This window comes from Roseovarius maritimus (assembly GCF_043355895.2).
In the GTDB taxonomy this organism is placed as follows: Bacteria; Pseudomonadota; Alphaproteobacteria; order Rhodobacterales; family Rhodobacteraceae; genus Roseovarius; species Roseovarius maritimus.
The window spans coordinates 166,552-221,982 of sequence record NZ_JBHFPF020000005.1 but is presented as its reverse complement, the minus strand read 5'-3'; the positions used below and the strand labels follow the sequence as shown (position 1 = coordinate 221,982).

The 55,431-nt window shown below is 63.0% G+C and carries 56 protein-coding genes and 1 pseudogene (2 of these 57 cut by a window edge); 36 read left to right on the top strand and 21 right to left on the bottom strand.

What is annotated here, in order from left to right; all coding sequences use genetic code 11:
* From ACEWPM_RS11955 to ACEWPM_RS11905, 11 genes are all read right to left on the bottom strand, one after another.
* Window positions 1-959 carry the 5' portion of an FCSD flavin-binding domain-containing protein gene (locus tag ACEWPM_RS11955; RefSeq protein ID WP_393962227.1) on the bottom strand. Its footprint begins 310 nt before the window's first position, so only the first 959 of its 1,269 coding nucleotides appear in the window; the start codon lies at window positions 957-959; its stop codon lies off the left edge, out of view.
* A 30-nt stretch (window positions 960-989) separates the two neighbouring features.
* The gene (locus ACEWPM_RS11950; RefSeq protein WP_393962228.1) at window positions 990-1,697 is read right to left on the bottom strand and encodes a c-type cytochrome; all 708 of its coding nucleotides are present in this window, start codon (window positions 1,695-1,697) and stop codon (window positions 990-992) included.
* Entirely contained in the window at window positions 1,694-2,770 is a 1,077-nt protein-coding gene (locus ACEWPM_RS11945) for a c-type cytochrome (RefSeq protein ID WP_393962229.1), read from the bottom strand. The genes ACEWPM_RS11950 and ACEWPM_RS11945 overlap by 4 nt, the downstream gene beginning before the upstream one ends.
* Window positions 2,754-4,019 (bottom strand): sulfite dehydrogenase, encoded by a 1,266-nt coding sequence (gene soxC, locus ACEWPM_RS11940; protein WP_393962230.1) that lies wholly within the window; start codon window positions 4,017-4,019, stop codon window positions 2,754-2,756. The genes ACEWPM_RS11945 and soxC overlap by 17 nt, the downstream gene beginning before the upstream one ends.
* Window positions 4,020-4,048: 29 nt before the next feature.
* Window positions 4,049-5,746, bottom strand: a complete 1,698-nt coding sequence (gene soxB / locus ACEWPM_RS11935; RefSeq protein ID WP_393962231.1) for a thiosulfohydrolase SoxB — start codon at window positions 5,744-5,746, stop codon at window positions 4,049-4,051.
* 67 nt (window positions 5,747-5,813) lie between these two features.
* On the bottom strand, window positions 5,814-6,659 hold the full coding sequence (soxA, locus tag ACEWPM_RS11930; RefSeq protein WP_393962232.1) for a sulfur oxidation c-type cytochrome SoxA: 846 nt from the start codon (window positions 6,657-6,659) through the stop codon (window positions 5,814-5,816).
* A gap of 25 nt (window positions 6,660-6,684) precedes the next feature.
* Window positions 6,685-7,014 carry a thiosulfate oxidation carrier complex protein SoxZ gene (gene soxZ, locus ACEWPM_RS11925; protein WP_393962233.1) on the bottom strand — a complete coding sequence of 110 codons (330 nt, stop codon included), beginning with the start codon at window positions 7,012-7,014 and terminating at the stop codon, window positions 6,685-6,687.
* 15 nt (window positions 7,015-7,029) lie between these two features.
* Entirely contained in the window at window positions 7,030-7,446 is a 417-nt protein-coding gene (gene soxY / locus ACEWPM_RS11920; RefSeq protein WP_393962234.1) for a thiosulfate oxidation carrier protein SoxY, read from the bottom strand.
* Window positions 7,447-7,527: 81 nt separating this feature from the next.
* Window positions 7,528-8,001 (bottom strand): sulfur oxidation c-type cytochrome SoxX, encoded by a 474-nt coding sequence (gene soxX / locus ACEWPM_RS11915; RefSeq protein ID WP_393962235.1) that lies wholly within the window; start codon window positions 7,999-8,001, stop codon window positions 7,528-7,530.
* Between the two features lie 96 nt (window positions 8,002-8,097).
* Complete coding sequence (locus tag ACEWPM_RS11910) at window positions 8,098-8,676, bottom strand: thioredoxin family protein (protein ID WP_393962236.1); 579 nt, start codon at window positions 8,674-8,676, stop codon at window positions 8,098-8,100.
* A 12-nt stretch (window positions 8,677-8,688) separates the two neighbouring features.
* Window positions 8,689-9,426 carry a cytochrome c biogenesis CcdA family protein gene (locus ACEWPM_RS11905; RefSeq protein WP_393962237.1) on the bottom strand — a complete coding sequence of 246 codons (738 nt, stop codon included), beginning with the start codon at window positions 9,424-9,426 and terminating at the stop codon, window positions 8,689-8,691.
* 79 nt (window positions 9,427-9,505) lie between these two features.
* Here ACEWPM_RS11905 and ACEWPM_RS11900 point away from each other — a divergent pair, with 79 nt between their 5' ends.
* The 11 genes from ACEWPM_RS11900 (at window position 9,506) to mnmH (ending at window position 21,673) form a co-directional block, all read left to right on the top strand.
* On the top strand, window positions 9,506-9,865 hold the full coding sequence (locus ACEWPM_RS11900) for a hypothetical protein (protein ID WP_393962238.1): 360 nt from the start codon (window positions 9,506-9,508) through the stop codon (window positions 9,863-9,865).
* Between the two features lie 109 nt (window positions 9,866-9,974).
* Window positions 9,975-10,310, top strand: coding sequence for an ArsR/SmtB family transcription factor (locus ACEWPM_RS11895; RefSeq protein WP_393962239.1), 336 nt, complete (start codon window positions 9,975-9,977; stop codon window positions 10,308-10,310).
* A 27-nt stretch (window positions 10,311-10,337) separates the two neighbouring features.
* Entirely contained in the window at window positions 10,338-11,402 is a 1,065-nt protein-coding gene (locus ACEWPM_RS11890) for a YeeE/YedE family protein (RefSeq protein ID WP_393962240.1), read from the top strand.
* Window positions 11,403-11,494: 92 nt separating this feature from the next.
* Window positions 11,495-12,556, top strand: coding sequence for a type III polyketide synthase (locus ACEWPM_RS11885; protein WP_393962241.1), 1,062 nt, complete (start codon window positions 11,495-11,497; stop codon window positions 12,554-12,556).
* Entirely contained in the window at window positions 12,556-13,053 is a 498-nt protein-coding gene (locus ACEWPM_RS11880; protein WP_393962242.1) for an isoprenylcysteine carboxyl methyltransferase family protein, read from the top strand. The genes ACEWPM_RS11885 and ACEWPM_RS11880 overlap by 1 nt, the downstream gene beginning before the upstream one ends.
* Before the next feature lie 60 nt (window positions 13,054-13,113).
* Window positions 13,114-13,902, top strand: coding sequence for a 3-deoxy-manno-octulosonate cytidylyltransferase (locus ACEWPM_RS11875; protein ID WP_393962243.1), 789 nt, complete (start codon window positions 13,114-13,116; stop codon window positions 13,900-13,902).
* Entirely contained in the window at window positions 13,899-14,750 is an 852-nt protein-coding gene (kdsA, locus tag ACEWPM_RS11870) for a 3-deoxy-8-phosphooctulonate synthase (RefSeq protein ID WP_393962244.1), read from the top strand. Before ACEWPM_RS11875 ends, kdsA begins: the two co-directional genes overlap by 4 nt.
* Window positions 14,751-14,918: 168 nt before the next feature.
* The gene (locus tag ACEWPM_RS11865) at window positions 14,919-17,189 is read left to right on the top strand and encodes an acyl-CoA dehydrogenase (protein ID WP_393962245.1); all 2,271 of its coding nucleotides are present in this window, start codon (window positions 14,919-14,921) and stop codon (window positions 17,187-17,189) included.
* Window positions 17,186-18,478 (top strand): acetyl-CoA C-acetyltransferase, encoded by a 1,293-nt coding sequence (locus ACEWPM_RS11860; protein WP_393962246.1) that lies wholly within the window; start codon window positions 17,186-17,188, stop codon window positions 18,476-18,478. The genes ACEWPM_RS11865 and ACEWPM_RS11860 overlap by 4 nt, the downstream gene beginning before the upstream one ends.
* Window positions 18,475-20,550 (top strand): 3-hydroxyacyl-CoA dehydrogenase NAD-binding domain-containing protein, encoded by a 2,076-nt coding sequence (locus tag ACEWPM_RS11855; protein WP_393962247.1) that lies wholly within the window; start codon window positions 18,475-18,477, stop codon window positions 20,548-20,550. Before ACEWPM_RS11860 ends, ACEWPM_RS11855 begins: the two co-directional genes overlap by 4 nt.
* 55 nt (window positions 20,551-20,605) lie before the next feature.
* Entirely contained in the window at window positions 20,606-21,673 is a 1,068-nt protein-coding gene (gene mnmH / locus ACEWPM_RS11850; protein ID WP_393962248.1) for a tRNA 2-selenouridine(34) synthase MnmH, read from the top strand.
* Here mnmH and selD read toward each other — a convergent pair.
* The gene (selD, locus tag ACEWPM_RS11845; protein ID WP_393962249.1) at window positions 21,657-23,855 is read right to left on the bottom strand and encodes a selenide, water dikinase SelD; all 2,199 of its coding nucleotides are present in this window, start codon (window positions 23,853-23,855) and stop codon (window positions 21,657-21,659) included. The genes mnmH and selD overlap by 17 nt on opposite strands.
* Before the next feature lie 55 nt (window positions 23,856-23,910).
* Window positions 23,911-24,927, bottom strand: coding sequence for an NAD-dependent epimerase/dehydratase family protein (locus tag ACEWPM_RS11840; protein WP_393962250.1), 1,017 nt, complete (start codon window positions 24,925-24,927; stop codon window positions 23,911-23,913).
* A gap of 183 nt (window positions 24,928-25,110) precedes the next feature.
* Between ACEWPM_RS11840 and ACEWPM_RS11835 the strand changes: the two genes are divergently transcribed.
* The 5 genes from ACEWPM_RS11835 (at window position 25,111) to ACEWPM_RS11815 (ending at window position 30,429) form a co-directional block, all read left to right on the top strand.
* Window positions 25,111-26,019 (top strand): DMT family transporter, encoded by a 909-nt coding sequence (locus ACEWPM_RS11835; protein ID WP_393962251.1) that lies wholly within the window; start codon window positions 25,111-25,113, stop codon window positions 26,017-26,019.
* Between the two features lie 11 nt (window positions 26,020-26,030).
* Complete coding sequence (locus ACEWPM_RS11830) at window positions 26,031-27,554, top strand: M81 family metallopeptidase (RefSeq protein WP_393962252.1); 1,524 nt, start codon at window positions 26,031-26,033, stop codon at window positions 27,552-27,554.
* A gap of 14 nt (window positions 27,555-27,568) precedes the next feature.
* Window positions 27,569-28,567 carry an acryloyl-CoA reductase gene (gene acuI, locus ACEWPM_RS11825; RefSeq protein WP_393962253.1) on the top strand — a complete coding sequence of 333 codons (999 nt, stop codon included), beginning with the start codon at window positions 27,569-27,571 and terminating at the stop codon, window positions 28,565-28,567.
* Between the two features lie 241 nt (window positions 28,568-28,808).
* Window positions 28,809-29,150: a hypothetical protein gene (locus tag ACEWPM_RS11820; protein ID WP_393962254.1), complete on the top strand. Its 342-nt coding sequence runs from the start codon at window positions 28,809-28,811 to the stop codon at window positions 29,148-29,150.
* A complete protein-coding gene (locus tag ACEWPM_RS11815; RefSeq protein ID WP_393962255.1) occupies window positions 29,053-30,429 on the top strand; it encodes a DNA-packaging protein in 1,377 nt (458 codons plus the stop codon). Before ACEWPM_RS11820 ends, ACEWPM_RS11815 begins: the two co-directional genes overlap by 98 nt.
* 3 nt (window positions 30,430-30,432) lie before the next feature.
* Here the strand turns inward: ACEWPM_RS11815 and ACEWPM_RS11810 are convergent, their stop codons facing one another.
* Window positions 30,433-31,035: a dimethylsulfonioproprionate lyase family protein gene (locus tag ACEWPM_RS11810; RefSeq protein ID WP_393962256.1), complete on the bottom strand. Its 603-nt coding sequence runs from the start codon at window positions 31,033-31,035 to the stop codon at window positions 30,433-30,435.
* 225 nt (window positions 31,036-31,260) lie between these two features.
* Here ACEWPM_RS11810 and ACEWPM_RS11805 point away from each other — a divergent pair.
* From ACEWPM_RS11805 to cysE, 16 genes and pseudogenes are all read left to right on the top strand, one after another.
* A pseudogene (locus ACEWPM_RS11805) lies at window positions 31,261-32,460 on the top strand (phage portal protein).
* On the top strand, window positions 32,453-32,692 hold the full coding sequence (locus ACEWPM_RS11800) for a GTA head formation protein, RCAP_rcc01685 family (RefSeq protein WP_393962257.1): 240 nt from the start codon (window positions 32,453-32,455) through the stop codon (window positions 32,690-32,692). Before ACEWPM_RS11805 ends, ACEWPM_RS11800 begins: the two are co-directional and overlap by 8 nt.
* 22 nt (window positions 32,693-32,714) lie before the next feature.
* Window positions 32,715-33,266, top strand: a complete 552-nt coding sequence (locus tag ACEWPM_RS11795; protein WP_393962258.1) for an HK97 family phage prohead protease — start codon at window positions 32,715-32,717, stop codon at window positions 33,264-33,266.
* 34 nt (window positions 33,267-33,300) lie between these two features.
* Window positions 33,301-34,491 carry a phage major capsid protein gene (locus ACEWPM_RS11790; RefSeq protein ID WP_393962259.1) on the top strand — a complete coding sequence of 397 codons (1,191 nt, stop codon included), beginning with the start codon at window positions 33,301-33,303 and terminating at the stop codon, window positions 34,489-34,491.
* Between the two features lie 152 nt (window positions 34,492-34,643).
* Window positions 34,644-35,243 (top strand): head-tail connector protein, encoded by a 600-nt coding sequence (locus ACEWPM_RS11785; protein ID WP_393962260.1) that lies wholly within the window; start codon window positions 34,644-34,646, stop codon window positions 35,241-35,243.
* Window positions 35,243-35,581 (top strand): head-tail adaptor protein, encoded by a 339-nt coding sequence (locus tag ACEWPM_RS11780; RefSeq protein WP_393962261.1) that lies wholly within the window; start codon window positions 35,243-35,245, stop codon window positions 35,579-35,581. The genes ACEWPM_RS11785 and ACEWPM_RS11780 overlap by 1 nt, the downstream gene beginning before the upstream one ends.
* Window positions 35,578-35,985, top strand: a complete 408-nt coding sequence (locus ACEWPM_RS11775; RefSeq protein WP_393962262.1) for a DUF3168 domain-containing protein — start codon at window positions 35,578-35,580, stop codon at window positions 35,983-35,985. Before ACEWPM_RS11780 ends, ACEWPM_RS11775 begins: the two co-directional genes overlap by 4 nt.
* A 134-nt stretch (window positions 35,986-36,119) precedes the next feature.
* Window positions 36,120-36,533 (top strand): phage major tail protein, TP901-1 family, encoded by a 414-nt coding sequence (locus tag ACEWPM_RS11770; RefSeq protein WP_393962263.1) that lies wholly within the window; start codon window positions 36,120-36,122, stop codon window positions 36,531-36,533.
* A 1-nt stretch (window position 36,534) separates the two neighbouring features.
* Window positions 36,535-36,855 carry a gene transfer agent family protein gene (locus tag ACEWPM_RS11765; RefSeq protein ID WP_393962264.1) on the top strand — a complete coding sequence of 107 codons (321 nt, stop codon included), beginning with the start codon at window positions 36,535-36,537 and terminating at the stop codon, window positions 36,853-36,855.
* Window positions 36,852-37,055: a rcc01693 family protein gene (locus ACEWPM_RS11760; protein WP_393962265.1), complete on the top strand. Its 204-nt coding sequence runs from the start codon at window positions 36,852-36,854 to the stop codon at window positions 37,053-37,055. Before ACEWPM_RS11765 ends, ACEWPM_RS11760 begins: the two co-directional genes overlap by 4 nt.
* Window positions 37,048-37,710, top strand: a complete 663-nt coding sequence (locus ACEWPM_RS11755) for a phage tail tape measure protein (protein WP_393962266.1) — start codon at window positions 37,048-37,050, stop codon at window positions 37,708-37,710. Before ACEWPM_RS11760 ends, ACEWPM_RS11755 begins: the two co-directional genes overlap by 8 nt.
* A 12-nt stretch (window positions 37,711-37,722) precedes the next feature.
* Window positions 37,723-38,355, top strand: a complete 633-nt coding sequence (locus ACEWPM_RS11750) for a phage distal tail protein, Rcc01695 family (RefSeq protein ID WP_393962435.1) — start codon at window positions 37,723-37,725, stop codon at window positions 38,353-38,355.
* Window positions 38,352-39,239, top strand: a complete 888-nt coding sequence (locus ACEWPM_RS11745) for a DUF2163 domain-containing protein (protein ID WP_393962267.1) — start codon at window positions 38,352-38,354, stop codon at window positions 39,237-39,239. The genes ACEWPM_RS11750 and ACEWPM_RS11745 overlap by 4 nt, the downstream gene beginning before the upstream one ends.
* Window positions 39,236-39,685 carry a C40 family peptidase gene (locus tag ACEWPM_RS11740; RefSeq protein WP_393962268.1) on the top strand — a complete coding sequence of 150 codons (450 nt, stop codon included), beginning with the start codon at window positions 39,236-39,238 and terminating at the stop codon, window positions 39,683-39,685. The genes ACEWPM_RS11745 and ACEWPM_RS11740 overlap by 4 nt, the downstream gene beginning before the upstream one ends.
* Window positions 39,685-43,704 carry a baseplate multidomain protein megatron gene (locus tag ACEWPM_RS11735; RefSeq protein WP_393962269.1) on the top strand — a complete coding sequence of 1,340 codons (4,020 nt, stop codon included), beginning with the start codon at window positions 39,685-39,687 and terminating at the stop codon, window positions 43,702-43,704. Before ACEWPM_RS11740 ends, ACEWPM_RS11735 begins: the two co-directional genes overlap by 1 nt.
* Window positions 43,705-43,877: 173 nt before the next feature.
* A complete protein-coding gene (gene cysE / locus ACEWPM_RS11730) occupies window positions 43,878-44,684 on the top strand; it encodes a serine O-acetyltransferase (protein ID WP_393962270.1) in 807 nt (268 codons plus the stop codon).
* 72 nt (window positions 44,685-44,756) lie between these two features.
* Here cysE and ACEWPM_RS11725 read toward each other — a convergent pair whose 3' ends face one another.
* From ACEWPM_RS11725 to ACEWPM_RS11705, 5 genes are all read right to left on the bottom strand, one after another.
* Window positions 44,757-45,686 carry a porin family protein gene (locus ACEWPM_RS11725; protein WP_393962271.1) on the bottom strand — a complete coding sequence of 310 codons (930 nt, stop codon included), beginning with the start codon at window positions 45,684-45,686 and terminating at the stop codon, window positions 44,757-44,759.
* A gap of 187 nt (window positions 45,687-45,873) precedes the next feature.
* Entirely contained in the window at window positions 45,874-47,208 is a 1,335-nt protein-coding gene (locus ACEWPM_RS11720; protein WP_393962272.1) for a pyruvate dehydrogenase complex dihydrolipoamide acetyltransferase, read from the bottom strand.
* Window positions 47,209-47,220: 12 nt separating this feature from the next.
* On the bottom strand, window positions 47,221-48,615 hold the full coding sequence (locus ACEWPM_RS11715) for a pyruvate dehydrogenase complex E1 component subunit beta (RefSeq protein ID WP_393962273.1): 1,395 nt from the start codon (window positions 48,613-48,615) through the stop codon (window positions 47,221-47,223).
* Between the two features lie 12 nt (window positions 48,616-48,627).
* A complete protein-coding gene (gene pdhA, locus ACEWPM_RS11710) occupies window positions 48,628-49,638 on the bottom strand; it encodes a pyruvate dehydrogenase (acetyl-transferring) E1 component subunit alpha (RefSeq protein ID WP_393933323.1) in 1,011 nt (336 codons plus the stop codon).
* A 179-nt stretch (window positions 49,639-49,817) separates the two neighbouring features.
* On the bottom strand, window positions 49,818-50,135 hold the full coding sequence (locus tag ACEWPM_RS11705) for an FtsB family cell division protein (protein WP_393962274.1): 318 nt from the start codon (window positions 50,133-50,135) through the stop codon (window positions 49,818-49,820).
* 133 nt (window positions 50,136-50,268) lie between these two features.
* Between ACEWPM_RS11705 and ACEWPM_RS11700 the strand changes: the two genes are divergently transcribed.
* Complete coding sequence (locus tag ACEWPM_RS11700) at window positions 50,269-51,897, top strand: acyl-CoA dehydrogenase family protein (RefSeq protein WP_393962275.1); 1,629 nt, start codon at window positions 50,269-50,271, stop codon at window positions 51,895-51,897.
* Window positions 51,898-51,964: 67 nt separating this feature from the next.
* On the opposite strand, the gene ACEWPM_RS11695 is transcribed toward ACEWPM_RS11700, so the two are convergent.
* Window positions 51,965-52,858, bottom strand: coding sequence for a fructose bisphosphate aldolase (locus ACEWPM_RS11695; RefSeq protein WP_393962276.1), 894 nt, complete (start codon window positions 52,856-52,858; stop codon window positions 51,965-51,967).
* 98 nt (window positions 52,859-52,956) lie between these two features.
* Window positions 52,957-54,141, bottom strand: coding sequence for a phosphoglycerate kinase (locus ACEWPM_RS11690; protein WP_393962277.1), 1,185 nt, complete (start codon window positions 54,139-54,141; stop codon window positions 52,957-52,959).
* 138 nt (window positions 54,142-54,279) lie between these two features.
* Between ACEWPM_RS11690 and ACEWPM_RS11685 the strand changes: the two genes are divergently transcribed.
* The 3 genes in view from ACEWPM_RS11685 to ACEWPM_RS11675 are tightly spaced (at most 2 nt apart) and all read left to right on the top strand, a layout consistent with a single transcriptional unit that may run on beyond the window.
* Entirely contained in the window at window positions 54,280-54,786 is a 507-nt protein-coding gene (locus ACEWPM_RS11685; RefSeq protein WP_393962278.1) for a peptidylprolyl isomerase, read from the top strand.
* Complete coding sequence (locus tag ACEWPM_RS11680; RefSeq protein ID WP_393962279.1) at window positions 54,779-55,330, top strand: peptidylprolyl isomerase; 552 nt, start codon at window positions 54,779-54,781, stop codon at window positions 55,328-55,330. The genes ACEWPM_RS11685 and ACEWPM_RS11680 overlap by 8 nt, the downstream gene beginning before the upstream one ends.
* A 2-nt stretch (window positions 55,331-55,332) precedes the next feature.
* On the top strand, window positions 55,333-55,431 hold the 5' portion of the coding sequence (locus tag ACEWPM_RS11675; protein WP_393962280.1) for a DUF4336 domain-containing protein. 702 nt of this gene lie beyond the right edge of the window; the window shows 99 of its 801 coding nt (coding positions 1-99); it begins with the start codon at window positions 55,333-55,335; its stop codon lies beyond the right edge, outside the window.

Here is a 55,431-nt window from a genome sequence, read left to right as displayed (position 1 = left end):
GCATCGCCCAGCACATGGATGTCAGGATCGGCCTTGCTGCTGAGATCGGCGGCATTGACCGGCACCCAGCCCCCATCAGTGACGCCCGCCATCTCGGCGATATGCCCTGCCTTTTGCGCCGGAATGACGTTGCAGGCATCCACATTCGTGACCTCGCCGTCGATGGTGACCGTCATCGCGTCTGGATCGACCGACACGTTGCCACCGCCGAAATCGGCGCCGATCCAGTCGACCATGCCCGAATAATGCGTCAACCAGCCCTCCTGAAAGAGTGCCATCTTGGAGAATTTCTCCTTGGGATCGGCGACGATGATCTTGGCGGTCGGGTTGGACGCCTTCAGCATATGCGCCACCATCGAAATGCGCTCGTAAGGGCCGGGGGGGCAGCGATAGGGGTTGGGCGGTGCGACCATGGCAAACGTGCCGCCCTCGGGCATGGCCGCAATCTGCGCCTTGAGCAGGGCCGCCTGCGTGCCACCCTTGTAGGCGTGGGGCATCGCGTTCTGCGCGGCCAGCGACCAGCCTTCGACAGCACCATCGACGAAATCGATGCCGGGGCTCAGGATCAGCTTGTCATAGGGCAGGGACGCGCCGCTGGCGAGGGCGACGGTCTTGGTGTCGCGGTCGACGCCGACGGCCCAGTCATGCACCACGTTGATCCCGTATTTCGAGGCCAGCGTGCCATAGGTATGGCCCAGATCGTCCATCTCCTTGAAGCCGCCAATGTAGAGGTTCGAGAAAAAGCAGGTGAAATAGCTGCGCGACGGCTCGACCAGGGTGACGTTGATCGCGCCCTCCGAATCCTTGGCGATATAGCGCGCGGCTGTGGCCCCGCCCGCGCCGCCACCAATGACGAGAACACGGGGCTTGCCGCTGTCCTGCGCCAATACGGCAGGCGCGGCAAGCGATGCGGCCGCGGCGGCGCCGGTGCCCAAGAAAATGCGTCTGTTCAATGTCATCTGTCTTCTCCTCCCAGAGTGTGGCCCTCGTTAATCGAGCTCCTTGAAATAGGCGGCAAGTGCGGCAATTTCTTCGTCATTCAGGCGGCCCGCCATCATCTGCATCACCGGATGGGGTCGCAGCTTGGCCTTGTAAGCGTGCATGGCCACCACGAAATCCTCGGTCGGCCAGTTGGTGATGGACGGGATGCCCTGCGCGCTGCCATCGGCCTGATGGCAGGTCAGACACTCACTGGAGAGATACTCGCCATATTCAGGATCGCCGACAAGCGCCAGAATTGCGGGGTCGAGGTCGTGATCGGTGCCGCGCGCCGTCGGCGGCGCCTCGGGCAGGTTCGAGGGATCATCGGAGAAGCTGCGCAAGTAAGCCAAGAGATCGGCGCGCTGAACCGGATCCGAGAGGCCGCGAAAGCTCATCCGCGTTTTCGAAACAAGGGCGCGGGGGTTTTCGATATAGGCGTCGAGCGTCTCGGCGGTCCAGGTCAGCCCATCGGCCCCAGCGCGGGCCATGGACTTGGAATAGGAAAATTCGTCATGCGCGGCAGCGCGGCGTCCGAAGATGCCGTTGAGGTGCGGGCCGACGCCATCCTGCGCGCCCTTCCCCACCTGGTGACACACCTTGCACACCTCAAAGACTTCGGCCCCCGCATCCGCATCGCCGATCGGCTTGGCCTGAGCGGCCCCGCCCAATAGAAGCGCGGCCAGCGCCGCAAAGGACGCTGGCGCGAGGTGGCTCACTCGGGATGACTCGCCAGATAGGCGGTGATCGCGTCGAGATCCTTGTCCTTGCGGAGCCCCGCGAAGGCCATCTTGGTGCCCTTCATGAAGCCCCTCGGATCGGCAAGGAAGGCCTTGAGGTTCTCCTCGTCCCAGACAAGCCCCTCATCGGCCATGCCCTTGAGCGCCTTGGAATAGCGGAAATCCTCGACCGTGCCGGCAGGTTTCCCGACAATGCCGGTCAGGATCGGGCCGACGCGGTTCTTGGCGCCGTCGCCGATCTGGTGGCAGGCCTTGCACTGGCGGAACACCTTTTCTCCGGCGGCGACCAGCTCGGGGTCCGGCTCGGCAAGATCAGTGCGGGGCTCGGCGCTTTCAGTGGCCTCTTCCTTGGCCTCCTCGGCAACGGGCTCGACGGTGTTCGCGGCCTGCTCTTCGGTCGCCTCTTCGGCCTCGGCGCTGGCCTCTTCGTCGGTGCCCGGTGTCACGTCGAGAACCATGGCGCGCATGGTGATCTCAACGTTCTCCTTGCAGTTTTCCATGCAGGGCTCGCCCGACCATTTGGCATATTCCGTCTCCGGCCGGTCATCGACAAAAAAGCCATCCGCGTTCGGCATCTCGAAATCGCCGAAGGTCTCATTCGACAGCACGAAATCGTCCTCTACCAGATAGTTGGAGTAAAGGATGTAGGCGACGATGGCATAGACCTCATCGGGGCTGAGCGACTGCGCATTTCCATATGGCATCGAGCGGTTCACGTAGTCCCAAGTGGTCGAGAGGTAGGGCCAGTAGCTGCCCACCGTCTTGACGGGGTCCTCGTGATCCAGCGTCCCCTCGCCGCCCGCCAGCTTGGGCCAGTTGTCCAGACCTTCGGCAAAATCGCCATGACATGCAGCGCATTGCGCAACGAAGAGCTCCTCGCCGGTCCACACATCGCCGGATCCGGCAGGCAATCCCTCGCCGCCGGGCCGGACATCCAGGTTCCAGGCGGCGATCTCTTCGGGCAGCGCCTCGCGGCCAAGGCCGAAACCTTCGGCATGGGCCGTGCCACCCAGCATGGCCAGCGCCGTGGCGATCTTAAGAAACTTCGACATTTTCCGCCTCCCCGTTCGCGCTGACCAGCCACGTCTGGATCGCGTTGTTGTGATAGATCGAATTGAGGCCGCGCACTTCGCGCAGCTGAGTCTTGGTCGGCTGGATATAGCCGGTGTCGTCGATGGCGCGGCTTTGCAGCAGCATCTCCTCGCCGTCCCACTCGGTATCGAGATAGAAGCGCGTCAGCGCCTTCGCCTCACCGGGCTTGGCAAGGCGCGCAGTTTCCCACGTCTTGCCGCCATCCTTGGACACATCGACGCGGGTGATTGCGCCGTTGCCGGACCAAGCGAGGCCACTGATCACCAGCGGACCCTTGCCATGCGGGATGGGCGATTGCGGGCTCGGCGAGGTGACGACCGATTTCGCATCCATCGTCCAAGTCCATTTGCGAGACGAGCCATCGGCCATCGTGTCGGTGTATTTCGAGGTTTCCTCGCGGCTCTCGACGGGGCCATCCATGACCTCGATCCGGCGGATCCACTTGACCCACATGTTGCCTTCCCAGCCGGGCACGACGAGGCGCACGGGATAGCCGTGCTCCTTGCGCAAGGCTTCGCCATTGGCCTTGAAGGCGATGAGGCAGTCATCCAGCGCCTTGTCCATCGGGATCGAGCGACCGTTCGACGACGCATCCGCGCCCTCGACAAAGACCCACTTGTTCGAAAGATCTCCTGCGGTATCCAGGCCCGCCTCTTCCAGAATGGTGCGCAGGGGCACGCCGGTATATTCCATGTTGTGGATCATGCCGTGGGTAAACTGCGCGCCGTTCAGCTGCGCGCCGGCCCATTCCATGCCGCTATTGGCGGCGCATTCACAGAAATAGACGTGGTTCTCGCGCGGGAAACGCTCGAGATCTTCATAAGTAAAGACCAGCGGGCGATCAACGAGGCCGTTGATCATCAGCCGGTAGTCGGATTTCGCCAGCTCGATCGCGCCCGAGTGATGACGCTCGAACGCGCAGCCCTGCGGGGTGATCGTGCCGTCCAGCGCATGGATCGGCGTGAAGTTGATCGAACTGATCGTGTCCGCCGTCAGCCATTCGACATTGCGGCGAATGACATCATCCTCGAACCTGATCGGCAAGCCGTAGGGCGATGCATCGACCGGATCTCCAAATCCGGTGGCCCAGGGTTGCACTTCGGTGATCAAGGGATCGGGAGTCGCGGCGCGGGCCGCTCCCCCGGCGATCAGGGCCGTTCCTGCAGCGGCGCCGCGCAGGAAATTCCGGCGTGAGGGTCCTTTGGACATAATTTCCTCCGTTTTGCTGGTCTTGTCGGTCACAGGCCTACGACCTCGACACTGTCTACGCCCGGCGCGCTGACCGTGCCTTTTGTGCGGATATGCGCCTCGACCACGTCCCAGATGGGCGGGCCTTCCGTGCCCTCGTTGACCGAGGCCCAGCCGGCGACCTGATAACTGCGGGACGGATCGATCGCTTCGCCAGATTTGAGCAGCACCATGTTGCTGATACGCTCGCCCTGCGGCTTGCTGATGTCGATCCGATAGCCAAGGCCGCCGGTACGCACCATGTCGCCGCCCTGCTGGTAGTAGGGATCGGGGTTGAAGATGTTGTCGGCCACATCCTCGAGCACGACCTTGAGATACTCACCCGTCATCTCGGTGCGATATGCCTCGGGGTAGGACATTGAGGTGACGTTCCACAGATCCTCGCGGGTGATGTCCTGACCGGGCAACATGGACGGGCCCCAGCGCACACCGGGGCTAAGCGCGATTTCGGCGTCCCGCTGTGTCAGCAACGCGTCGCAGATCACGTCATCCCACGTGCCGTTGAAGTTGCCACGACGGTAAAGCAGGCTGTCGGTCTTGCCGATCACCTCAGACAGTGCGTCCTCGTAGGGCGCGCGGACCTCGTCGATGACGGCGGCGACCTCCGTGTCCGGTTCGATCACGTCCGACAGGATCGGGATCAGCTTGTGACGGAAGCCCATCATGCGCCCGTCGCGCACGTCCAGATCGACGCGGCTGACAAATTTCCCATTCGAGCCGGAGGCGACGATGATCGTCTCGCCCACCAGCACGGGCTCGGGCAAGGCGTCGTGGGTGTGGCCCGACAGGATCACGTCGATGCCCGTCACGACGCTCGCCATCTTCTTGTCCACGTCAAAGCCGTTATGGCTGAGGCAGACAACGAGCTCGGCGCCCTGGCTGCGGACCTCGTCGACCATCTGCTGCATATGCTCGTCCCGAATGCCGAAGCTGTACTCGGGGAACATCCAGCCCGGATTGGCGATGGGCATGTAAGGAAACGCCTGGCCGATCACGGCGATCTTGACGCCGCCGCGCTCGTAGAACTGGTAGGGCGGGAACATCTCGGCGGGCTCGTCCCATTCGGCGTCAAAGATGTTCTGGCCCAGCGCGGCAAAGGGCAGACCCTCGACGATCTCTCGCACGCGGTCCGAGCCGAGGGTGAACTCCCAATGAAATGTCATCGCGTCGGGCTTGAGCGCGTTCATCACCGTGACCATGTCCTGACCCTGGGTCTGGTGGCAGGTATAGCTGCCATGCCAGGTGTCGCCGCCGTCCAGCAGCAGAGCGTCTGGGCGGTCGGCGCGAATGCTGTTGATCACTGTCGCTACTCGGTCCAGCCCGCCAACGCGGCCATAGGCCTGCGCCAGGGCGGTGAAATCGCCCGACGACAAGGCGTAATGCGCGTATGAGCCGTCATCGATCCCATACAGTCGACGGAAATCCGCGCCGGTCAGATGCGGCACTTCGCCCTTATTCGGACCGACACCCAGATTGACCGAAGGCTCGCGGAAGTAGATCGGTTTCAGCTGCGCGTGAATGTCGGTGATATGGATCAGCGAGACATTCCCGAACGTTTCGAAGTCAAGCAACTGGTCCTGAGACAGGCTTTGTTGCGCGGCAATGCGGCCCCACTGGCCGAAGCCCGACGCGCCGAGGATCGCGCTGGCCGCCATGCTGGTCTGAAGAAAATCGCGCCGGGATATCATATGCGTGTTCCTGAATGTATTGAGGCAAAAACGCCCCACACGGGTGACCGTGCGGGGCGTTTCCAAGTTAGTTGCGGACGGACGGGCCTTCGACGTCCAGACCGTTACCGCGTGAGGCGACATAAAGCTCAAGCGCGACGAACTCGGGGCTACCGGGCGCAAAGGTTTCGGCGCGAGTGTCGCGCACACAGCCTTTGAAGCGCGAATGCACCGCGTTCAGCTTGGTGTTCTTGAGGCGATAGACAGGAAAGCCATTGATCTGGCCCTGGCTCAGATGGTCCGCACGGATCATCATGCCGTTATTCGCCTCGTGGCAGGACGCGCAGGCCAGCTCAAGCTGACCGAAGCGGGTGTAATACAGCTCTTTGCCCTGCTCCCACGTGGACTGAACGGGGCCATCGGTGGCCACGTTGACCGGCATGCCGCGTGACACAGACGCAATGAGAGCGGTCATATTGACCATCTCGTTTCCGGTGTACTTCCACGGCTCGGCGCCCATCTCGTTCTCGCGGCAGTCGTTGATCTGCATCTCCATGGTGCGGACCTCGCCGGCCTCTTCGTTCCACTTGGGATAGACCGGACGCACGCCGGCCATTTCCTCGGGGTCGCCATGGCAATCGGCGCAGGACTTGCCCGCCGATCCCTCGGCAGTGTTCCAGACATCCGTTGCCTGCTCGACAAAAATCATGCCGGGGTTGTCGAAATCATCGGCCTGCATCACGCGCGTCTCGTCGCCACGATAGTGCCAACCCGAGATCACCTCGTCGAACACGTCCTCCACAGCGGGGGGCGCTTCGGTGCGTGTGGTGATCTCGGTTTCCCCGTTCAGGACAAGGGTGTCGTCCACCGGGTCTGCCGATGCCAGTGTCCCGGCCATGAGGCCGGCAGTGATGGTGGCGGTCAGTCGTTTCATCCTTGTCCCTCCCAAGACAATTGGCTCACTCGACGGTGATCTTCTTGCTTTCCTCGTAGACCGAGCCGTCATCGTCGTACCAGGTGAACTTGAACTCGCCCGTTTCCGGCACGGTCGCTTCGAACTCGAGATACGGATTGGTCGAAATCGCAGGCTCCAGCGTGATGTCGACGACGTTCTGGTCGTTGAAATCACAGGTGAAGCGATTGATGATCGAGCGCGGAATGACGTTGCCGTCGCTATCCTTGCGCTGCCCGGATTCCATCTTGTGGCTGATGAGCGTCTTGATGACGATCTCTTCTCCAGCCGATGCCGATGACGGGACTTTGACGCGGGGTTTTACACCTTCTGCCATTTTCTTGAACTCCTTTTAGCCGCCGCAGCCGCCGATTGTTACCTTGACCGTGGACGACGCCTTGACGAACGAGCCGTCCTCCAGCTTCGCGATGGCCACCACGTCCTGGGTGCCCGCGAGGCGGATACGGGTCGAGGCGGCGCGCGCTGCGGCCAGCGGTCCGAATTTGAAAGTCGCCACGGCGGGCGTCGGGTTGCCAAGGGCAAGCACCATGATCTCGGTCGCTGTATCCGAAGAAACCTCGATCGGAACCGTGTTGCCATTCTCGGCGATCTCGGGCGCGGTCAGCGTGATGTCGCCTTCGCCCACCTCTGCGCCGCCGGTGAAGGCTGCGATTGCGTCCTCGCCCGCGGCCGAAGCGCGCAGGGGCAGCCCGGCCACCAGCATCGCGCCGGCCCCCATCAGAATTGCATCGCGTCGTGTCAGTTGCATGTCATAAACCTCCGTTTGGCCCACCGGGCCGTAATCCTGACCCTTCCGGGTCGTCACCCCCCACCTGCGAGAGGACTGCTTTCAGTATTCCGTAAGAGTGGTCAGATACGCGACCACGTCCTCGATCTGCTGCGCCTCCAGCAGGGGGCTGAGCGGATCTTTCGCCGCCTTGCCGGTATAGGCATTGCCCGGCCGGATGAAACCCTCGGTCTTGTAAAAGGAGGGCATCAGGCTTTCGGGGAACATTATCTTGGCGTTCGAGACGATGCCGCGCAGTTCCGCCTCGCTCCACCGCGCGCCGGTGCCGTCCAGCATCGGGCCAATTTCGCCCTGGAACGGGACGTCCGCCAGATCACTGACCTGGTGGCAGGCCACGCAGTTGCCCTGACCCTTGTCACCGACGATCTTGCGACCGTTCTCCGGATCGCCCGGCACACCTGTCAAAGATGATTCGATGCTGCCGTCGACGTAGGACACGTCAGTCGGCGCGATCTCTGCAGCGGCAACACCGGTCGATGCGGCAAAAGCCATTATCACGAGAAATTTGCGTTCCATGCGTCCTCCCAAACACATTCAAGACTTGGCATACTCTAGGATGCAGTGCCGCCATCAAGCAAGGGTAACTTCTGACTCAATCGGCAGAGATTGCAATTAATCCGTATTTCCGTCGTTTCGCTCCTGGATGCGGCGGGCATGATAGCGCTGAAAATCCTCATCCGAATCAAGCGCGTAGCGTTTTTCATTGACCCAGGTGAACATGTCCAACGTCGTTCCGGCAGCAAAGGCGCCCGGCATCAGCGCGACGGCGGCGCTCTGCGCAGTCGCACCCTCCTCGACCTCTTCGGGCAGGAAGAGAATCGACGGTGTAAAGAGCAGACCCCATTTGCGCGCGGCGTCCTTTTCGCTCAGCGTCTCGCCGTCGAAATCGATGATCTCCGTATCGCCGTGCAGGTTGATCTGCACCACGAAGAAATTGTCGCGGATATAGCTGGACACATCCTCGCGCGAGAAAACTTCCTTGTGCATCTTGGCGCAATAGATGCAGCCGCGCTGCTCGACCATCACGACAAGGCGTTTGTCCTCGGCGTTGGCCTCGGCCAGATCCTCGTTCAGGTCCTTGAACGTGTCGCGCATCCAGTCCTGCTTGTGCAGGCCATCATCGCCCACTCCGGCGGCCATTCCCAGCGCGGGCATGAGGATCAGTGCGAAAAGAGCGATCAGTCGTTTCATGGGTCGGTCTCCCTAGATGTTCTGAAAGGCAGGAAAAGTGTCCAGCATCCACTGCGCAATGGCATTGACGCTGTCAGTGGCGATGAGCGCAGCAAAGAGGATCAGCAGAAGGCCCATTGCCTTCTCGACCTTGGGCAGATGCCGCCGAAACTTGGACGCGAATTTCAGAAATGGCCCGATGAATAGTGACGAGATCACGAAAGGCGCCGTCATCGCCACGCCAAACACCAACAAGAGGACCAGCCCGCGCATCGCCGTCGCCTCGGTGCTGGCGGTAAACACGACGGCGGTCAGCACGCCGCCCACGCAGGGCGTCCAGCCAGCGGCAAAGGCAAAGCCGACGACATAGGCCCCAAGAACGGACATGTTTTTCGTATCGCCCGCATCCATCTGGAAGGCCCGGTTGAGAAATCCGATGCGAAACACGCCCAGGAAATGCAGGCCCATGACCAGCACGACCAGCGCAGCGAAGAGGCGGAATTCCGTCTGCATGCTGCGGAACGTCTGGCTGAGGCCATAGGCCGCCGCGCCCAGCAGGACAAAGACCGTGATGATACCCAGCGAGAACATGATGGACGCAAAGAACGCCCGCTGGCGCACACCCGGCGCCAATTTGCCCTCTGCGCTGATTTCGGACATGGACGCACCCGCCATGTAGCTGAGATAGAACGGCACGATCGGCAGAATGCAGGGTGAAAAGAAAACGATCAGCCCGCCCAGAAAGGCCCCCATGAGGGATACATCAAACACGCCGCTCCTCCTCGCTACTTGTGCTGATTACATATTCAAGTTATTTTATATCTTTATCTTCCGTCAATCAGGAACCCTGATGAAACGCTTGGCTTTCGCTCTTCTCACGATATGCCTTGCGCTGCCAGCGGCGGCAGCGAATTTGGTCATGGTCGAACAGGACGGCTGTCACTGGTGTGCCCAGTGGAACGAGGAAATTTCGCATATCTACCCAAAGACGGATGAAGGCGCGCGTGCGCCCTTGCGCCGCGTTGATCTGCGCGATTTGCCGGATGACATCGACTTTGCGTCACGCCCTGTCTTTACCCCCACCTTCGTCCTGGTCGAGGACGGCAAAGAGCTGGGCCGGATGGAGGGCTATGCAGGCGACGAGTTTTTCTGGTTCATACTGCGCAACCTGCTGAACGAGCACGATATCGAAGCAGAAGAATCCGAATGAGCCACGCACCTGTCAGTCGCGCGATCACCGCGTACCATCGCATAAAAATTGCTACAGGCGCCCGCAGACGTTAAGTTAAGACCAAGTCAGAAACGGAATTTCAGCCCTTATGTCATTGCCTGTCATCACCAAGGACATGTCCGACTCCGAGCTCGAGCGGATGATGAAAAATGCCCAGAATGCGGCGCAATTCCTCAAGGCAATCTGTCACGAAGGGCGGCTGATGATCCTGTGCCATCTGGCGACGGGCGAGAAATCGGTGACCGAGCTGGAGCAACTGCTATCCTCGCGGCAGGCTGCCGTGTCGCAGCAACTGTCACGCCTGCGCACCGAGGGGCTGGTGACGCCCCGCCGCGAGGGCAAGGCGATCTATTACCGGCTGACCGATCCGCGCGCCGTGCAAATTCTGGACCTTGTCTATGACCTGTTTTGCAAGGAGGCATAGGCGCGGCGCATTGTCGGGGCGGCTCGGATGCTAAGTGGTCTCAACGATGCCGTGCTTCTGGCGCTGATCGGGCTTGGCGGCGGAATGATCCTGGGGCTGGCGGCACGGCTGGGCCGGTTCTGCACGCTGGGCGCGATCGAGGATTACCTCTATCAGGATGACTCGGTGCGCATGCGCATGTGGGGACTGGCCATCGGTGTGGCCGGGCTGGGCACATTCGGGTTGGTGGCCGTCGACGCGCTGGACCCGGCGCAGACGATCTATCATCTGGCGCCGTGGTCTCCCGTTTATGGCGTCCTCGGCGGGCTGCTCTTCGGCTATGGCATGTCGCTTGCTGGAAATTGCGGATTTGGCGCGCTGGCGCGGTTCGGAGGCGGCGATCTACGATCTTTCGTGATCGTGGTCGTGATGGGGATCAGCACCTATTTTGCCCTCTCGGGCCCGCTGGCTCATATGCGCCTTTTCGGGCTGGAGGCCACGCAGATGCCAACCAGCCTGCGCAGTTATCCCGAGGCGCTTGGCGCCGTTAGCGGCCTTGCGCCCGTGCTTTGGGGTCTGGCCGCCAGCGCGGCGGTCACGCTCTGGTCGCTCTGGTCGCGTGATTTTCTGCAGAGCTCCCGCGCGATGATCTGGGGCGCGCTGGCCGGGGTGGCCATCGTCACGGGCTGGGCGGGTACGCAATGGGTCGCCGACACCGGCTTTGGTGTCTATCCGGTCAACAGCCATACCTTCACCTCGCCCTTGGGCGAATCGCTGATCTTTCTGATGACGTCCAGCGGCGGCGGGCTGACCTTCGGCGTCGGATCGGTGGCAGGCGTGCTCTTGGGCGCTTTCGCGGGCAGCCTGATAAAGGGTCATTTCCGCTGGGAGGCCTGCGAGGATCCGCGCGAGCTGAAGCGGCAGGTTCTGGGCGCGATCCTGATGGGGTTCGGTGCGGCGCTGGCGATGGGCTGCACCATCGGGCAAGGCATGTCGGCCTTTTCGCTGATGACATTCAACGCGCCCATCGTCTTTGCCGGGATCTTTGCCGGGGCGGCGCTGGGCTTGCGGCAGTTGATCACCGGCCTGCCCTTGGGGTGGATCCGATCCTGAACGGCGGATGGTGGTCTCCGCAAGACACCACGCTAGATCGTCATCCGGCCTGAAACATGACGGATCAGACCCGACTGCGCAAAGGATCTGATATGCCTGTCCATCTTCATGGCCTTGCCACGGCACTGCCCCCGCATTGCCTGCGCCAAAGTGAGGTTTCCCAAAAGGCCGCCGCGATCTTTGGCGAGAGATACCCCCAGTTCGAACGTCTGGCGAAAACCTTTGGCACGTCGGGCATCGAGCAGCGGCATTCGGTCGTGCCGCTGGATTGGTTCTCGCACGATCACGGCTGGAAGGACCGCAGCGCCGCCTACATCACCGGCGCCCGCGCCCTTTTCATCGACGCGGCGGGCAAGGCGCTGGCCGATGCGGGATGGGCCGCGCATGAGGTCGATTGCATCGTCACCGTTTCCTCGACCGGCATCGCCACCCCGACGCTGGAGGCGCAGGTGGCCGGCGAGATGGGCTTTCGCCAGGACGTGATGCGCGTGCCGGTCTTTGGCCTTGGCTGCGCGGGCGGGGTCAGTGGGCTGTCCATCGCGGCGGCACTGGCGCGGGGGCGGCCGGGGGCCAAGGTGCTGCTGGTCGTGATCGAGACCTGCTCGCTCGCCTTTCGGGCCGACAGGCTGCAAAAGGCGGACATCATCGCCGCCGTGCTTTTCGGCGACGGGGCGGCAGCTGCTTGCCTTGGCGTAGAGGCGCCGGACGGCGCGCAGGTCACACTAGGCCACGGGCATCAACAAACATGGCCGGATACGCTGAATATCATGGGATGGGACGTGGACGATGTCGGGCTTGGCGTAGTCTTTGACAGGTCCATTCCCGCCTTCGTGACAGATGAATTCGCCCGCGCCACGCAAGGCGCTTTGGATGCAGCGGAATTGGCACCCAGTCAGATCGATCGCTATGTCTGCCACCCCGGCGGCGCGAAAGTGGTCGAGGCGATCGAGGGCGCGATGGATCTGGGGTCCGGAAGCCTGGATGCCGAGCGCGAGGTTCTGCGCCACTACGGCAACATGTCCGCGCCCACAGTGCTTTTCGTGCTGCAGGCGGTGCTGGATGCAGGAGCCACCGGCCAGATGATGGCCTGCGCGCTTGGCCCCGGATTTACCGCATCCTACCTGCCGATAACTGCAGAGGGGCGGGCCGCCTGATGGAAACCGGCGCGGTCCTTTTCCTGACCTTCATCGTCGCCCAGCGCCTGAGCGAGCTGGTGCTGGCGCGGCGCAACACCGCATATCTGATGGCGCGCGGCGCGTATGAGGTCGGCGCGGCGCACTACCCCGCGATGGTAGCGATGCATAGCCTCTGGATCGGGTGCCTGATCGTCTTCGGCCATGACAATCCTATATCGCTGGGCTGGCTTGCGGCTTTCGCGCTGCTTCAGGGACTGCGGGTGTGGATCCTTGCCACGCTGGGCCGGCGCTGGACCACGCGGATCATCATCCTGCCAGAGCCACTGGTGACGCGCGGCCCGTTCCGCTATCTGCGCCACCCTAATTATACACTGGTCGTGGCCGAGATCATCGTTGCGCCCATGGTGCTGGGGCTGGTCTGGGTCGCCGTGCTGTTTACCCTGCTGAACGCGGCGATGCTATGGGTGCGCATCAGCGTCGAGGGACAGGCGCTGAACGCGCTGCGGGACGGCTGACGATTGCCCCCGTAGCGGCGTTGTGGTGTATGAACCCGATATCCAACCTTAAGGCATCTTATGAAAACCGTCATCTTCATCCCGGCCCGCTACGCCTCGACGCGCTATCCCGGCAAACCGCTGGTGGAGCTTCGCCAGAAGGACGGCAGTGCCAAGAGCCTGATCCGCATGAGCTGGGAGGCGGCCAGCGCCATCGAGGGCGTCGATGCCGTCTACGTCGCCACCGATGATGTGCGCATCGCCGAACATTCCCGCGCCTTCGGCGCTGATGTGGTGATGACCTCGGAGGACTGTGAGAACGGCACCGCGCGCTGCGCCGATGCGCTGGCGCAGCTGGACGAGGCGCCCGATCTGGTGATCAATTTTCAGGGCGACGCGCCGCTGACGCCGCCGTGGTTCGTGGAAAAGCTGATCGTGGCGATGCAGACCGACCGGGCCGTATCAATGGCAACGCCCGTGCTGCGCTGTGACCGCCAGACCTATGAGAATTTCATCGAGGACCGCCAGAATGGCCGTGTAGGCGGCACCACGGCCGTGTTTGATCAGCACAAGAATGCGCTTTATTTCTCGAAAGAGGTTCTGCCCTATATCGCCCCCGGCAAGCTGCCCGAGCCGATCCCGGTCTTTCATCATGTCGGCGTCTACGCCTACCGGCCCAAGGCGCTGCAGGCCTATGTGGACGCGCCTGTCAGCACTCTCGAGACACTGGAAGGGCTGGAACAGCTGCGCTTTCTGGCCGCCGGGATGCCGGTGCGCTGCGTCGAGGTGGACGCGCGCGGACGGGTGTTCTGGGAGCTGAACAACCCCGAGGACGTCGCCCGCATCGAGGCGGCATTGGAGGCACAATGATCGAGACAAGGCAAATCACCGTCGGCGATATCGAGATCGGCGGGCGCGCGCCCTTCGCGCTGATCACCGGGCCGTGCCAGTTGGAGAGCCTTGATCATGCGCGCATGATGGCGGGCCGGATCGCCGAGGCCTGCGCGCCCACGGGCACGCGGTTCATCTTCAAGGCCAGCTACGACAAGGCGAACCGGTCGTCCCTGTCGACGCAGCGCGGCCTCGGGATGGAGGAGGGTCTGACGATCCTTTCCAAGATCCGGGACGAGTTCGGCTGCCCTGTGCTCACGGATGTGCATGACGCGCATCAATGTGCGCCCGCGGGCGAGGTGGTGGACGTGATCCAGATCCCCGCCTTCCTCTGCCGCCAGACCGACCTCTTGCTGGCTGCGGGCCAGACGGGCTGCGCGATCAACGTCAAGAAGGGCCAGTTCCTGGCGCCCTGGGATATGGGAAACGTTGCCGAGAAGATCGCCAGCATCGGGAACGAGCGGATCATGCTCTGCGATCGAGGTACGTCCTTTGGGTACAACACATTGATCAGTGATTTTCGCGGCCTGCCGACTATGGCGCGGACGGGCTATCCAGTGGTTTTTGATGCCACCCATTCGGTGCAGCAGCCCGGCGGGCAAGGCACCACATCGGGCGGGCAGCGTGAATTTGCGCCGGTGCTGGCGCGGGCGGCGGTGGCCGTGGGTGTCTCGGCCCTCTTTATCGAGACGCATGAGGCGCCGGATAGCGCGCCCAGCGACGGGCCGAACATGATCCCTGTGGACAAGATGGAAGCGCTGATCGGTCAGTTGCGCGCGCTGGATGATCTGACCAAGTCGCAGCCCGAGATCGACCTGACGACATAGAGCCTAAGCAGGCGGGGCGCGCCTGTCGGTTCGACGACATCGGCAAATTTCATGATGTGAATCCCGGCATGGGCGCGTAAGGTCGTCCATGACCTGCACCTTGTCCGGCCATGGCTTGGAACGCAGGCGCATTGCGAGGCGTTAAGCCTTGCAAGAAGGGAGTTTGTCATGCCTTCGTTTCGCGCCAAATACATCACGCGGCCTATCCATCGCTGGGCCCAGCGCGCCCTGCCCGCCTTGTCCGATACCGAGCGGGAGGCGCTGAACGCGGGCGAGGTCTGGTGGGAGAAAGAGCTCTTTTCGGGCAATCCGGACTGGTCCAAGCTGCATGCGGTCAAGGCGCCCGAGCTAACCGAGGAAGAGCAGGCGTTTCTTGACGGGCCCTGCCGCCAGCTTTGCGAAATGCTGGATGACTGGAGCATCAACCAAGACGCCGCCGATCTGTCGCCCGAAGTGTGGAAGTTTCTGCGCAAGAACGGCTTCTTCGGGATGATCATTCCGAAATCACATGGCGGTCTGGAGTTTTCCGCCTTTGCCCATAGCGAGATCGTGCGCTTCATCTCGACCCGTTCGGTGGCGGCGGCGGTGACGGTGATGGTCCCCAACTCGCTGGGGCCGGGTGAGTTGCTGCACCAGTTCGGCACGCAAGAGCAGCAGGAGTATTGGCTGCCACGGCTAGCCGACGGGCGCGAGCTTCCGGCCTTTGGCCTGACCAGCGCCGAAGCCGGGTCAGATGCGGGCGCGATGGTCGATGAGGGCGTTATTTGCCGCGGCGAGTGGCAGGGCGAGGAAGTGTTGGGCATCCGCCTGAACTGGGCCAAGCGGTATATCACGCTGGCGCCCGTCTGCACCGTGCTGGGCCTTGCCTTCAAGCTGCGCGATCCGGATGGCCTGATCGGTGACACAGAGGATATCGGGATCACCTGCGCGTTGGTGCCCACGGACCTCGACGGGGTCGAGACAGGGCGGCGGCATATTCCTGCATCGACCATGTTCATGAACGGGCCGACCACCGGCACGGATGTCTTCATCCCGCTGGAGAACATCATCGGCGGGCCGGACTATGCCGGGCGCGGCTGGATGATGCTGATGAGCGCGCTGGCTGCGGGGCGGGGTATCTCGCTGCCTTCGATGGGCTGCGCCGCGATTGCGCTGAGTGCGCATACGACCGGAGCCTACGCCCGCATCCGCGAACAGTTCCGCCTGCCCATCGGCAAGTTCGGCGGTGTGCAGATGCCCATGGGCAAGCTAGCCGCCGATGCCTATGCGATGGATGCCGCGCGGCACCTGACCTGCGCGGGGCTGGACGAGGGGCGCGCGCTGTCCGTCATCTCGGCCATCATGAAGGCACATGCGACCTTCCGCATGCGCGAGGCGCTGAATGATGCAATGGACGTGCATTCGGGCAAGGCGGTGATCGACGGTCCGTCGAACTATCTGCAGGCCCTCTACCGCGCGGTGCCGATCGGAATCACGGTGGAAGGCGCGAATATCGTGACCCGCAGCCTGATTATCTTTGGCCAAGGTTCGATCCGGGCGCATCCTCATATGCTGGACAACATGATGGCTTTGCAGGAGCCGGACCAAAAGAAATCACTGGAAGCGTTCGACAAATCGGTATGGGCGCATATCGGGCACACGACAAGAACGCTCTTCCGCGCCTGGGGCCGCGCGCTGACCGGGGGGCGGTTTGCGCCTGCGCCGGATGCGGGGCCCGCGACGCATATCTATCGCAGGCTCAGCCGTTGGTCGGCGGCCTATGCGCTGACCGCCGATTTCTGTTTCCTGACGCTGGGCGGCGCACTGAAGCGCAAGGAGATGCTGTCGACGCGGATGGGAGACATCCTGTCCGAGATGTACATCCTCTCCGCCGCGCTGAAGCGCTGGGAGGATGAGGGGCGCCAGGAGGCCGATCTGCCGGTTCTGAACTACGCCGCCGAGGCTGGGTTTCAGCGCATTCAGACTTCGCTGGATGATGTGATCGTCAACCTGCCCGCACGTTGGGCGGCTTGGCTGCTGCGCGGGATCACGTGGCCCGGTCGGCGGGAAAAAGGACCGGATGACCGGCTGGTCGAGACTTGCAGCAACCTGATCTATGCGCCCTCGCCCACCCGCGACCGGATCACCGGCGGGATCGGGGGCGGCTGCACGCATCCGGGCATCGCGCTGCTGGATCGCTGCTACGCCATGGTCAACGACATGGCCACTGCGATGAAGCGGCTGCGCGATGCGCGCAAGACGCCCGAGGAGGGGCGCGAGGCGGGTTTCATCACTGAGGCCGAGTTGGCGCGGATCACCGAAATGAACGACCTGGTTGCGCGTGTCATCGCGGTCGACGACTTTACTCCCGAAGAGTTGCCGCGATATTTCAGAAATTACGAGCCTAACGCGCATAACAGGCTCGCGTCCAAGGACACGCCGCAGGAGGCCGCAGAATGACAGAGCCGCAAAGAGTCTTTTTGGTGGATGGGGCGCGCACGCCCTTCCTGAAGGCGCGCGGCACGCCCGGCCCTTTCACCCCCGTCGACCTCGCGGTGCAATGCGGGCGCCCCCTGCTGGCGCGCCAGCACTTCGCGCGCGAGGCGTTCGATTTGTGCATCCTCGGCTGCGTCAACGTGATGGCGGACGAGATGAATCCGGCCCGCGTTGCCGCTCTGCGCCTTGGATTGGGCGAGCGCATGGTGGCCTTTACCATGCAGATCAATTGCGGCTCGGGGATGCAGAGCATCGACACCGCCTATCGCTATATCCGGGACGGCAGCCATGACATGATCCTTGCCGGCGGGGCCGAGGCGCTGAGCCATACACCCCTGATCCTGCGCCAATCGGCAGCCGAGTGGCTGGGCAACCTGAGCGCGGCGCGCAGCCCGATGGACAAGCTTAAGATGCTGGGAGGCCTGCGGCCCGAATTCCTGAAGCCCGTGATCGGGCTGGAGCGCGGGCTGACCGACCCCATTACCGAGCTGGGAATGGGGCAGACGGCGGAAATCCTCGCGCATCGCTTTGGGATCACGCGCACCATGGCCGATGAATACGCGATGCAGAGCCACCACCGCCTTGCCGCTGCGCAGAAGGACGGCACGCTGGACGGTGAGGTCATGCCTGCTTTTGGCCCTGATGGCACGGTTTACGACCAAGATGACGGCGTGCGCGCCGACAGCGACATGGAGGGTCTGTCCAAGCCGAAACCAGTGTTCGAGAAACCCTATGGCAAGGTGACGGCGGGCAATTCCAGCCAGATCACCGATGGCGCCAGCTGGGTGATCGTCGCGTCGCAAAAGGCGGTCGATCTACACGGGCTCGAGCCGCTGGCCGAGATCACCGACAGCGAATGGGCAGGACTGGATCCCGCGGTTATGGGGCTTGGGCCTGTTCTGGCCTCGACGCCGATCGCGCAGAGGCATGGTTTGAGCCTGAATGATATCGACCTTTGGGAGCTGAACGAGGCGTTTGCCGCGCAGGTGCTGGCCTGTGTCGCCGCCTGGGATCACGAGGATTTCTGCCGCGAGGTGCTGGGATATGACGCCGCCTTTGGCAAGATCGACCGCGAGCGGCTGAATGTCGATGGCGGTGCGATTTCGCTGGGGCATCCGGTGGGCACCAGCGGCAACCGCATCGTGCTGCACCTTGCCAATGCAATGAAGAAACGCGGGGCCAAGCGCGGCATCGCCACCGAATGTATCGGTGGCGGGCTGGGCGGTGCCATGATGCTGGAGGCTGTGCGATGACCGGAGCAGTGATGCAATTTCTGGGCGCCGAGCTGCGCGAGATGGGTGGAGCCGGCGCGCGCGAGGGCAATTGGCGCAGCGGGCGGGACGGCGATGGCATCCTGTGGCTTGTCATGGATTGCGAGGCGGGCGGCACGAATGTCATCTCGCGCAAGGTGCTGGAAGAGCTCGACCGCCATCTGGCCGCTGCGGAGGCTGATTTGCCCAAGGCGCTGGTCATCCGCTCGGCCAAGGAGGGCGGATTTGCCGCCGGGGCCGACATCTCGGAATTCAAGGCTGTGGCCGACGACCCTGAAACGCTGCTGCGCGAGGGGCATGCCGTCTTTGATCGGCTGGCGGCCCTGAAATGCCCGACGATCTGCGTCGTGCATGGCGCGTGCCTTGGCGGCGGGTTCGAGATGGCGCTGGCCTGTGATTATCGCATCGGCATCCGGGGCGCGTCCTTTGCCTTTCCCGAGGTGCAACTGGGCCTGCATCCCGGCCTGGGCGGCACGTTCCGGTCGCTTGCCCTGATCGACCCGGTCGAGGCGATGACCCTGATGCTGACCGGCAAGACCGCGCACACGAAGAAGGCCAAAAAGCTGGGCCTGCTGGATGCCGTGGTGGAAGAGCGGCACGTCACGGACGCGGTGCGCGCCGCCGCCGAGGGCAAGCTGGAAGGGCGCGAGCCGGGGCTGAAGGCGCGGGCGATGAGCTATGCGACCGCGCGCGGCTATGCGGCGCGGCAAATGCGAAGCCAGACCGAGAAAAAGGCGCCCAAGGCGCATTATCCGGCGCCCCACGCGCTGATCGATCTGTGGGAAGAGCACGGGGATGATGCCAAGGCGATGCAGGAGGCCGAGATTGCCTCCTTCGGCCAGCTCTTGCAGACGGATACGTCCAAGAACCTGCAGCGCGCGTTTTTCCTGCGTCAGCGGCTGCGCGGCAATGCCAAGGGCGACGATGGGATTGCCCATGTCCATGTGATCGGCGCGGGCGCGATGGGGGCCGAGATTGCCGCCATGTCTGCAATCCGGGGTAAGCGCGTGACGCTGGGCGATACATCGACCGAGGCACTGGGGAGAGCGGTCAAGCTCGCCCGTGAGATTTGCGGCTCTAAACACCTGAGTAGTATTGATACACGCAATGCGATGGACCGGATGATGCCGGACCCGGACGGATATGGACTAGCCTTGGCCGATCTGATCATTGAGGCAGGGCCGGAGAAGTCCGAGATCAAGCAAAAGATCTACGACGATCTGAAGGCGCGGATGAAGCCGAGGGCGATTCTGGCCAGCAATACCTCCAGTCTTTCGATTGACGATCTGGCGGATCATGCGCCCGATGCGGCGCGTTTCGCCGGGCTGCATTTCTTTAACCCGGTGTCGCGCATCGACCTTGTCGAGGTAATCAAGGGGGCCAAAACCTCGGACGACACTGTCAGCCGCGTTGCCGCCTTTTGCGGCGCGATCAAGAAACTGCCTGTGCATGTAGGCGACTATCCCGGCTTTCTCGTGAACCGTGCACTGGTGCCCTACATGATGGAGGCGATGGCCCTGATGGATGAGGGCGTGCCCAAAGAGGTGATCGACACGGCAGCGCTGCGCTTTGGCATGCCGATGGGGCCGGTCACGCTGGCTGATCAGGTAGGCCTCGACATCGGGCTGCATGTGGCGATCAGCCTGTCGGAGAGTCTGGATGTGCCGCTGGCACCCGTCTCGGACACGCTGAAGGACAAGGTCGCGGCGGGTGAGACCGGCAAGAAGGCCGGGCGTGGATTTTATGACTGGTCGGACGGGACGCCGCATCCCGATAACGATGAGGGCGCGCCCGACGATCTGACCGATCGGCTGATCCTGCCGATGCTGAATGCCTGTGTCGAGGTTCTGCGCAAGGATGTTGTCAAGGATCCAGACGATGTGGACGCGGCGATGATCTTTGCCACCGGCTGGGCGCCGTTCCGCGGCGGGCCGATGCACTACGCCCGCGCGCGAGGCATTGATGCGGTGGTCGAGCGGCTGAAAGAGCTGGAGGCGGCGCATGGGCCCCGATTTGCACCCGATGCGGGGTGGCAGACGCTTGGCGAGGGCTGAGACCTGCGGCGAGATAGACGTTTCCCGCGCCGCAGATCCGCAGTAGGCCAGGGCCATGAAGCTGACATTGACCCATATCGGCCAACTGGCCGAACTGCCCTGCGATACGCTTATCGACGCGCGCTCGCCTGCCGAATTTGCCGAGGACCACCTGCCGGGTGCAATCAACCTGCCCAGCCTGAATGATGCCGAACGCGCCGAGGTGGGCACGATCTACGTTCAGGAGGATCGCTTCAAGGCTCGGCGCGTCGGGGCGGCGATGGTTGCACGCAATGTCGCGGCGCATCTGGAGGGGCCGCTGTCAGTGCATGATGGTAGCTGGCAGCCGTTGGTCTATTGCTGGCGCGGAGGGCAGAGATCCGGCTCTTTCGCTTCGATCCTCGAGCAGATCGGGTGGCGGGTGCGCCTGCTGTACGGGGGATATCGCGCCTATCGGCGGCTGGTGGTGCAGATGCTCTATGATGCGCCGCTGGCTCTTCGGCCCGTGCTGCTCGACGGCAATACGGGCACAGCCAAGACGCGACTGCTGGAGCTATTGGAGGCGAAAGGCGTTCAGGTGATCGACCTTGAAGGACTGGCCAATCATCGCGGCTCTGCCTTGGGTGCACGGGACGGCGGGCAGCCGCCGCAAAAGCTGTTTGAAGGGCGGCTGGCGCAGAAAATTGCGGCGCTCGATCCCGGAAGGCCTGTGGTGATCGAGGCGGAATCGCACAAGGTGGGCACGCGTATCGTGCCGCCCAGCCTCTGGACAGCGATGAAGACGGCGCCTGCCGTGCGTGTCACTGCCCCGGTGGCCGAGCGGGCCCGATATCTGGCCGAGGCCTATGGGGACATGACCGACAAGCCGGATGAGTTGAGTGCCAGCCTTGATCTGCTGCGCCCGCTGCGCGGGCATGAGGCGGTGGATCATTGGCAGAGCATGGTCGCGGCGCAGGAGTTTACCGCGCTCGCCGAGGATTTGATCCGCCAGCATTATGATCCCGGGTATGAGCGGGCCCGCGCGCGGCATGACATGGCGCCGCCGCATAGGGTGGATTTAGCGGCGCTGAACGATGACGCTTTGCAGAGTGCGCTACCAGATATCATCGCCGCGATCGAGGCCGCCGCTACTGGCCAAGCGTGATGCCAGGGGGCGAATCCGTGATGAATCCGATATCCGTTGCGAGTGCGCCCATGCTGTGAAGCTGGCTGAGAGCGGTATGTGCTTCATCCGGCGCCAGCGCAGCCAGAAAGCCTCCGGCAGTTTGCGGATCGAAGAGGATTTCACTGGCGGGACCATCCCCGAGACCATGGATGAACGGGCCTGCATAGGCTCTGTTTGTAGGATGTAGGGACGATCTGTGTCCCGCCCGAAAAAGCGCCTGCGCCCCCTTCAATAGCGGTATGGTGGCCGGATCGATCTGCGCGCCGCAGCCGCTGGCCCGGCAGAGCGCCAAGAGATGTCCGGCAAGGCCGAAGCCGGTCACGTCGGTCAACGCATGGGCCTGCATCAGACACTGCACGGCGTCTTGGGGACTGGTCGCCATGTGGCCCAGCGCATCTCGCACCACATCGCCATCGGCGGCCCCGACCATGTCGGCAGCAAGGATGACGCCGGTGCCTAGCGCGCCAAGCAGGATGAGGCGGTCACCCGGTTGCGCACCGCCGATGCCGATAGGCACGCGGCTTTCTTCCATCAGTCCGGTCACTGTGTAGCCGATGGTCAGTTCGGCCCCTTGTGTGGTGTGGCCGCCGATCACCTCGGCACCCGCCTCGGCCATGATGGCGTGAGTGGCTTCCATGATCTCGGACAGGGTGCGGGCCTGAAGCGGGCCGCTCATCCGGGGCAGGACGAGGTTGACGAGCGCAGCCTGAGGCGCCGCGCCCATGGCCCAGACATCGCCCAGCGCGTGAATGGCGGCGATGCGCGCCATGAGGTAGGGGTCCGCCGTGAAGGCGCGCAAGTGGTCGGTGGTGAGCACTTGGGTCTGCCCGCCGATACGCAGCGCCCCCGCGTCATCGCCGGGGCGGATCAGCACGTCATCACGCAGGCCGGTGCGCGCGTTCGCAAGGGCCGTTTCCAGGGCCTCAAAGCCGACCTTGGCCCCGCAGCCCCCGCAGATCATCGGGTGATCCGTCATTTCCTCTGCCGCGCCCTCGGCCATTTCAGACGGAAGCGGAGCGGTGGCCATGGCGGGCAGATCGCGGAACTTCTGCATGAATTTCTGGTCGATATGGTCCTTCCACTGCCAGAGGCCCGGCAGGTGCAGACCAAAGCTGCCGCGATCCGCGACAGCAGCTTTCTTACCCAGCGACACCAGCTTGAGATACTGCTTTTGCGGCTCGAAACTGCGGTACTGGGACGATCCCATCGCAGCGGCGCGCAGGTTATCATGCAGGACAGGCGCGGCGCGCACGGCATAGACCCCGGCCTTGGGGCGCGCTGCGTGGGCCAGATGGGCGCAGTCTCCGGCGGCGAAGATGGCCGGGTCCGTGGTGCTGCGAAGGTGCGCATCGACCGTGATGAAACCGTCAGTCAGATGCAGGCCCGTTTCGGCCAGCCAAGGCCACGGGCGCGCACCGACGGCAGCGACCGACAGGGCAGAGGGCAGTGCGGTGCCGTTCGCCAGCAAGACACTGTCGGCGGTGACTTCGCTGACTTCGACATTCTCAACCAAGGCAATGCGCCGCGCGGCCATCTGAGCGCGCAGAACACGGGCCGTGCGGCTGGCAACACCGGTAAGGGCCGTGCCGATGTCGATGACGTGCAGCCGAACATCAGAGGATATCTGCGACAGGCGATGGTGCATGGCCAGGGCCAGCTCAACCCCCGCGACGCCGCCGCCCAGAACAGCGCAATCGGGGGGTTGAGTGCCTGATGCGACATTCGAGACGAACTGCTGCCAGCGATCCGCGAAGGGGCCAAGCGGCTTGGCCGCGATGCCATGCGCATCGAAACCGGGCAGTGTGACAGGCGCAGACGTGATGCCGATGTCGACGGAGAGCACATCATAGGCAACGTCCGGTCTGCCAGTCACCTGCACCCGGCGCGCGGCGCGATCGATTCCGCAGGCGCGCCCGACGATCAGCCGCGCCCCGGCAAAGCGCGCGAGGCGGCCAAGGTCGATATCCAGCGCATCGCGCGGGTAATGCCCGGCGATATAGCCGGGCAACATGCCGGTATAGGGCGCTTTGGGGTTCGGATCGATCAAGGTCAGGCGCGCGCCCGGCAGAGGGTTCATGCCCCATTTGCGCAGCACGAGGGCGTGGGCGTGGCCGCCGCCGATCAGAACGAGGTCACGGGTGAGGGGATAATCACTGTTCATGGCCCTCAGGGAGTGCCGCAAATCCGGCAGGTTGTCGAGGCTGGCCGCGCTGCGCTCACGCAGGTTTGTGGTAGGCGCGATACCAGTCGATGAACTCGCTGATCCCTTCGGCCACGGGCGTGTTCGGCCGGTATCCGGTCAGCGATTCAAGCAAGGAAGAGTCGGCCCATGTGCCGGGAACATCGCCTTTTTGCATCTCCATCATGTTCTTCTTCATCTCGAAGCCCAGCTTGGCCTCGATGGCGGCTATGAAGTCCATCAGCTCGACCCTCTCGCCATTGCCGATATTGACGACCCGGTATGGCGCGGCGGCGCTGAGGCTGTCACCCGGCACGATATCCTCGGGGCTATCCGGCTGTACCGGGGGTGTTTCGATCAGAAGGCGGATGCCGCGCACCAGATCGCCGACATAGGTAAAGTCGCGAGCCATGCGGCCATGATTGTAGACGTCGATCGCCTCGCCATCGAGCGCGGCGCGCACGAATTTGTAGAGCGCGAGGTCGGGGCGGCCCCACGGACCGTAGACCGTGAAAAAGCGGAACATCGTCGTCGGGATCTTCCACAGATGGGCGTAGGAATGGGCCATATGCTCGTTCGCGCGCTTGGTCGCGGCGTAGAGCGTCAGCGGCATCTCGGCGCGCTGCACCTCATTGAAGGGCATATCGGTATTGGCACCGTATACGGACGACGTGGAGGCCATCAGAAGATGCGCCGGGGAAAGCTCGCGCGCGCATTCCATCAAATTGAATGTGCCCTCGATATTGGCCGAGATATAGCTGCGCGGGTTTTCAAGACTATAGCGCACACCGGCCTGTCCGGCGAGGTGGACGATGGCATCGGGCGCGGCCTCAGCCACGCAGCGCTGGAGCAGATTCATATCCTCTAGCATGCCCTCATGTGCGGTAAAGCCGGGCGTTTGCAGCAGCATCTGGTGGCGGCGATGCTTGAGCGCGACATCGTAGTAATCGGTCATGCCATCATAGCCGACGACGCGAAACCCTTCGTCGAGAAGGTGCTTGGCAAGGTGGTAGCCGATGAACCCGGCGGTTCCGGTGACGAAAATGGTGCGCAACGGTCTGTTCCTGTCTTGCCTGCCCGATTGGGTTCGTGCCGATGGTCTATGCCAGTTTGGCGCGCAAAGTCACGGTGGAATATGCCCGGCGGATTTGTGATGGCAACCGGGGCCGAGTTGTGGAACGGTCGCTCGCGTGGTGGCGGGCGCTCTGGCTCATGCGGCCCGATCAGGAGTTTCGCAGTGGAGCAGCGACTGACGCCCTTTACCTTGGCCATGGTGGCGCTGGTCGGCATCCTGTGGGGGCTGAACTGGCCTGCGGTCAAGTTCATGCTGCGCGAACTGCCGCCCTTTACCTTGCGAGCAGGGGGATTTACCGGCGGCACGATCGTGCTTTTCTGCATCGTCAAGGCGCTGGGTCAGCGGTTGAAGCCTGCGCCGAAGGAGGCGGGCGCGATTGCGGTGGCGGGCCTTTTCGTCGTGTTCGGGTTCAACATCACGACGGCGCTGGGCCAAACCCTGACCGAGGCATCACGTGCGGCGATCATCGCCTACACGATGCCCGCGATGACGGCGGTGCTGGCCGCGATTTTCCTCAAGCAGCATTTGAGTGCGCGGCATATCGCGGCGGTGCTGATCGGGATGGCGGGACTTGCCGTGCTGGCATCGGTGGATTTCACGGCGCTGGTGGCCGCACCTGCCGGGGCGCTCTTGATGCTGGCGGCGGCGCTATCGTGGTCCATCGGCAATGTTCTGGTGCAGGCGCGCGCGTGGTCGCTGACGCCCTTGGCGCTGACTTTCTGGTTTTTTGCCGTCTCCACCGCGCTGGCTTGGCCGCTGGCCCTGTGGCTGGAGCCGGCTGGGACTGTGCCATGGCCCAGCGCCGCCACATGGCTGGTTTTCGCCTTTCACGTCGCGGGGCCGATGGTCACCTGTTATTTCCTGTGGAGCGTTCTTTTGCGCCGCTTGCCGGCGGCTGTTGCAGCTATTTCGATCCTGACCGCGCCAACGGTGGGCGTCATCTCGGCGGTCTTGCTGCTGGGTGAGCCGCTGAGCTGGCAAAAGATCGTCGCGCTGGGCTTGATCGTTCTGTCGATCGGCATCACCCTGCTGGCACGCCCGAAACGGCCTGCCATGCCCGACGCGACCTGAAGGAGAGACTGATGCGCATTATCGCGGCCCGCTTCAATCACGAGACGAACACGTTTTCACCTGTGCCGACACCGCTGGAGGATTTCGGCCCGCTGCATGAGGATGAGGCACTGGCCTTCGGCAAGGGCTCGGCGACGGCGTTTGGCGCGTTCATCGACTATGCTCGGGAGAAAAACGCCGAGTTAGTCACGCCACTCTGCGCGACGGCCAATCCCAGCGGGCCTGCCGCGCGCGACGTGTTCGAGGCGCTGGCCGCACCGATCATCGAGGCGGCGAAGGCCGGGTGCGATGCCATCTTGCTGGATCTACATGGCGCGATGGTGGCCGAGGGGATTGACGACTGCGAAGGCGAGCTGCTGGCGCGACTGCGCGACGTCGTGCCTGATGTGCCGATTGGCGTCGCGCTGGACCTGCATGGCAACGTCACTGAGCGGCTGGTCGGAGCCTGTGACTGTCTTGCCGGCTTCAAGACCTATCCGCATATCGACATGCGCGAGACGGGCGCGCATGTGGTGCGCATGATGGATGCCATCCTGACCGGTGGGCCGCGACCCGCGATGGCGATGGTGCATCCTCCTATTCTGGCGCAGACCCTCAAGATGAACACCGAGGTGCCGGGCATCATGACCGATCTCATCGCCGCTGCCCGCGTGGCCGAGACGCAGGACGGTGTGCATGCGGTGACGATCTTTGGCGGGTTTCCCCTTTCGGATATCGCGGATGCGGGGGTGTCGGTGGTGACCGTCGCAGATACCGCTGCAATGGCACAGGAAGTGGCGCAAGACCTGGCCGAAGCTGCGTGGCGCGGCCGCGAAGGATTCGTCTATCTCGAAGAGCCTCTGGATGCGTCGCTGGCCCGGGCGCGGCAGGCCGCGGATGGCCCCGGAGACGGACCTGTTCTGCTGCTGGATCATGGTGACAACTGCATGTCGGGCGGTACCTGCGATACCATCGATGTGCTACGGGCGTCGCTGGTGGCTGACATGACGGGCATTGTTGCCGGGCCGATTTGCGATCCGGATGTCGTGGCGCAGATGACGCGCGCCGGGGCGGGTGCCGAGGTCACGGTAGAGTTGGGAAACAAGGTGCCGCTGCCCGGGTTTCCGCCCAATGCGCCTCTGACGCTGAGCGGGACCGTCTCGTTCATCGGTCAAGGGCGCTATGTCGTCAGCGGGCCGATCTATACCGGACAGATCTGCGATATGGGACGGGCCGCCGTGCTGGAGGTGAAGGGCGCCACGGTGCTGGTGACCGAGCGCCCGCACGAGCCGTGGGATCTGGGCGTGTTCACCTGCGCGGGTGTTGATCCTGCCGCCGCGCGTTACCTTATTCTCAAATCGCGGATGTATTGCCGCCCGGTCTTTGAGCCGCTGTCGCGCGCGATGGTGGAATGCGCCAGTGCGGGCATTACCAGCTCGAACCTGGGGCTCTTCGATTTCAAGAAAGTCGCGCGGCCCATATATCCGATGGACCCCAAGATGGCGTGGGCGCCGGGCGAAACAGTAACTTCGGGCCAAGACCCGATCAGACCCTGATAAGGAGACTTGAGATGACATTCAACGCGTTGCTCGTGACGAAGGACGAGGAGACCGGCAAGACCAGCGCCGCCGTCACCAAAATCTCCGAAACCGATTTGCCGCATGGCGAGGTGACAGTGGCGGTCGAGTATTCGACCGTCAATTACAAGGACGGGCTCTGCATCGGGCCGGGCGGCGGCCTTGTGCGGAATTATCCGCATGTGCCGGGGATCGACTTTGCCGGCACGGTCGAAGCGTCGGACGATGATCGCTACAAGCCCGGTGACAATGTCGTGCTCACCGGCTGGCGTGTGGGCGAGGCCCATTGGGGCGGCTATTCCCAGAAGGCGCGCGTAAAAGCCGATTGGCTGGTGCCGCTGCCCGAAGGACTGGACGCCCGGCAGGCGATGGCCGTGGGCACGGCGGGATTTACCGCGATGCTGGCGGTCATGGCGCTGGAGGATGCGGGTCTGACACCTGGCAAAGGGCCTGTTTTGGTGACAGGTGCTGCGGGCGGCGTCGGCAGCGTGGCCGTCGCGATCCTGGCCAAGCTGGGCTACAAGGTGGCCGCTGTGACGGGACGGCCCGAGACAGGCAAGTACCTGAAGGATCTGGGGGCGACTCAGATCGTGCCGCGCGAAGATCTGAGCGAGGTCACCAAAAAGCCGCTGGAGGCCGAACAATGGGCCGGATGCATCGATGCGGTCGCGGGTGCGATGCTGGGCCGCGTGCTCAAGCAGATGAAATATGGCTCGTCTGTGGCGGCCATCGGTCTGGCCGGCGGGGCGCAGATTGAAGGGGCGATGATCACGCCGTTCATCCTGCGAGGCGTGAACCTTTTGGGGATCGACTCGGTGATGCAGCCCTATGCGCGCCGGGTGGAGGCTTGGAAGCGCATCGCATCCGATCTGCCGATGGAGAAGCTGGAAGAAATGGTGCAGCCCGCGACGCTCAGCGACCTGCCGGGTCTAGGGCGCGACATCCTCAAGGGCCAGGTCAAGGGCCGGATCGTGGTTGATGTGAACGCTTGAATGGGCGGTCCAAGGGGTGGGTCGCGCCATCCCCGGACGTAAACCAAACGTAAATATATCGGGCGGTTAGGGATGTCCTACCGCCCGATTTCATTTGACTCAGCGCACGGTCTCGCGTATAGGTTGTGACATGCTGGAAGAAGTGTGCAAGCGGCCCCGGGGGTAACTCCCCGGCGGTCGCTTTTTCATTTTGCGCGGGCGGTGGGGCAAGCAACGCAATCGCATGAGGCAGTGATCACGAATGAGTTTGATAACACCCGAAGAGGGCCAATCGGCCCTGAGCGCGACTGTCACCACATTGGAGCGCCAGTTGCGCGGCATGTGTGAGGATCTGGAGGCACTGTCAGATAGGGTCCGGGCGGAAGACTTTGAAGATATCAAGAACCGCAGCCGCATTCTGGGCGACATCCGGCAATGGCTGAAACTGGCAATCGAAGCGGAGACACAACTTGAGCAACGCAAAAAGAAAGAGCAAGGGATCGTCAATGGATACGCCCTCGACATGGACGCCGCACGGGATTCGATCGGGTGCCGCCTGGATCGCCTCAGAAGGGCCGGATGTCCGCGACGCTTTCCTAGATGAGCTGAGCGAGGGCGAGCTGCTGGCGCTGCCCTATCTGTTCGAGTTCTGGGCAATGGATCATCAGCTGCCCCCCGAGGGCGACTGGCGGTCCTGGGTCATCATGGGCGGTCGCGGTGCGGGTAAAACCCGCGCCGGGGCCGAGTGGGTGCGCAGCATGGTCGAAGGTTCGGCCCCGCTGGATGCCGGACAGTGCCGGCGACTGGCTCTCATTGGCGAGACTGTGGCGCAGGTTCGGGACGTCATGGTCTTTGGCGAGAGCGGGATAATGGCCTGCTCGCCGCCTGACCGGCGGCCCGAATGGCAGGCGACCAAGGCGCGGCTGGTCTGGCCGAACGGCGCCATTGCGCAGGTGTTTTCCGCGCATGAGCCCGAGGGTTTGCGCGGGCCGCAATTCGATGGCGCCTGGGTCGACGAGATGGCCAAGTGGAAGAAGGCGCAGGAGACGTGGGACATGCTGCAATTCGCGTTGCGGCTGGGCGAGCGGCCCCGCGTATGCGTGACGACGACGCCGCGCAATGTGGGGGTGCTGAAAGATCTTCTGAAGGCGACCTCGACCGTCGTGACCAGTGCGCCGACCGAGGCGAACAAGGCGTTTCTGGCCGAAAGCTTCCTCGAGGAGGTGCGCACGCGCTATGCGGGCACACGTCTGGGGCGGCAGGAACTCGATGGTATCCTGATGGAGGATGCCGAAGGGGCGCTGTGGACGACCTCGGCGCTCGAGGCGCTGCGGGTGGAGCTTGCGCCCGAGATGGACAGGATCGTCGTGGCGGTCGATCCACCCGTTACAGGTGGCCCCAAGGCGGATGAGTGCGGAATTGTCGTGGTCGGCGCTGTGACGCGCGGGCCGGTTCAGGACTGGCGCGCTTATGTTCTGGCCGACGAGAGCGTGACAGCGGCAAGCCCTGCCGCCTGGGCGGCGGCAGCGGTGCGCGCGATGCAGAGCTGGGGTGCCGAGCGGCTGGTCGCGGAGGTCAACCAAGGGGGTGAGATGGTATCCGAAGTTATCCGGCAAATCGACCCTATGGTGCCGATCAGAGCAGTTCACGCATCACGCGGCAAGGTCGCGCGGGCCGAGCCGATCGCGGCGCTCTACGAGCAGAGGCGCGTGCATCATTTGCGCGGCCTCGGGGCGCTGGAAGATCAGATGTGCGCCATGACAGTGCAAGGCTATGACGGCAAGGGTAGCCCCGACCGCGTCGATGCGCTGGTCTGGGCCTTGCACGAATTGATGATCGAGCCGGCTGCGAAATGGCGCCATCCGCGGGTGCGGGTGGTGTGACGTTTAACCGCCATGCGGCGCGGCCCACAGAGCCCAAAAGGCGAAGAGTGGCGCCGCGCCGGACCGCATGGCATGCAAGATACCCGGCGGATTGTAGAGCGTGCCTCCGATTCCCGGCGTGCACCAATTTCCCTCTCCCTGCATGAAATCTCCTGGGCTGAGGACGAGATATGTCTCTTCCGGAGGATGGTCGTGGTCCGGGTAGCGGATATTCGGCGCAACCAGTGACACGCCGAGCCACACATCGCTGCGCCGCTCGACCCCGCCAGGTCCGACGATGATCGCGTTGGCGTGATTTTCGGCAAAATTCTCGCTGGCATTGGTGCAGTCACCGCTGCGGGGGCGCCATGTGAGCGATAATTCCAGATCATTGAAGGCCTGTAAGAGGGTCTTTAGCGCTGGATCAGAGACGTTTTCAGAATGCGTAGCCTCGTCCAGATACTTGCAGGCCGGAAGGCGCGTGCCGGGCTTTTCGGACGGCGTGCCGGGCGTGTCGAGAGCGCTGAAGATGCGGGCGATAGAGGCCGCTCCTCTTGGATCCTCTACGCGACTGGAAAAGGCGGCTTGAGCCGCGTTCAGGAATGTTTGCAGGGATTCGGATCGCATGAGTCAAGACTCCTTTGGGCCGAGCGTATCGGCGCACTGGACGCGACGCCAGTGTTTGAAAGGTCTTCGCCGACCGGAGCAGCGTAGCGCACGGTCTCGTTCAGTTTTCTTAAACCTTTAAGACAATGATGCCTTCAACAGCGGATGAAAGGCCACGGCGCCTTTGGACGGTATCGAGGTCAACGCGCTTCTGGCGCGGTGGAACAGATCAAGGAGAAGCGGCAGATGATCATGGACTTCTTTAGGCAAGGCGCGGCGCAACAGGCGTCCGGCGCGCCCGAAGCCAAGGCAAGCGCGGCGGGCCGCGTTGCGGCTTGGCATGGATCGAACCGCGTGGCCTGGAGCGCGCGGGACACCGGTACGCTGACGCGTCAGGGCTTTGCCGCCAACCCCGTCGGCTTTCGCTGTGTCAAAATGATCGCGGAGGCGGCGGCGTCGCTGCCCCTCGTGCTGCAGGATGCGGAGCAGCGCTATGCGGTGCACCCGATGCTGTCGCTGATGCGCAGCCCCAATCCCGCGCAGGGACGTGCCGAGCTCCTGGAGGCGCTATATGGTCAGCTGCTGCTGACCGGAAACGCCTATGTCGAGGCGGTTGGCGATGCGGAGGGTGCGCCGGTCGAGCTGCATGTGCTGCGCTCGGACCGGATGAGCGTGGTGCCGGGCAATGATGGCTGGCCGGTGGCGTATGAATATGCGGTGGCGGGACGCAAGCATCGGTTTGATGTGAGCCAAGGCCATCCTGCCGTCTGTCATATCAAAAGCTTTCATCCGCAAGACGATCACTATGGCCTGTCGCCGATGCAAGCGGCGGCGCAGGCAGTGGACGTGCATAACTCGGCCTCGCGCTGGTCCAAGGCCCTCCTCGACAATGCGGCACGTCCCTCGGGGGCGATCGTCTATCGCGGCGCTGAAGGGCAAGGCGCGCTGAGCAACGATCAGTATCAGCGCCTGGTGGACGAGATGGAGAGCCATCATCAGGGTGCGCGCAATGCGGGGCGGCCGATGCTGCTGGAAGGGGGGCTCGACTGGAAGCCGATGGGATTCTAGCCTTCGGACATGGAATTCCAGAAGACCAAGGAGAGCGCAGCGCGCGAGATCGCGCTGGCGTTTGGTGTGCCGCCCATGCTGCTGGGGGTACCGGGGGATGCGACCTATTCCAACTATCAGGAGGCCAATCGCGCGTTCTTTCGCCTGACGGTTTTGCCGTTGGCCAGCCGTGTCGCGGCGAGCCTGTCGGACTGGCTGAGCGGGTTCGACGGCAGCACGCTGGAGCTGAAGCCGGATCTGGACCAGGTGCCCGCGCTGGCGGCCGAGCGCGATGCGCAATGGGCGCGCGTGGCGGGTGCTGATTTCCTAACGGACGCCGAGAAGCGCGCCTTGCTGGGTCTGCCAGCCCTGCCCGAGCCGGGAGGCGCGGATGGATGAGGAGCGCAGGCCTGAACGCTACGGCTTTGAGGCGTTCGACTGTGCGCCCGCGCTGCGGCTGGAGGCGAACGAACGGGTCGCTGTGCTGAAGTTTCAGGCCATCGCGGATCGCCAGAAGAAGCTGGAAGAGGCGATGGAGCGGCTGGAGCGAAGGCTTTGGCTGGCGGTGTACGGGATCGCCGGGGCGATCGTGGCGCAGGCGCTGCAGCCGCTGCTGGTGGCGCTACCCTGAGGATCTTTGGAGGATAAGGATTATGGAAAACGATACGGGGCTGGAGCGCAAGTTTGCGCAATTCGATGCCGATCTGACCGTCAAGGATGGCGCTCACATCGAGGGATATGCCAGCTACTTTGGCGACATGGATCAAGGCGGCGATGTGGTGGTGCAGGGCGCTTATGCCAAGTCGCTGGCGCGCCTCGGGGCCGAACGGCGTCAGGTCAAGATGCTGTGGCAACACGACCCGGCGCAGCCCATCGGGATCTGGGATGAGGTTCGCGAGGATGCGCGTGGCCTTTATGTCAAAGGTCGTCTGCTGGAGGCTGTCGGACGTGGCCGCGAGGCCGCCGCACTGATCGGCGCGGGTGCGATCGACGGGCTGAGCATCGGCTACCGCACGGTGCGGGCCAGCAAGAATGACAAGGGCCAGCGGCTTTTGCAGGAACTGGAGCTGTGGGAGGTGTCTTTGGTGACATTCCCCATGCTTCCCAGTGCGCGGATCGGGGCCAAGGGCGATACCCTGGATGGCGATCTGTGCGAGTTGGCGGCGGTCTTTGAGGACGCGCGCCGGGAATTGGCGCGCATCTAGCGCCGAGACGAGCGGAAAACAAAAGGATCACGTGATGAATGAAACCGGGATTTCCGGTGCCGGGAAAGGTGTGCCGCAAGGGCATGCGCCGGTGACCGAGGTGAAGTCCGCCGTGGCGGGCTTCGTGAACGAGTTGAAGGGCTTTCAGTCCGACATCGAAGAGCGACTGCAACAACAAGAAGAGAAAATGACCATGATGGAACGTAAATCCTTTGTGCCCGCGCGCCCTGTTCTGGCGGGCGGCAATGACGGCCCTGCCCCGCACCAGAAGGCGTTCAATGCCTATCTGCGTTCGGGCGATGATGACGGGCTGCGCGGTCTCGAGTTGGAAGGCAAGGCGCTGGGAACGACGATTGCTGGCGATGGCGGCTATCTGGTGGATCCGCAGACCGCGAGCGCCATCAAATCGACGCTGAGCGCGACGGCATCTATCCGTGCGATTGCAAATGTCGTCGCCGTGGAAGCGACCAGCTTTGACGTGCTGATCGATCATGGCGATGTCGGCCATGGCTGGGCCACCGAGACCGCCGGTGTGACCGAGACGGTGACACCCGGTATCGACCGCATCACCATCCCGCTGCACGAGCTGAGCGCGCTGCCCAAAGCGTCGCAGCGGTTGCTGGACGATAGCGCCTTCGATATCGAAGGATGGCTTGCGGGCCGCATCGCCGACAAGTTCGCCCGCGCCGAGGCGGCGGCGTTCGTCATGGGCAACGGTGTGGACAAGCCCACAGGCTTCCTGACCAAGCCGAGCGTCGACAATGACGTCTGGACCTGGGGCAACCTTGGCTACGTGCCGACGGGTGCGGATGGCGAGTTTGGCGACGCGGATGCAGTGATCGATCTGGTCTATGCGCTGGGCGCAGAATACCGCGCCAATGCGAGCTTCGTCATGAACTCCAAGACCGCGGGCACGCTGCGCAAGATGAAAGACGCCGACGGCCGCTTCCTTTGGTCGGACGGTCTGGCGGCGGGCGAGCCTGCGCGCCTTCTGGGCTACCGCGTACTGATTGCCGAGGACATGCCGGACATGGCATCGGGGTCAATGTCTGTCGCCTTCGGTGACTTTGGCGCGGGCTATACCGTTGCCGAGCGCCCGGACCTGCGCGTGCTGCGCGACCCGTTCAGCGCCAAGCCGCATGTCCTTTTCTACGCGACCAAGCGTGTGGGCGGCGATGTCAGCGACTACGCGGCGATCAAGCTGCTGAAATTCGCGACCTCGTAAGACAGGCGCGGATCGGGCGGGGGAAACTGCCCCCGTCCGGGGCGCGCGCTGCCCATCAAGATGCGTTGTCCAGCTGCTCCCCTCCGTCCGAGCAACGCTGGGTGGCGCGCGCCTGAACCACCGGAGGGATCCGGCACTATCGGAGTTGTTCCATGATGTTGATAGAAGAAACCGCCGTGCCGGAGGCCGCCCTGCCGATAGAGCAGTTCAAGGCGCATCTGCGGCTGGGCACCGGCTTTGCCGATGAGGATATTCAGGACGCGGTTCTGCAAAGCTTCCTCAGGGCGGCCATCGCGTCCATCGAGGCGCGCACGGGCAAGGTTTTGATCGAGCGGGTTTTCTCGTGGGAGCTGATGGCATGGCGCACCGGCTATGGCCAGGCCTTGCCTGTGGCGCCAGTGAAGGCGATCGAAGAGATCGTGCTGCGCCATATGTCCGGCAGCGAAGAGGCCGCCGACCCCGCGCATTACCGGCTGGAGAGAGACACGCATCGCCCGCGCCTTGTGCCGCTGGGCACGGTGCTGCCTCCGGTGCCTTCGGGCGGGGCTGTGGTCGTACGGTTCCGCGCAGGCTTTGGCCCCACATGGGGTGATCTGCCGGCGGATCTGGGTCAGGCTGTGCTGCTGTTGGCCGCACATTACTACGAATATCGCGCCGATATGGCGCTGGGTGGCGGGTGCATGCCCTTTGGGGTGACCAGCCTGATCGAGCGCTATCGGACGGTGCGTCTGCTGGGCGGGGGTGCTGTCTGATGGCCGAGGTCAATTTGAACCGCCGCCTCGTGCTGGAGGCACCCGCGCGCGCGCCGGACGGGGCGGGCGGATATGCCGAGACATGGCGGCAGGTCGGCGAGATCTGGGCCGATATCGCGGCGCGTACCGGCCGCCAGACCGTGGATGGTGAGGCCCAGATATCGAGCACGGGATACAAAATCACGGTCAGAGCGGCGCCCTATGGTGCGCCCTCGCGCCCAAAGCCCGAGCAGCGGCTGCGCAGTGGCAGCCGCGTTTTCAACATCACGGCAGTGACGGAGCGGGACCCGATGGGCCGCTATCTGACCTGCTACGCGACCGAGGAGGTGGCAGTATGAGCTATGGCGGATCGGCCGCGCTCCAGACGGCGGTATATGGGCAACTCATCGGTAACGCGGATCTGTCGGCGCTGGTTGGAGGTGCGATCTATGACGCACCCCCGGCGGGCACGTTGCCGCCCCTTTATGTGACGCTGGGCCCCGAGGATGTGCGCGACAGGTCGGACGCGACATCCAGCGGCGCATGGCACCGCTTTACCGTGTCGGTGATCAGCGACGCTGCAGGCTTTGCCTCGGCCAAGACGGTGGCTGCGGCGGTGGGCGATGCGTTGACCGATGCCGAGTTGGGCCTCGATCGCGGTCATCTCGCAGGGCTGCACTTCTACCGGGCTCGGGCGCGGCGCGATGGCGCGCTACGGCGCATCGACCTGACTTTTCGCGCCCGCGTTTCGGACGCGGCTTAACCAACACGTTTCGCGAAAACCTGGGTCACGGCATTTCGCGAAACGCGCGCACTCTACGACGTAGCGCGGGTTTCGCCTTAATTGCGTACCTCAAGTTTTAGGCGAAACACTTTATTCAATCGGAGACGAAACACATGGCAGTTCAAAACGGCAAGGACCTTTTGATCAAGGTCGACCTGACCGGCGACGGCAACTTTGAATCGGTGGCGGGGCTGCGTGCGACGCGCATCAGCTTCAACGCCGAGAGCGTGGATGTAACGAGCCTTGAAAGCGCGGGCGGGTGGCGCGAGCTACTATCGGGTGCGGGCGTCAAATCGGCGGCGATCAGCGGGTCGGGTATTTTCCGGGACGCGGATTCGGACGAGCGGACGCGGCAGATCTTCTTTGACGGCGAGACGCCCGATTTCCAAGTGGTCATCCCTGATTTCGGGATCGTGGAGGGGCCCTTCCAAGTGACCTCGATCGAATACTCGGGAACGCATGACGGCGAGGCGACCTACGAGCTGTCGCTGGCCTCGGCGGGCCGCCTGATCTTTACGGCGATCTGAGATGGCGAACCCTTGGGCAGGTGAGGTGGCACTGGTCATCGACGGCGAGCGGCGCGTGCTGAAGCTGACTTTGGGGGCGCTGGCCGAGCTGGAAGCGGGGCTGTCGGCGGGATCTCTGGTCGATCTGGTCGAGCGGTTCGAGGCGGGTGCGTTTTCAACGCACGACGTGCTGGCGCTGATCATTGCGGGCCTGCGCGGTGGGGGCTGGCAGGGGGATGCGCGGGACCTTGTGTCCGCCGATATCACGGGCGGGCCGTTGGCGGCGGCCCGCGCGGCGGCAGAGTTGCTGGCGCGGGCGTTTACGCTTCCCGAGGACCGATGAGCAGCTTTGACTGGCCGGGGCTGATGCAGGCGGGCTTGCGCGGCCTTGGCCTGAAGCCCGCCGAGTTCTGGGCTCTGACCCCAGCCGAGCTGCGCGTGATGCTGGGCGAGGTGCGGGGGGCGGCGCCACTGGGACGCAGGGGGCTGGACGCCCTGATGCAGGCCTATCCCGATACGCGAGGAGCGAATGACGATGGATGAAAGAGAAGATTTTGGCGAACTGGACGCGCAGATCGAGGCGCTGGACGGCTCGCTGGGCGCCGCAACGGACATGGCGGCCGCCTTCAACGCAGAACTGGCGCGCGTGCGCGGCACGTTCGAGTGGACGGGGCAGGATGTGGCCACTCTGGACCGCGGGATCAGCAGAGGGTTGAGCCGGGCGATCAAGGGCGCGGTGGTGGATGGCGACAGCCTGTCGGCGTCGCTACGCACGCTGGCAACCTCGATGATCAACACGGCGTTCAACGCGGCGGTCAAGCCGGTGAGCGACCACGTGGGTGGCCTGCTGTCGAGCGGTGTCGGCAATATCCTTGGTGGCCTCATGCCATTCGAGAAGGGCGGGAGCTTTGCCCAAGGGCGCGTGCAGCCCTTTGCGACAGGCGGCATCGTCAGCGGGCCGGTAACCTTCCCCATGCGGGGCGGTACCGGCCTTATGGGTGAGGCTGGGCCCGAGGCGATCATGCCGCTGGCGCGCGGGCCGGACGGCAAGCTGGGTGTGCGCGGCGGCGGAAGCGGCGCAGCGGTGAACGTGGTGATGAACATCTCGACGCCCGATTCGGAAGGCTTTCGCCGCAGCCAGGGCCAGATCGCGGCACAGCTGAGCCGTGCCATCGGGCGCGGTCAGCGCAATCGGTAAGGGAGCAGAATGATGGGTTTTCACGAGGTAAGGTTTCCGGCCAATCTGAGCTTTGGCTCGATCGGGGGGCCCGAGCGCATGACGGATGTCGTGACGCTGGCCAACGGGTTTGAAGAGCGCAACACGCCTTGGCAGCATTCGCGCCGCCGGTACGACGCAGGCATCGCGATGCGGGGCCTCGACGATATCGAGACGCTGATCGCGTTTTTCGAAGCGCGCCGCGGTCAGATCCACGGATTTCGGTGGAAGGATTGGGCCGATTACAAGTCTGGTGGTGCGCAAATGGAGCCTGCATATGATGATCAGGTGATCGCCATCGGCGATGACGTGACCCCGGCCTTTCAGCTGCTGAAAACCTACCGATCGGGCGAGCATGAATATGCCCGCCCGATTAAGAAACCTGTGCGCGGCTCAGTGCGGATTGGCCTAGGCGGGGATGAGCAGCAGGAAAGCGTGCATTACAGCGTCGACTACACGACCGGTATCGTGACCTTCATGCATCCGCCCAACGCAGGTGACACGGTGACCGCCGGGTTCGAATTCGATGTGCCAGTCCGCTTTGATACCGACCGGATCATGGTGAGCGTTGCGAGTTTCCAGGCTGGGGATGCTCCGAACGTGCCAGTGGTGGAGATACGGGTATGAACAGGATGAACGCCGAGCTGGACGCCCATCTGCGCAGCGGTATCACCACTACCTGCCGAGCTTGGGCGTTGACGCGCAAGGATGGCGTGGTTCTGGGGTTTACCGACCATGACGGGTCTTTATTCTTTGATGGGCTGACGTTCCGCGCAGATACCGGGCTAAGCGCGCTTGCCATTCAGCAGACAACCGGCCTTTCGGTCGATAATACAGAGGCGCTGGGTGCGCTGAGCGATGCATCGATCCGCGAAGAGGATATCGAGGCGGGTCGCTATGACGGTGCGGAAATCCGCGCCTGGCTGGTCAATTGGCAGGATGTGCGCCAGCGGCAGCTGCAGTTTCGCGGCACGATCGGCGAGCTGCGGCGATCCGGCGGCGCATTCGAGGCCGAGTTGCGAGGTCTGACCGAGGCGCTGAATCGGCCGATGGGGCGTGTCTATCAAAAGCCCTGCTCGGCCGTTCTGGGCGATCGGGCCTGTGCATTTGATATGAGCGCGTCAGGATACACCAGCGAGCGGGCCGCAGTTGAGATCATTGATCGGCGCATCTTTCGCTTTGAGCTATTTGGCGGATTCGATGAGGGTTGGTTTCAGCATGGGCGCCTCACCGTAAACGAAGGCGCAGCAAAAAATCTGCAAGGGCTCATCAAGCGCGATGTCGTTGAAGCGGACCGGCGCGTGATTGAACTGTGGCATCCGTTGCGCGCTTCTGTAGCGACGGCTGACATGCTGCGGCTGGAGGCGGGGTGCGACAAACGAGCCGTAACCTGCCGCCTGAAGTTTCAGAACTTCTACAATTTTCAGGGCTTTCCCGACATCCCGGGTGACGATTGGTCAATCAGCGATCCGTCGCGATCGAGTAGCTTGGACGGAGGAAGCAGACGATGAAGAGCGGAACGCCAAACGCAATCGTCGCCGCCGCACGCAGCTGGATCGGCACGCCGTACCTGCACCAGGCATCCTGCAAAGGGGCTGGCACGGACTGCCTTGGGTTGTTGCGGGGTGTCTGGCGCGAGGTGCTGGGCGGCGAGCCCGAGACGCCGCCGGCCTATTCGATGGACTGGTCCGAAGCTGCGCGCATCGAGGCGCTGTGGCAGGCGGCGCACCGCCATCTGCATCCCAAGCGCACCGGTGACGAAGCACCCGGAGACGTGCTGCTTTTCCGGATGCGCGATGGGGCCGTGGCCAAGCATCTGGGCATTGCAGGGCGTATCGGAGCGCAAGCATCTTTTATTCACGCCTTTTCGGGGCACGCAGTAGTCGAGAGCCCTCTGAGCCTGCCATGGCGACGCCGTATCGTAGCGCGTTTCACATTTCCTGAGGAGCAACTCTGATGGCGACCATTCTACTTTCAGCCGCCGGGGCGGCCATTGGCGGATCTATGGGAGGCACCGTACTGGGCCTCTCGATGGCGGCAGTGGGACGCTTTGCCGGGGGTGTCATCGGCCGCTCGATTGATCAGCGATTGCTGGGCCAGGGATCTGACGTCGTCGAGACGGGGCGCGCCAGTCGACTGCGGCTGACCGGATCAGGCGAAGGCGACGCGATTGCGCAAGTCTATGGCCGGATGCGCGTCGCCGGACAGGTGATCTGGGCCACGGAGTTCCGCGAGACAGTAAACGTGACCAGCAGCAGCGGCGGAAAGGGTGCGCCCAGCGCGCCCAAGGTTCGCCAATACAGCTATTCGGTCAGCATTGCGCTGGCCCTTTGCGAGGGCGAGATCAGCAATGTCGGCCGGATCTGGGCGGACGGCAGCGAACTTACGCGTAATTCCATCGTGATGCGGATCTATACCGGCAGGCGCGATCAACTGCCCGACCCCAAGATCGAGGCGGTCGAGGGCGCTGGTACGGTGCCAGCCTATCGCGGCACCGCTTATGTGGTGATCGAGGACCTGGAGCTGGGTCAGTTCGGCAATCGGGTGCCGCAATTTACTTTCGAGGTCACACGCCCCTCACAAGCCAGCGAAGAAGGCTCCGAACTGGATCCGGTGCGCGGGGTGCGCGGGGTCGCGCTGCTGCCGGGCAGCGGCGAGTACACGCTGGCCACGTCACCGGTCACAATGAACTACGGAGTCGGCTCTTCGGCTTTGGCCAACGTAAACACCCCGTCGGGAAAGTCCGATTTCGCAACTTCCTTGGAGGCGCTCACCGGTGAGCTGCCTGAGTGTCGTAGCACCTCACTGATCGTGAGCTGGTTCGGGGATGATCTGCGTTGCGGCTCTTGCCGCCTTCAGCCCAAAGTCGAGCAGAAGCGGTATGACGCGCGCAACATGCCTTGGGCGGTCGCTGGACTGACGCGGCAGACGGCGCCTCTGCTGCCTCAAACCGGCGACGGCAATCCAATCTACGGCGGCACGCCGGATGATCGCAGTGTTCTCGAGGCAATCAAAGCGCTGAAACGGGCGGGTCAGGACGTGATGTTCTATCCGTTCATCCTGATGGATCAGGTCGCTGGGAACACTCTGCCCAATCCCTACGACGGTGACGAGGGCCAACCAGCACTGCCGTGGCGCGGGCGCATTACATCGTCCAAGGCTCCTGGACAGCCCGGGAGCCCGGATAAGACTTCGGCAGCTGAGGCGGAAATCGCAGCGTTCTTCGGTACGGCACGCGCGTCTGACTTCAGCCTGACTCCAACCATCCCCCCGGGGCCTGCCCCTATCAGCGGATCGCGGGAGAACGAGTATTTCGACCTGGTCGCCTTGTCCAAGCCCGTCGTCTACAGTCCGATATCTTATACGGGTCCCGCCGAGTGGAGCTATCGCCGCTTCGTGCTGCATAACGCAGCGCTTTGTGCCAAGGCGGGCGGCGTCGAAAGCTTCTGTATCGGTTCGGAGATGCGCGGGCTGACTCAACTGCGCGGAGCGAATGGAAGTTTTCCAGCAGTCGAAGCCCTGATTGATCTGGCGGCCGAGGTACGTGCCTTGCTGGGGCCGGACGTCAAGATTGGTTATGCGGCCGATTGGTCGGAATATTTCGGCTATCAGCCGCAGGATGGAAGCGGTGACCGCTACTTTCATCTGGATCCGCTCTGGGCGGATGCGAATATCGATTTCATCGGGATCGACAATTACATGCCCCTTTCGGACTGGCGTGAGGGACAGGATCATGCGGATGCGGACTGGGGTTCAATCTATAATCTCGATTATCTCAAGGCCAATATTGAGGGTGGCGAGGGCTACGATTGGTACTACCACTCTCCCGAGGCGACTGCGGCGCAAATTCGCACGGCCATTACCGATGAGACCTATGGCGAGCCATGGGTCTGGCGCTACAAGGATATCCGGAACTGGTGGCAAAACGCCCACCATGATCGCGTGGCCGGTGTGCGAGCCGAAGAGCCCAGTCCATGGATTCCGAAATCGAAGCCCATCCGATTTACCGAGATTGGCTGCGCGGCAATCGACAAGGGCACGAACGAGCCAAACAAGTTCGTCGATGCGAAATCCTCGGAGTCGGCCTTGCCGAAGTTCTCTAACGGTCAACGTGATGACCTGATCCAGCGCCAATATCTGCGCGCGATGCGCAGCTACTGGACAGATCCGGCGCATAATCCGATTTCGCCGCAATATGACGGCCAGATGATCGACATCGACCGGGCCTATGTCTGGGCGTGGGATGCGAGACCGTTTCCATTCTTTCCGAACAACCGGATCTTATGGGACGATGGTCAAAACTACGCGCGGGGACATTGGCTGACCGGGCGCACGGCTGCACGATCGCTGGCGTCGATCGTGCAGGAAATCACGGCGCGTGCGGGCTTGAGGCATGTCGATACCTCGCAGCTTTTCGGTTATGTCAGCGGGTATTCCGTCGATCAGGTGAGCGAGGCTAGGTCCGCGTTGCAACCCCTCATGCTGCGCTATGGCTTTGACGCGATAGAGCGGGACGGCACGCTGTTTTTTCGGATGCGCGACGGGCTCGCAGATGCCCAGATCGGGATGGACCATCTGGTGCGCGACGAGGAGAGTGGTGCGCGCTTGGAGGAAACGCGCGGGGGTGCGGCTGAGATTGCAGGGCGTGTGCGTTTGCGGTTTGTCGAGGCAGATAGCGACTTTGACGTCGTCGCCGAAGAGGCGGTGCTGCCTGATGACGCGACGCATGCTGTGTCGACCTCGGAAATCCCGCTGGCCATGACCCGCTCGGAAGGGCGCGCCGTGACCGAACGCTGGCTGTCCGAGGCGCGGATCTCCATCGACACGGTACGCCTCGTTCTGCCGCCGTCGCTCCTGTCACTTGGAGCGGGTGATGTGATCGGACTGAGCGAGGCAGGAGGCAGGGGGCTCTTCCGGATCGACCGGGTCGAGCAGATGGGGAATGCACAAAGGATCGATGGCGTTCGGATCGAGCCTGAAAGCTACAGGCCGATTGATATTGAGGAGACGCCGCCTGCGGTTCGCCCCTTTGTGCCGCCCGTGCCGGTCTTGCCATTGTTTTTGGATTTGCCGCTGATGACGGGGCAGGAAGAGCCAAGCGCACCGCATCTTGCGGTCACGGCCCGGCCATGGCCGGGATCAGCCGCCCTCTACTCTTCGGGCAGCGATTCCAATTATCAACTTAACCGCCTGATCGAGGCACGATCCACTATTGGCGTCTTGGAGACTGCGCTCGCGCCCGGCACCTCCGGCCTGATTGATCGGGCTGATGGCGTCACGGTACGTCTCATCACGGGCTCTCTGGAGAGCGTTGACAATGATGCACTGCTGTCCGGTGCCAATCTTTGCGCCGTTGGCGACGGCACGACGGACGGATGGGAGATGATGCAATTCCGGGATGCGGCACTGATCGATAGTGATACCTACTTCCTGAGTCATCGCCTGAGAGGCCAGCTGGGCACCGAAGGTGCAGCCGCGTCCGGATGGCCGGTGGGCAGCTATCTGGTGTTGATGAATGGCATACCAGGGCAGCTGGATTTGCCGGATGCGCTTCGGCGGCGCGCCCAGAACTATCGTATCGGGCCGGCCGGGCGCGCGGTCGATGACCCATCCTATCAGCACGCGGTGCTTGCCTTCGAGGGCATCGGGTTACGCCCATACAGCCCTGCCCACCTGCGCGCGGTGACAGGTACTGATGGTCAAACATCTATCAACTGGATCCGCCGCACGCGCATTGATGGGGACAGATGGGACACACCCGAAGTCCCTCTGGGTGAAGAGAGCGAAGCCTATCTGCTGCGCATTGTTCAAGACGATGCGGTACTGAGGGAGGAGATCATCTCTGTGCCTTGGTGGACTTATGGCGCAGCTGTCAAGGCGCTGGACGGGATCAGCGGATCTTTTGACGTCGAGGTCGCTCAGATATCCGCCAAGTTCGGACCGGGCGTCTTTGCCCGAGTGACCGTTGAAAACTGAGGCGCCAAGGTAGAAAGCACATGGCGCGGTTGGAATAATTTCCGGCCGCGCCGCGTTTCAAGATAGCGTAGCGGCGCTGGCAACCGTTGACCGTGATGGCGCCCATCACGCCTTTGCTTTTCGCCGGGGTCATCTATGTGCTATAAAGGCGCCGCACAAAAGGAGCTTTGGCCATGGGCAAGTCGCACGCACAGCTGACAAAATGCGATCCGGTATGGCACCAGATCACCACCGAAGCGGAGGACGCCATTCGGGACGAGCCTTTGATGGGTGGGATGGTTCATTCAAGCATCCTTCATCACAAGACGCTTGAATCTGCCCTTGCCTATCGAACATCGATGAAGCTGGCCTCGAACGAAATGCCCGAACAGATCCTGCGCGAGATCTGCGACTGGGCTTATCGCCAGGATCCCGATATCGGCACCGCCGCACGGGCAGATATCGTCGCGGTGTTTGACCGCGATCCGGCTTGCGATCGGTTTATCCTGCCGCTGCTCTTCTTCAAGGGGTTTCAGGCCATTCAGGCCCACCGCATTTCGAATCTGCTTTGGCGCGAGGGTCGCCGGGATATGGCGCGGTTTTTTCAGATGCGCGTTTCCGAGGCGTTTGGCGTAGACATCCATCCTGCCGCCAAGATCGGAAAGGGCATCATGATTGACCACGCGCACAGCATCGTCATCGGCGAGACGGCTGTCGTGGGCGACAATGTCTCAATGCTGCATTCCGTGACGCTTGGCGGTACCGGCAAGGAAGAGGAAGACCGTCATCCCAAGATTGCCGATGGCGTGCTGATCGGGGCTGGCGCCAAGGTGCTGGGCAATATCAAGGTGGGCCATTGCAGTCGGATCGCGGCGGGCTCGGTCGTGCTGGAGGAAGTGCCACCGTGCAAGACCGTGGCAGGGGTGCCCGCGCGAATCGTCGGCGAGGCGGGCTGTGATCAGCCTTCTGTGCGCATGGACCAATTGCTGGGTGTGCGCTGAGGAAATCCTGGAAATGATCGGATTTAGAAAAGCACCGGAGCAAGTCTCCGGTGCTTTTTTTACGTCTGAGATCTAGAATATGTTGTCGAACAGTGTCGACAGCGCGTTGTGCCGTGGGGCCATGATGCTCTCTGACAGGCTGTTCAGCGGCGTCTGGTTCGAAGGTCCGCCCAGCGGAATGGTGACGCCAAGGCGCACGGTGTCCACATCGGTATCTCCAAAAGCGCCTGCATCCAGATTGGTGCGCGCCAGTTCCAGAGATACCTGTGCGGGCACACTGGAGATCTGGCTCAGATCGTAGCCGACGCCCACGCCATAAGACGTGGCGTCTACGTTGGCGGCGTCGAAATCGACGCGGCTGATGCCACCGAAGCCGACGAAACCCGCACCGAAATCGTGGCTGGCCCCGACGCCGACACTACTGAGGTCCGTGCCTCCAAAATTGGTATCTACGTCGCTCAACTGCCAGTGACCGGCGATACGTGTCCGCTCGGTTGGTGTGTAGGAAACATTCACACCATAGTCCATCCAGTCCGAAACAACGCCAAGCCCTGCGCCGGATGCATCGGTCCAGCCAACGTTCGCCTTGATCTGCAGCATCTGGCCTGCATAGCCGCCGGTCAGACCGTACGATGTGGCATCGGCGCTGCCGGTCAACAGACCATTTCCGCTCAGATCCGTATAGTCGAGATAGCCACCGAACATCGCCCCGGAATACGTTGTGTAGGTCAAATCACTGCCCAGGTCAGTCAGATCGATGTCGCCCCCGCCACCGTCTGGATCCGCATGGATAACCGATCCTGTCAAGCCCACCGCGAAACCGTTTTGAAACGTGATGTCACCTGCGCCGTCAACCGTATAGGCGTTCAGATCGCCGCCCCCGTTTGAAACCGAAGAATGCGCATAGCCCAGTGTAGCTGCGCCGGAAACATCCTGCGACAGCGCGGCACCCGGCAGCACAAGGAATGTGCATACCAGAATGTTGCTCTTTGAAAGAGTCATGTTGCTCGCCTCATCTTGTTATTTTTTATGATTTATCTGAATCACGGATATATAGATGGAATCAAGACGCTTTTTTGTCTCGACCCGCGCTAATTCCAAGGGTGCTGCGTGCACCCACCGACCGCATGCAAAACGAAAAAACGCGCCCGAGGGCGCGTTTCTCATGTCCCACTGGAAGCACGCGGTGTCAGGCGAGCATGACCATCGGGTTTTCCAGATTTTCGACGATATGTTTCAACAGATCCGCTCCCATCGCGCCGTCAATGACGCGGTGATCAACGCTGAGTGTGACGGACATGACTGTCGCAATCGCCAACTCATCATCCTTGCCGACAACCGGCTTTTTCACACCGGCACCCACGGCCAGGATCGCACCATGTGGCGGGTTGATGACCGCATCGAAGTTGTCGATGCCGAACATACCAAGGTTCGAGATGGCAAAGCTGCCGCCCTGATACTCGTGCGGCGCCAGCTTGCGATCACGCGCGCGCGCGGCCAGATCCTTCATCTCGGCTGAGAGAGACGAGAGCGACTTCATGTCCGCGTCCTTGAGAACCGGGGTAAAAAGCCCGCCCTCAATGGCGACCGCAACCGCCACATCGGAAGGCTTGAGCTGCAGCACACGGTCACCGGCCCAAACGGCATTGGCGGCGGGCACGGCCTGCAGCGCCAGCGCGCAGGCCTTGATGATGAAATCGTTGACCGACAGCTTGACGCCGCGCCCTTCAAGCTGCTTGTTCAGATCGGCCCGGAACTTCAGCAACGCATCCAGCTTGATATCGCGGCGCAGGTAGAAATGCGGCACGGTCTGCTTGGCCTCGGTCAGGCGCGCGGCGATGGTCTTGCGCATGCCGTCCAGCTTGACCTCGGAATACTCGCGGCCCTCATAGATCTTGGCGACAGCATCGGCGGACTGCCCCGTCTTGGCAGGTTCGGTCGCGGCGGGAGCGCCAACGGCGTCCGCCTCGGCCACGTCTGCCTTTTTGGCAGGCTTGGCGGTGGCGTTTTCAACGTCGGCCTTGACGATGCGGCCGTGCGGGCCCGAACCGTCGATCTGGCTAAGGTCCAGCCCCTTGTCGGCCGCGATCCGGCGCGCGAGGGGCGAGGCAAAGATGCGCTCGCCATCGGCGTTCTTGGGCGCGGCGGGCGCCTCGGACGCCTCGGCGGGCGCTCTCTCCTTGGCTGGCGCGTTGTCATCCGATCTGGGCGCAGCCTCCTTGGCGTCATCCTTGGCGGGCGCAGCCTTGCTGCCACCCTCCTCGATGTCGTCGGCGCTCTCGCCTTCCTCCAGCAGGACGGCGATGGCGGTGTTCACTTTCACGCCCTCGGTCCCGGCCTCGATCAGGATCTTGCCGATCGTGCCTTCATCGACGGCCTCGAATTCCATCGTGGCCTTGTCCGTCTCGATCTCGGCCAGCAGATCGCCTGAGGACACCGTGTCGCCCTCCTTGACCAGCCATTTCGCCAAAGTGCCTTCCTCCATCGTCGGGGAAAGCGCGGGCATCAGAATTTCTGTCGGCATCGCTCTTTCTCCTTACCGGTAGGTCACTTTATGCACCGCGTCCAAGACCTCCTTGGTCGAGGTCAGGGCCAGCTTTTCGAGGTTGGCGGCGTAGGGCATGGGTACGTCCTTGCCGAGGCAATTGATGACCGGCGCATCGAGATAGTCGAACGCGCGCTCCATGATAACAGCCGACAGATGATTGCCGATGGATGCAACGGGGAAACCCTCTTCGACAGTCACGCAGCGGTTGGTCTTTTGAACCGAAGCAATGACAGTGTCGTAGTCGATGGGGCGCAGGGTGCGCAGGTCGATGACCTCAGCTGAAATCCCATCCTCGGCCAGCGTTTCGGCGGCCTCCATCGCGTAGGTCATACCGATGCCAAAGCTGACGATGGTCACATCCTCGCCCTCGCGCCAGATGCGCGCCTTGCCGAAGGGAACGGTATAATCCTCCATCACAGGCACGTCGAAGGACTTGCCGTATAGGATTTCGTTTTCCAAGAAGACGACCGGGTTCGGATCGCGGATCGCGGTTTTCAGCAGGCCCTTTGCGTCCGAGGCCGAGTAGGGCTGCACCACCTTGAGGCCCGGAATATGAGCATACCACGCCGCATAGTCCTGACTGTGCTGCGCACCCACGCGGGCGGCGGCGCCGTTGGGGCCGCGGAAAACGATGGGGCAACCCATCTGCCCGCCCGACATATAAAGCGTCTTGGCCGCCGAGTTGATGATCTGGTCAATCGCCTGCATGGCAAAATTCCAGGTCATGAATTCGACGATGGGGCGCAGGCCGCCAAAGGCCGCGCCGACGCCGATCCCGGCAAAGCCATGCTCGGTGATGGGCGTATCGATCACGCGCTTGGCGCCGAATTCCTGCAGCAGGTTCTGGGTGATCTTGTAGGCGCCCTGATACTCGGCCACTTCCTCGCCCATGATGAAAACATCGCCATCGCGGCGCATTTCCTCGGCCATCGCCTCGTTCAGCGCCTCGCGGACCGTCTGCTTTTTCGTCTCGGTGCCTTCGGGCCAGTCGGGCGTGCGGTCGGGTTGCGGTGCCTTGGCCTGCGCGGGAACGGCCTTGGGGGCGTCGGACGTCTTGTCGTCCTTTGCCTCGGCTTTCGGCTCTTCCTTGGGCGCCTCGGGTTTGGCGCCGGCCTCCGCGTCGATGTCGTCGGCGCTCTCGCCTTCTTCCAGCAGCACGGCGATAGCGGTGTTCACTGCAACGCCCTCGGTGCCGGCCTCGATCAGGATCTTGCCGATCGTGCCCTCATCGACGGCCTCGAATTCCATCGTGGCCTTGTCGGTTTCGATCTCGGCCAGGATATCTCCGGACGAGACGGTGTCGCCCTCCTTGACCAGCCATTTGGCCAGAGTGCCCTCTTCCATCGTGGGGCTGAGGGCGGGCATGAGAATTTCTGTCGGCATATGCGTGGCTCCTCAGGCTTTCTGCGGGACTTCGTCGGCGTAGACATCTGTCCACAGCTCGCTCTCGTCCGGCTCAGGGCTTTCCTTGGCGAACTCTGCCGAGGCGTTGACGATCTGCTTGATCTCCTTGTCGATCGCTTTCAGATCTTCCTCGGTTGCATGCTTGCCGGTCAGCAGCAGGTCGCGGACATGCTCGATGCAGTCCTTTTCGTCGCGCATCTTCTGCACTTCCTCGCGGGTGCGATACTTGGCCGGGTCCGACATCGAGTGCCCGCGATAGCGGTATGTCTTGATCTCGAGGATGTACGGCCCCTTGCCCGCGCGGCAATGCGCGACGGCCTTTTCGCCCGCTTCCTTCACGGCCAGCACATCCATGCCATCGACCGCTTCGCCGGGAATGCCAAACGCGTCGCCGCGCTTGTAAAGATCGGGCGTTGACGTCGAGCGTTTCTGCGCAGTGCCCATCGCATATTGGTTGTTCTCGATGACGAAGATCACGGGCAGATCCCAGAGCTTGGCCATGTTGAACGTCTCGTAGACCTGGCCCTGGTTCGCCGCGCCGTCACCGAAATAGGTGAAGGTCACGCGGTCATTCTCGCGGTACTTGTCCGAAAACGCGAGGCCCGCGCCGAGCGGCACGTTCGCGCCGACGATGCCGTGCCCACCGTAGAAATGCTTCTCCTTCGAGAACATGTGCATCGAGCCGCCCTTGCCCCGGCTATAGCCGCCCTCACGGCCCGTCAGCTCGGCCATGACGCCGTCGGGGTCCATCCCGCAGGCCAGCATGTGGCCGTGATCGCGGTAGGTGGTGATACGCTTGTCGCCCTCCTCGGCAGCAGCCTCAAGGCCGACAACTACGGCCTCCTGGCCAATGTAGAGGTGGCAGAACCCGCCGATCAGGCCCATCCCATAGAGTTGGCCCGCCTTTTCCTCGAATCGACGGATCAGCAGCATGTCGCGGTAATACGCCTTCAGCTCATCCGCCGAAGCGTTTGATTTGCTTGCTTTCTTCTGGGCAGCCATTGGCAGGTATCCCCTTGGTTGGCACGTGGATTGTGAATAGTTTAACGCTAAACTATTCACGGCACAAACAGTTGCGCAGCTGGTGTCACGATAGGCACGCCGCCACCCATCAGACAAGCCGGTTCCGCGATGGCGGCGAAAATCAGTGTGATCGGGGATCGGGGCACGTCAGGATCTTATCAACGGATAACGATTTCGTCCGTACGCAAAAGACCCAGGACAGAGCGCGCCTGCTCGTCCAGCAGATCCAGATCCAGATACGTGTCGGACAGCCGATGGGTCAGGTTTTCCATCACCGCCACCTCCGCATTCAACGCGTCCAGCTGCGCCTGCAGCTCGCTCGCTTCCGCCTCGATCTCGGCGCGGCTGAAGAGACCAAAGTCGCCCTGCACAGCAGCAAAAGTGAAATACGTGCCCAGCGCAAAGGTAATCACGAAATAGATGAACACGCCCAATGGGGGCTTCTGTCGATAGGTCACGGGTACTGCCTCGTCCATATGCCTCTAGGTGGGCTTTGGGCCACAGTGCCACAGCGACACGTCGTTTGGAATCACATTTATTCCTGGCATGGTTTGCGTTGCAATCATGTGGCAGCCTCGCCTAAATGCACCCGTTAAAGGAGAGCGCCAGATGCCCCACACGCGCCCGGACGCATCCGGCCCACATGATGAGACCGATACGCATGCCGTGACCAACCAGCCTCCCATCCGCGGCGATCTGGACCTTTGGACGGGCGACCCCGCGTTTCGGGATCACGCGTTCGGCGCCGACGGCGATCATTTGGCCCTTTACGGCCGCAAGATGGGCCGCAGTGCGATGCGCGAGGCTGGGCTGGAGGCAAACCGGACCGCGCCCCGCGCGCGCATCTACGATGCGGGCGGCCGACGGCTGAACGAGGTTGCCTACCACCCCGCCTATCATGAATTGATGCAAGCCGGGCTGGGTGCGGGATGTGCTGCACTGCCATGGGAGGGCGCGGAGGGTGGCCACTCGACCCATGCCGCGATGATTTACCTCACCAGCCAGGTCGAACCTGGCGTATGCGGCCCCATGAGCATGACGTATGCTGCCATCCCGGCACTACGCGCGGCTCCGGGCCTGTTTGATGAATGGGTGCCGAAACTGACGGCACGGCTGCACGATCCGGCAGTCAAACCTCTAACCCAGAAGGCGGCAGCGACCGTGGGGCTGGCGCTGACCGAAAAGCAGGGAGGCACTGACCTGAACCGGATCAGCACCCACGCCGGGCGCGACGGGGAGGCCTATCGGCTGCGTGGGCATAAATGGTTCTGCGCGGCGCCAATGTCGGATGGCCTCATCACACTGGCGCAAGCGCCCGGCGGGCTGACCGCATTCCTGGTGCCGCGCTGGCTGGAGGGCACGCGAAATGACGTTCACATACAGCAGCTGAAATCTACGCTCGGCGCCCCGTCCTGCGCGCTTGCGGAGATCGAGTTTACCGATGCCATCGGCTACCCTTTGGGCGACGAGGGCGAAGGCCTTGCTTCCGTCGGGAAGTTGATCCGGCATACACGGCTGGGTGCCGCCACTGCATCCGCCGGGCTGATGCGGACTTCGCTGAGTGCGGCGCATCATTGGTGCAGTCACCGCAGCATCGGCGACGCGCAGCTGATCGACCAGCCGCTGATGCGCAGCGTCCTCGCCGATCTGGCGCTGGACTGGGAGGGCGCGCTGGCCCTTTCCCTGACCGTTGCACGTGCCTTTGACGAAGGAAGCGAGCAGGGTCGCGCATTCTCGCAGCTGGGCGTGGCACTTGCGAAATACCTGAACCATCGTGTCTGCCCAACCGTTGTCGGCGAGTCCATGGAATGCCTCGGCGGCATGGGCTATGCCGAAGAAGTGGGGCTGCCACTTTTCTACCGCGCCGCTGCGGTAAGTGGGCTTTGGGAGGGGCCGGGCAACCTGCTATGTCTCGACATCGTTCGCACCTTGCGCGAAGTGCCGCTCGCGGGCGAAGTCCTCAGCGATGCCTTGGGCGCCGTGACGGGCGAATACCGCCGGTATGATGCGGCGCTCCGCACGCATATGGGCCGTTTTCCCCGCCTTCCCGATGAGGGACAGGCGCGCTGGTACGCCGACAGTCTCGCAACCTTGGTGACCGCTTCCATCTTGATCCGGCAGGCGCCCTCTGCCATCGCCGATGCCTATATCGCCACACGTCTGACGGGCGAGCGTGGCCGCAGCGCAGGAGCAATCGACGGGGTTGATACCAAAGCCATTCTTGCAAGGCTAAGCTAAGCGCCCGTCAGAGAGGTTTTTGCGCCTCCGGCGGGGATACTTCAGGCAAAAAAAGCTGCGCAATCCCCTATCCGGCAACAGACGCCGCGTGAATGCTGTCGATGGTGGCGCCGATGGTTTTGTTGAACTCTTCATCGGACTGATCGGCGGACAGACCTTCGGTGAGGGCGCGGCTGAAGCTGGCGATGATGCCGGTGTTCACGGCTAGACGGCGGTTCGCCTCGTCCCGGCTGTATCCACCCGAGAGGGCGACGACGCGCATCACGGCGGGGTGCTGTGTCAGAGCGCGGTAGTGGTTCGCCGTCTCCGGCAGGGTCAGTTTCAGCATCACCTGCGTGCCTTCGGGAAGCGCATCCAGATGGCGCCGCAGCGCCTCCAGCAGCAATTCTTCGGCCTCGGCCTTGTCCTTGATCGAGATAGTGACTTCCGGCTCGATAATGGGGATAAGGCCGTGGCCCAGAATCTGCCGGCCCACCTCGAATTGCTGCGCGACGACCGCCTCGATCCCGCTGGGCGAGGCTGCGTCGATGACTGAGCGCATCTTGGTGCCGAAGATCCCCGCGGCAACAGCACGCTCGCAAAGCGCATCCAGGTCCGGCATCGGCTTCATCAGGCGCACGCCATCTTTCTCGTCCTCGAGGCCCTTGTCGACCTTGAGGAACGGCACGACGCCGCGCTCTTCCCAGAGGTATTTCGCCGAGGGCTTGCCGTCGATCTGGCGGTCCATCGTCATCTCGAAGAGGATCGCGCCGACAACCTTGTCTCCGCTGAAACCCGGCGCTTGCGCGATGCGGGCGCGCATCGCGTGGATCATGTCGAACATTTCGGCATCGCCGCGATAGGCGCTTTCGGGCACGCCGTATTGCGCCAGCGCCTTGGGAGTCGAGCCACCGGACTGATCGAGCGCCGCGACAAAGCCGTTTCCGACGCGGATCTTGTCTGCTTGGGCTGTGTTCGGCATTTGGTCGGCTCCGCTGGTATAGTTTCACTGTCAAACGCGCTTTTAGGTCAGCGCGCGGAGGCTTGCAATTGTGGTGGCGCTAACGCGCTCTCAGTCCTTCATCCTTTGAGCGCGGCGACCCCGGGCAGATCCTTGCCCTCCATCCATTCGAGAAACGCGCCGCCCGCGGTGGAGATATAGGTGAAGTCATCGGCCACGCCTGCGCGGTTCAGCGCCGCGACGGTATCGCCGCCGCCTGCAACCGAGATGAGGCTCCCCTTGCGAGTCAACTCGGCGGCGTGGCGCGCCGCTTCATTCGTCGCGGTATCGAAAGGCGTGATCTCGAACGCGCCCAGCGGGCCGTTCCAGATCAGCGTCTTGGCAGTGTCCAGCACCTGCGCCACACGCCGCACGCTTTGCGGGCCGGCGTCCAGGATCATCGCGTCGTCGGGGCACAGATGCACGGCCAGAGTCTCGTGCGGGGCATTCTCGGCAAACTCGCGCGCGACGACGATATCGGCGGGCAGGATGATCTCACAGCCCTCTGCGGCGGCCTTGGTCATGATCTCGCGCGCGGTGGCGGCCATGTCATGCTCGCAAAGGGATTTGCCCACATGCAGACCCTGCGCCGCGAGGAAAGTGTTGGCCATGCCGCCGCCGATAACGAGGCTGTCGACCTTTGCGACGAGGTTGCTCAGAAGGTCCAGCTTGGTCGAGACCTTGGCGCCGCCGACAACCGCGATCACAGGCCGCTTCGGATGACTCAGTGCCGCCTCCAGTGCCTCCAGCTCGGCCTGCATCAGGCGGCCTGCGCAACACGGCATGAGATGCGCAATGCCCGTGGTGCTGGCATGGGCGCGGTGAGCGGCCGAAAAGGCATCGTTGCAGTAAACATCGCCCAACGCGGCAAGGCGCTTTGCAAATTCGGGATCGTTCGCCCCTTCGCCGGGATAAAAGCGGATGTTTTCCAGCAAAAGCACCTCGGCGGCGGCGGCTTCGGCCGTCAGGTTCTCGGCGCCGTCGAGCGTTTCGATCAGGCGGACGCTATGGCCCAGCGCCTTTTCGAGCGCGGGCAGCACGACGCGCAGCGACAGATCCAGAACGACCTTGCCCTTGGGCCGGCCGAAATGCGCAATGAGGATGGGCCGCCCGCCCTTGGACAGGATGTCCTCGACCGTCGGCACGATCCGCTCGATCCGAGTCGCGTCGGTGACGCGCCCGCCCTCGACCGGAACGTTGATATCGACGCGCACCAACACGCGCTTGCCGCTCAGGTCGATGTCGTCGAGGGTCTTCCAGCTCATGTTACTCTCCTTGGCCGCGGGTCGGTCGCCGCCCCTCTTGGCGCGGCGGCGCGCAGGCGTCAAGACGGGCGCGCTTGGCAAGCCCCGTCCAAGCCCCTAGATATTGCAGCGACGCTTTTCAAAACAGGAGGCCGATACATGGCCGAGATCAAAGACCCCGAAAACACCATCCTGATCGAGCTGAAGGACGGTACCGTCGCGATCGAGCTTTTGCCCGATGTGGCGCCAGGCCATTCCGAGCGGATGAAAGAGCTGGCGCGCAGCGGCGCCTATGACAACGTGGCCTTCCACCGGGTGATCGACGGCTTCATGGCCCAGACGGGCGACGTGCAGAACGCCAATATGGAGAAGGACTACAATCCCCGCGCCGCAGGCACTGGCGGCAGCGATTTGCCGAACCTCAAGGCAGAGTTCTCGAAGATCCCGCATGATCGCGGCACGCTGGGCGCGGCGCGCAGTGCCAATCCCGACTCTGCGAACAGCCAGTTCTTCATCAATTTCAAGGACAACCATTTCCTGAACGGCCAATACACCGTTTATGGCCGCGTCATTCAGGGCATGGAGCTGGTCGACAGCATCACCAAGGGCGAGCCACCCGCGAACCCTGATCGCATGATCAGCGTCAAGGTGGCTTCGGATGCGTAACCTTCTTGCAGCTTTCCTGATCACCGCAGGCGCGCCCGCACTGGCCACCGGCCTTGAAATCGAAATCGCGGGCGAAGCGAACGGCACCGTGACCATCGACCTTTTCGAGGATGTCGCCCCAAATCATGTCAAGCAGATCGTGACCCTGGCCGAGCAGGGGGCCTATGACGGCATCGTCTTTCACCGCGTGATCGACGGCTTCATGGCGCAGACCGGCGATGTCGAATTCGGCAAGATAGAGGGCGGTGACATGCGCCGCGCAGGCTCGGGCGGCAGCGATCTGCCCGATCTCAAGGCTGAATTCTCGGATCAGCCTTTTGAGGAAGGTGTCGTCGGCATGGCCCGCAGCCAGAGCCCCGACAGCGCAAACAGCCAGTTCTTCATCATGTTCGGCCCTGCCGCGCACCTCAACGGCCAATATACCGTGGTGGGCAAGGTGACGGACGGCATTGACGTGGTGAACGCGATCAAGCGCGGCACCGGCGGCAATGGCGCGGTCGTCGGCCAGCCTGACGTGATGACCGACGTGCGCGTCACCGACTGACCTTGGCGCACTCTACGCATGCCACGGGCTATGAGCCTCTGAACACGCTCAAGCCCGTGGCGGACGATATCTGGGTGATAGACGGGCCTGCGCTGCGCTTT

Excerpts from the sequence above, each read along its gene's own strand:
- ACEWPM_RS11945 (WP_393962229.1), bottom strand. The coding sequence starts at position 2,770 with ATGTCGAAGTTTCTTAAGATCGCCACGGCGCTGGCCATGCTGGGTGGC.
- soxC (WP_393962230.1), bottom strand. The coding sequence starts at position 4,019 with ATGTCCAAAGGACCCTCACGCCGGAATTTCCTGCGCGGCGCCGCTGCA.
- soxB (WP_393962231.1), bottom strand. The coding sequence starts at position 5,746 with ATGATATCCCGGCGCGATTTTCTTCAGACCAGCATGGCGGCCAGCGCG.
- soxA (WP_393962232.1), bottom strand. The coding sequence starts at position 6,659 with ATGAAACGACTGACCGCCACCATCACTGCCGGCCTCATGGCCGGGACA.
- soxZ (WP_393962233.1), bottom strand. The coding sequence starts at position 7,014 with ATGGCAGAAGGTGTAAAACCCCGCGTCAAAGTCCCGTCATCGGCATCG.
- soxY (WP_393962234.1), bottom strand. The coding sequence starts at position 7,446 with ATGCAACTGACACGACGCGATGCAATTCTGATGGGGGCCGGCGCGATG.
- soxX (WP_393962235.1), bottom strand. The coding sequence starts at position 8,001 with ATGGAACGCAAATTTCTCGTGATAATGGCTTTTGCCGCATCGACCGGT.
- ACEWPM_RS11910 (WP_393962236.1), bottom strand. The coding sequence starts at position 8,676 with ATGAAACGACTGATCGCTCTTTTCGCACTGATCCTCATGCCCGCGCTG.
- ACEWPM_RS11900 (WP_393962238.1), top strand. The coding sequence starts at position 9,506 with ATGAAACGCTTGGCTTTCGCTCTTCTCACGATATGCCTTGCGCTGCCA.
- ACEWPM_RS11895 (WP_393962239.1), top strand. The coding sequence starts at position 9,975 with ATGTCATTGCCTGTCATCACCAAGGACATGTCCGACTCCGAGCTCGAG.
- ACEWPM_RS11890 (WP_393962240.1), top strand. The coding sequence starts at position 10,338 with ATGCTAAGTGGTCTCAACGATGCCGTGCTTCTGGCGCTGATCGGGCTT.
- ACEWPM_RS11885 (WP_393962241.1), top strand. The coding sequence starts at position 11,495 with ATGCCTGTCCATCTTCATGGCCTTGCCACGGCACTGCCCCCGCATTGC.
- ACEWPM_RS11880 (WP_393962242.1), top strand. The coding sequence starts at position 12,556 with ATGGAAACCGGCGCGGTCCTTTTCCTGACCTTCATCGTCGCCCAGCGC.
- ACEWPM_RS11875 (WP_393962243.1), top strand. The coding sequence starts at position 13,114 with ATGAAAACCGTCATCTTCATCCCGGCCCGCTACGCCTCGACGCGCTAT.
- kdsA (WP_393962244.1), top strand. The coding sequence starts at position 13,899 with ATGATCGAGACAAGGCAAATCACCGTCGGCGATATCGAGATCGGCGGG.
- ACEWPM_RS11865 (WP_393962245.1), top strand. The coding sequence starts at position 14,919 with ATGCCTTCGTTTCGCGCCAAATACATCACGCGGCCTATCCATCGCTGG.
- ACEWPM_RS11860 (WP_393962246.1), top strand. The coding sequence starts at position 17,186 with ATGACAGAGCCGCAAAGAGTCTTTTTGGTGGATGGGGCGCGCACGCCC.
- ACEWPM_RS11855 (WP_393962247.1), top strand. The coding sequence starts at position 18,475 with ATGACCGGAGCAGTGATGCAATTTCTGGGCGCCGAGCTGCGCGAGATG.
- mnmH (WP_393962248.1), top strand. The coding sequence starts at position 20,606 with ATGAAGCTGACATTGACCCATATCGGCCAACTGGCCGAACTGCCCTGC.
- selD (WP_393962249.1), bottom strand. The coding sequence starts at position 23,855 with ATGAACAGTGATTATCCCCTCACCCGTGACCTCGTTCTGATCGGCGGC.
- ACEWPM_RS11830 (WP_393962252.1), top strand. The coding sequence starts at position 26,031 with ATGCGCATTATCGCGGCCCGCTTCAATCACGAGACGAACACGTTTTCA.
- acuI (WP_393962253.1), top strand. The coding sequence starts at position 27,569 with ATGACATTCAACGCGTTGCTCGTGACGAAGGACGAGGAGACCGGCAAG.
- ACEWPM_RS11820 (WP_393962254.1), top strand. The coding sequence starts at position 28,809 with ATGAGTTTGATAACACCCGAAGAGGGCCAATCGGCCCTGAGCGCGACT.
- ACEWPM_RS11815 (WP_393962255.1), top strand. The coding sequence starts at position 29,053 with ATGGATACGCCCTCGACATGGACGCCGCACGGGATTCGATCGGGTGCC.
- ACEWPM_RS11810 (WP_393962256.1), bottom strand. The coding sequence starts at position 31,035 with ATGCGATCCGAATCCCTGCAAACATTCCTGAACGCGGCTCAAGCCGCC.
- ACEWPM_RS11800 (WP_393962257.1), top strand. The coding sequence starts at position 32,453 with ATGGATGAGGAGCGCAGGCCTGAACGCTACGGCTTTGAGGCGTTCGAC.
- ACEWPM_RS11795 (WP_393962258.1), top strand. The coding sequence starts at position 32,715 with ATGGAAAACGATACGGGGCTGGAGCGCAAGTTTGCGCAATTCGATGCC.
- ACEWPM_RS11790 (WP_393962259.1), top strand. The coding sequence starts at position 33,301 with ATGAATGAAACCGGGATTTCCGGTGCCGGGAAAGGTGTGCCGCAAGGG.
- ACEWPM_RS11785 (WP_393962260.1), top strand. The coding sequence starts at position 34,644 with ATGATGTTGATAGAAGAAACCGCCGTGCCGGAGGCCGCCCTGCCGATA.
- ACEWPM_RS11780 (WP_393962261.1), top strand. The coding sequence starts at position 35,243 with ATGGCCGAGGTCAATTTGAACCGCCGCCTCGTGCTGGAGGCACCCGCG.
- ACEWPM_RS11775 (WP_393962262.1), top strand. The coding sequence starts at position 35,578 with ATGAGCTATGGCGGATCGGCCGCGCTCCAGACGGCGGTATATGGGCAA.
- ACEWPM_RS11770 (WP_393962263.1), top strand. The coding sequence starts at position 36,120 with ATGGCAGTTCAAAACGGCAAGGACCTTTTGATCAAGGTCGACCTGACC.
- ACEWPM_RS11765 (WP_393962264.1), top strand. The coding sequence starts at position 36,535 with ATGGCGAACCCTTGGGCAGGTGAGGTGGCACTGGTCATCGACGGCGAG.
- ACEWPM_RS11760 (WP_393962265.1), top strand. The coding sequence starts at position 36,852 with ATGAGCAGCTTTGACTGGCCGGGGCTGATGCAGGCGGGCTTGCGCGGC.
- ACEWPM_RS11755 (WP_393962266.1), top strand. The coding sequence starts at position 37,048 with ATGGATGAAAGAGAAGATTTTGGCGAACTGGACGCGCAGATCGAGGCG.
- ACEWPM_RS11750 (WP_393962435.1), top strand. The coding sequence starts at position 37,723 with ATGGGTTTTCACGAGGTAAGGTTTCCGGCCAATCTGAGCTTTGGCTCG.
- ACEWPM_RS11745 (WP_393962267.1), top strand. The coding sequence starts at position 38,352 with ATGAACAGGATGAACGCCGAGCTGGACGCCCATCTGCGCAGCGGTATC.
- ACEWPM_RS11740 (WP_393962268.1), top strand. The coding sequence starts at position 39,236 with ATGAAGAGCGGAACGCCAAACGCAATCGTCGCCGCCGCACGCAGCTGG.
- ACEWPM_RS11735 (WP_393962269.1), top strand. The coding sequence starts at position 39,685 with ATGGCGACCATTCTACTTTCAGCCGCCGGGGCGGCCATTGGCGGATCT.
- cysE (WP_393962270.1), top strand. The coding sequence starts at position 43,878 with ATGGGCAAGTCGCACGCACAGCTGACAAAATGCGATCCGGTATGGCAC.
- ACEWPM_RS11725 (WP_393962271.1), bottom strand. The coding sequence starts at position 45,686 with ATGACTCTTTCAAAGAGCAACATTCTGGTATGCACATTCCTTGTGCTG.
- ACEWPM_RS11720 (WP_393962272.1), bottom strand. The coding sequence starts at position 47,208 with ATGCCGACAGAAATTCTGATGCCCGCGCTTTCCCCGACGATGGAGGAA.
- ACEWPM_RS11715 (WP_393962273.1), bottom strand. The coding sequence starts at position 48,615 with ATGCCGACAGAAATTCTCATGCCCGCCCTCAGCCCCACGATGGAAGAG.
- pdhA (WP_393933323.1), bottom strand. The coding sequence starts at position 49,638 with ATGGCTGCCCAGAAGAAAGCAAGCAAATCAAACGCTTCGGCGGATGAG.
- ACEWPM_RS11705 (WP_393962274.1), bottom strand. The coding sequence starts at position 50,135 with ATGGACGAGGCAGTACCCGTGACCTATCGACAGAAGCCCCCATTGGGC.
- ACEWPM_RS11700 (WP_393962275.1), top strand. The coding sequence starts at position 50,269 with ATGCCCCACACGCGCCCGGACGCATCCGGCCCACATGATGAGACCGAT.
- ACEWPM_RS11695 (WP_393962276.1), bottom strand. The coding sequence starts at position 52,858 with ATGCCGAACACAGCCCAAGCAGACAAGATCCGCGTCGGAAACGGCTTT.
- ACEWPM_RS11690 (WP_393962277.1), bottom strand. The coding sequence starts at position 54,141 with ATGAGCTGGAAGACCCTCGACGACATCGACCTGAGCGGCAAGCGCGTG.
- ACEWPM_RS11685 (WP_393962278.1), top strand. The coding sequence starts at position 54,280 with ATGGCCGAGATCAAAGACCCCGAAAACACCATCCTGATCGAGCTGAAG.
- ACEWPM_RS11680 (WP_393962279.1), top strand. The coding sequence starts at position 54,779 with ATGCGTAACCTTCTTGCAGCTTTCCTGATCACCGCAGGCGCGCCCGCA.